Source organism: Atribacterota bacterium, assembly GCA_039638595.1.
GTDB classification, from domain to species: domain Bacteria; phylum Atribacterota; class Atribacteria; order Atribacterales; family Caldatribacteriaceae; genus Profundicultor; species Profundicultor thermophilus.
This window is the reverse complement of record JBDIWM010000001.1, coordinates 1-57,671: the sequence shown is the minus strand read 5'-3', so window position 1 is coordinate 57,671 and position 57,671 is coordinate 1. Positions and strand designations below refer to the sequence as shown.

At 47.2% G+C, this 57,671-nt stretch carries 54 protein-coding genes, 1 pseudogene, 2 riboswitches and 1 other annotated feature; of the genes and pseudogenes, 43 read left to right on the top strand and 12 right to left on the bottom strand.

The annotated features are described in order from the left end of the window. Positions 1-65 precede the first annotated feature (65 nt). The 4 genes from ABDK92_00275 to ABDK92_00260 are packed head-to-tail and all read left to right on the top strand — an operon-like array spanning position 66 to position 4,292. Positions 66-1,337 (top strand): HD-GYP domain-containing protein, encoded by a 1,272-nt coding sequence (locus ABDK92_00275; protein MEN3185060.1) that lies wholly within the window; start codon positions 66-68, stop codon positions 1,335-1,337. Then, entirely contained in the window at positions 1,327-1,899 is a 573-nt protein-coding gene (locus ABDK92_00270; GenBank protein MEN3185059.1) for a DUF5317 domain-containing protein, read from the top strand. The genes ABDK92_00275 and ABDK92_00270 overlap by 11 nt, the downstream gene beginning before the upstream one ends. Further along, the gene (gene galU, locus ABDK92_00265) at positions 1,863-2,747 is read left to right on the top strand and encodes a UTP--glucose-1-phosphate uridylyltransferase GalU (protein MEN3185058.1); all 885 of its coding nucleotides are present in this window, start codon (positions 1,863-1,865) and stop codon (positions 2,745-2,747) included. The genes ABDK92_00270 and galU overlap by 37 nt, the downstream gene beginning before the upstream one ends. 3 nt (positions 2,748-2,750) lie before the next feature. After that, a complete protein-coding gene (locus tag ABDK92_00260; protein MEN3185057.1) occupies positions 2,751-4,292 on the top strand; it encodes an MBL fold metallo-hydrolase in 1,542 nt (513 codons plus the stop codon). Here ABDK92_00260 and ABDK92_00255 read toward each other — a convergent pair. Then, the gene (locus tag ABDK92_00255) at positions 4,282-5,922 is read right to left on the bottom strand and encodes a hypothetical protein (GenBank protein ID MEN3185056.1); all 1,641 of its coding nucleotides are present in this window, start codon (positions 5,920-5,922) and stop codon (positions 4,282-4,284) included. The two genes, ABDK92_00260 and ABDK92_00255, sit on opposite strands and share 11 nt — an antisense overlap. A 54-nt stretch (positions 5,923-5,976) precedes the next feature. Here ABDK92_00255 and udp point away from each other — a divergent pair, with 54 nt between their 5' ends. The 6 genes from udp to ABDK92_00225 are packed head-to-tail and all read left to right on the top strand — an operon-like array spanning position 5,977 to position 12,880. Continuing rightward, on the top strand, positions 5,977-6,747 hold the full coding sequence (gene udp, locus ABDK92_00250) for a uridine phosphorylase (protein MEN3185055.1): 771 nt from the start codon (positions 5,977-5,979) through the stop codon (positions 6,745-6,747). A 1-nt stretch (position 6,748) separates the two neighbouring features. Further along, positions 6,749-7,330: a hypothetical protein gene (locus ABDK92_00245; GenBank protein MEN3185054.1), complete on the top strand. Its 582-nt coding sequence runs from the start codon at positions 6,749-6,751 to the stop codon at positions 7,328-7,330. After that, the gene (locus tag ABDK92_00240; protein MEN3185053.1) at positions 7,331-8,218 is read left to right on the top strand and encodes an Hsp33 family molecular chaperone HslO; all 888 of its coding nucleotides are present in this window, start codon (positions 7,331-7,333) and stop codon (positions 8,216-8,218) included. A 12-nt stretch (positions 8,219-8,230) separates the two neighbouring features. Then, complete coding sequence (locus tag ABDK92_00235; GenBank protein ID MEN3185052.1) at positions 8,231-10,180, top strand: UvrD-helicase domain-containing protein; 1,950 nt, start codon at positions 8,231-8,233, stop codon at positions 10,178-10,180. A 5-nt stretch (positions 10,181-10,185) separates the two neighbouring features. Continuing rightward, positions 10,186-11,415, top strand: a complete 1,230-nt coding sequence (locus tag ABDK92_00230) for an MFS transporter (protein MEN3185051.1) — start codon at positions 10,186-10,188, stop codon at positions 11,413-11,415. Next, complete coding sequence (locus ABDK92_00225; protein MEN3185050.1) at positions 11,408-12,880, top strand: cobyric acid synthase; 1,473 nt, start codon at positions 11,408-11,410, stop codon at positions 12,878-12,880. Before ABDK92_00230 ends, ABDK92_00225 begins: the two co-directional genes overlap by 8 nt. Here ABDK92_00225 and ABDK92_00220 read toward each other — a convergent pair whose 3' ends face one another. Further along, positions 12,881-14,308: an MATE family efflux transporter gene (locus tag ABDK92_00220; protein ID MEN3185049.1), complete on the bottom strand. Its 1,428-nt coding sequence runs from the start codon at positions 14,306-14,308 to the stop codon at positions 12,881-12,883. 134 nt (positions 14,309-14,442) lie between these two features. On the opposite strand from ABDK92_00220, the gene cas6 reads away from it, so the two are divergent. The 13 genes from cas6 to ABDK92_00155 all read left to right on the top strand — a co-directional run bounded on the left by cas6 (position 14,443) and on the right by ABDK92_00155 (position 28,334). Then, a complete protein-coding gene (gene cas6, locus ABDK92_00215) occupies positions 14,443-15,231 on the top strand; it encodes a CRISPR-associated endoribonuclease Cas6 (GenBank protein ID MEN3185048.1) in 789 nt (262 codons plus the stop codon). 491 nt (positions 15,232-15,722) lie between these two features. Continuing rightward, on the top strand, positions 15,723-16,676 hold the full coding sequence (locus tag ABDK92_00210) for an NAD-dependent epimerase/dehydratase family protein (protein ID MEN3185047.1): 954 nt from the start codon (positions 15,723-15,725) through the stop codon (positions 16,674-16,676). 281 nt (positions 16,677-16,957) lie between these two features. Then, complete coding sequence (locus ABDK92_00205) at positions 16,958-18,169, top strand: TIGR02710 family CRISPR-associated CARF protein (GenBank protein ID MEN3185046.1); 1,212 nt, start codon at positions 16,958-16,960, stop codon at positions 18,167-18,169. Next, on the top strand, positions 18,166-19,203 hold the full coding sequence (locus ABDK92_00200) for a putative CRISPR-associated protein (protein MEN3185045.1): 1,038 nt from the start codon (positions 18,166-18,168) through the stop codon (positions 19,201-19,203). Before ABDK92_00205 ends, ABDK92_00200 begins: the two co-directional genes overlap by 4 nt. Before the next feature lie 18 nt (positions 19,204-19,221). After that, positions 19,222-21,603 (top strand): type III-A CRISPR-associated protein Cas10/Csm1, encoded by a 2,382-nt coding sequence (gene cas10, locus ABDK92_00195; protein ID MEN3185044.1) that lies wholly within the window; start codon positions 19,222-19,224, stop codon positions 21,601-21,603. Between the two features lie 2 nt (positions 21,604-21,605). After that, entirely contained in the window at positions 21,606-22,055 is a 450-nt protein-coding gene (gene csm2 / locus ABDK92_00190; GenBank protein MEN3185043.1) for a type III-A CRISPR-associated protein Csm2, read from the top strand. A 13-nt stretch (positions 22,056-22,068) separates the two neighbouring features. Next, the gene (gene csm3, locus ABDK92_00185; GenBank protein ID MEN3185042.1) at positions 22,069-22,833 is read left to right on the top strand and encodes a type III-A CRISPR-associated RAMP protein Csm3; all 765 of its coding nucleotides are present in this window, start codon (positions 22,069-22,071) and stop codon (positions 22,831-22,833) included. Further along, entirely contained in the window at positions 22,833-23,837 is a 1,005-nt protein-coding gene (csm4, locus tag ABDK92_00180; GenBank protein MEN3185041.1) for a type III-A CRISPR-associated RAMP protein Csm4, read from the top strand. Before csm3 ends, csm4 begins: the two co-directional genes overlap by 1 nt. After that, positions 23,828-24,889: a type III-A CRISPR-associated RAMP protein Csm5 gene (csm5, locus tag ABDK92_00175; protein MEN3185040.1), complete on the top strand. Its 1,062-nt coding sequence runs from the start codon at positions 23,828-23,830 to the stop codon at positions 24,887-24,889. Before csm4 ends, csm5 begins: the two co-directional genes overlap by 10 nt. A gap of 181 nt (positions 24,890-25,070) precedes the next feature. Then, positions 25,071-25,421: a GRAM domain-containing protein gene (locus ABDK92_00170; protein ID MEN3185039.1), complete on the top strand. Its 351-nt coding sequence runs from the start codon at positions 25,071-25,073 to the stop codon at positions 25,419-25,421. A 582-nt stretch (positions 25,422-26,003) separates the two neighbouring features. Continuing rightward, the gene (locus tag ABDK92_00165; GenBank protein ID MEN3185038.1) at positions 26,004-26,423 is read left to right on the top strand and encodes a hypothetical protein; all 420 of its coding nucleotides are present in this window, start codon (positions 26,004-26,006) and stop codon (positions 26,421-26,423) included. Between the two features lie 351 nt (positions 26,424-26,774). Continuing rightward, a complete protein-coding gene (locus ABDK92_00160) occupies positions 26,775-27,194 on the top strand; it encodes a hypothetical protein (GenBank protein MEN3185037.1) in 420 nt (139 codons plus the stop codon). Positions 27,195-27,501: 307 nt separating this feature from the next. Next, a riboswitch (FMN riboswitch) is annotated at positions 27,502-27,638 on the top strand. A gap of 81 nt (positions 27,639-27,719) precedes the next feature. After that, a complete protein-coding gene (locus ABDK92_00155; protein MEN3185036.1) occupies positions 27,720-28,334 on the top strand; it encodes an ECF transporter S component in 615 nt (204 codons plus the stop codon). Here the strand turns inward: ABDK92_00155 and ABDK92_00150 are convergent. Then, positions 28,275-28,784, bottom strand: a complete 510-nt coding sequence (locus ABDK92_00150) for a methylated-DNA--[protein]-cysteine S-methyltransferase (protein MEN3185035.1) — start codon at positions 28,782-28,784, stop codon at positions 28,275-28,277. The genes ABDK92_00155 and ABDK92_00150 overlap by 60 nt on opposite strands. A gap of 64 nt (positions 28,785-28,848) precedes the next feature. Then, positions 28,849-29,059, top strand: a binding site (T-box leader). Between the two features lie 41 nt (positions 29,060-29,100). On the opposite strand from ABDK92_00150, the gene ABDK92_00145 reads away from it, so the two are divergent. From ABDK92_00145 to rd, 6 genes are read left to right on the top strand one after another with little or no spacing between them, the layout of a single operon-like run. Next, positions 29,101-30,108: an ABC transporter substrate-binding protein gene (locus ABDK92_00145; protein ID MEN3185034.1), complete on the top strand. Its 1,008-nt coding sequence runs from the start codon at positions 29,101-29,103 to the stop codon at positions 30,106-30,108. A gap of 49 nt (positions 30,109-30,157) precedes the next feature. Then, on the top strand, positions 30,158-31,063 hold the full coding sequence (locus ABDK92_00140) for an ABC transporter permease (GenBank protein ID MEN3185033.1): 906 nt from the start codon (positions 30,158-30,160) through the stop codon (positions 31,061-31,063). Further along, positions 31,063-31,857: an ABC transporter ATP-binding protein gene (locus tag ABDK92_00135; protein ID MEN3185032.1), complete on the top strand. Its 795-nt coding sequence runs from the start codon at positions 31,063-31,065 to the stop codon at positions 31,855-31,857. Before ABDK92_00140 ends, ABDK92_00135 begins: the two co-directional genes overlap by 1 nt. A gap of 20 nt (positions 31,858-31,877) precedes the next feature. Then, the gene (locus ABDK92_00130) at positions 31,878-33,197 is read left to right on the top strand and encodes a TrpB-like pyridoxal phosphate-dependent enzyme (GenBank protein ID MEN3185031.1); all 1,320 of its coding nucleotides are present in this window, start codon (positions 31,878-31,880) and stop codon (positions 33,195-33,197) included. A gap of 43 nt (positions 33,198-33,240) precedes the next feature. Continuing rightward, positions 33,241-34,770 carry an FGGY-family carbohydrate kinase gene (locus tag ABDK92_00125; GenBank protein ID MEN3185030.1) on the top strand — a complete coding sequence of 510 codons (1,530 nt, stop codon included), beginning with the start codon at positions 33,241-33,243 and terminating at the stop codon, positions 34,768-34,770. A gap of 23 nt (positions 34,771-34,793) precedes the next feature. Further along, entirely contained in the window at positions 34,794-35,480 is a 687-nt protein-coding gene (gene rd / locus ABDK92_00120) for a rubredoxin (protein ID MEN3185029.1), read from the top strand. 13 nt (positions 35,481-35,493) lie between these two features. On the opposite strand, the gene ABDK92_00115 is transcribed toward rd, so the two are convergent. Further along, entirely contained in the window at positions 35,494-36,459 is a 966-nt protein-coding gene (locus ABDK92_00115) for a DUF523 and DUF1722 domain-containing protein (GenBank protein MEN3185028.1), read from the bottom strand. Between the two features lie 5 nt (positions 36,460-36,464). Further along, positions 36,465-37,820: a deoxyribodipyrimidine photo-lyase gene (locus ABDK92_00110; protein MEN3185027.1), complete on the bottom strand. Its 1,356-nt coding sequence runs from the start codon at positions 37,818-37,820 to the stop codon at positions 36,465-36,467. 176 nt (positions 37,821-37,996) lie between these two features. Between ABDK92_00110 and ABDK92_00105 the strand changes: the two genes are divergently transcribed. Continuing rightward, a complete protein-coding gene (locus tag ABDK92_00105) occupies positions 37,997-39,904 on the top strand; it encodes a hypothetical protein (GenBank protein ID MEN3185026.1) in 1,908 nt (635 codons plus the stop codon). A gap of 164 nt (positions 39,905-40,068) precedes the next feature. Here ABDK92_00105 and ABDK92_00100 read toward each other — a convergent pair whose 3' ends face one another. The 4 genes from ABDK92_00100 to iorA form a co-directional block, all read right to left on the bottom strand. Then, positions 40,069-41,844 carry a family 10 glycosylhydrolase gene (locus tag ABDK92_00100; protein ID MEN3185025.1) on the bottom strand — a complete coding sequence of 592 codons (1,776 nt, stop codon included), beginning with the start codon at positions 41,842-41,844 and terminating at the stop codon, positions 40,069-40,071. 21 nt (positions 41,845-41,865) lie between these two features. Continuing rightward, entirely contained in the window at positions 41,866-43,077 is a 1,212-nt protein-coding gene (locus ABDK92_00095) for an OFA family MFS transporter (GenBank protein MEN3185024.1), read from the bottom strand. A 211-nt stretch (positions 43,078-43,288) separates the two neighbouring features. Then, positions 43,289-43,900, bottom strand: a complete 612-nt coding sequence (locus ABDK92_00090; GenBank protein MEN3185023.1) for an indolepyruvate oxidoreductase subunit beta — start codon at positions 43,898-43,900, stop codon at positions 43,289-43,291. After that, entirely contained in the window at positions 43,897-45,606 is a 1,710-nt protein-coding gene (gene iorA / locus ABDK92_00085) for an indolepyruvate ferredoxin oxidoreductase subunit alpha (GenBank protein ID MEN3185022.1), read from the bottom strand. Before iorA ends, ABDK92_00090 begins: the two co-directional genes overlap by 4 nt. 257 nt (positions 45,607-45,863) lie before the next feature. Between iorA and ABDK92_00080 the strand changes: the two genes are divergently transcribed. Genes ABDK92_00080 through ABDK92_00070 form a run of 3 tightly spaced genes read left to right on the top strand, consistent with a single transcriptional unit; the run spans position 45,864 to position 48,868 of the window. Next, positions 45,864-47,111, top strand: a complete 1,248-nt coding sequence (locus ABDK92_00080; protein MEN3185021.1) for an extracellular solute-binding protein — start codon at positions 45,864-45,866, stop codon at positions 47,109-47,111. Positions 47,112-47,158: 47 nt separating this feature from the next. Next, complete coding sequence (locus tag ABDK92_00075) at positions 47,159-48,022, top strand: sugar ABC transporter permease (GenBank protein MEN3185020.1); 864 nt, start codon at positions 47,159-47,161, stop codon at positions 48,020-48,022. A 12-nt stretch (positions 48,023-48,034) separates the two neighbouring features. Further along, positions 48,035-48,868, top strand: coding sequence for a carbohydrate ABC transporter permease (locus ABDK92_00070; GenBank protein MEN3185019.1), 834 nt, complete (start codon positions 48,035-48,037; stop codon positions 48,866-48,868). 45 nt (positions 48,869-48,913) lie between these two features. Here the strand turns inward: ABDK92_00070 and ABDK92_00065 are convergent. The 3 genes and pseudogenes from ABDK92_00065 to ABDK92_00055 form a co-directional block, all read right to left on the bottom strand. Continuing rightward, a pseudogene (locus ABDK92_00065) lies at positions 48,914-49,738 on the bottom strand (glucose 1-dehydrogenase). A gap of 85 nt (positions 49,739-49,823) precedes the next feature. After that, positions 49,824-50,159, bottom strand: coding sequence for a cupin domain-containing protein (locus tag ABDK92_00060; protein ID MEN3185018.1), 336 nt, complete (start codon positions 50,157-50,159; stop codon positions 49,824-49,826). Between the two features lie 222 nt (positions 50,160-50,381). Beyond that, positions 50,382-51,446, bottom strand: a complete 1,065-nt coding sequence (locus ABDK92_00055; GenBank protein MEN3185017.1) for a hypothetical protein — start codon at positions 51,444-51,446, stop codon at positions 50,382-50,384. A 160-nt stretch (positions 51,447-51,606) separates the two neighbouring features. Between ABDK92_00055 and ABDK92_00050 the strand changes: the two genes are divergently transcribed. The 10 genes from ABDK92_00050 to pyrB all read left to right on the top strand — a co-directional run. Beyond that, positions 51,607-52,017 (top strand): hypothetical protein, encoded by a 411-nt coding sequence (locus tag ABDK92_00050; GenBank protein ID MEN3185016.1) that lies wholly within the window; start codon positions 51,607-51,609, stop codon positions 52,015-52,017. After that, on the top strand, positions 51,974-52,318 hold the full coding sequence (locus ABDK92_00045) for a CheR family methyltransferase (protein MEN3185015.1): 345 nt from the start codon (positions 51,974-51,976) through the stop codon (positions 52,316-52,318). Before ABDK92_00050 ends, ABDK92_00045 begins: the two co-directional genes overlap by 44 nt. Before the next feature lie 156 nt (positions 52,319-52,474). After that, the gene (locus ABDK92_00040; GenBank protein ID MEN3185014.1) at positions 52,475-52,819 is read left to right on the top strand and encodes a hypothetical protein; all 345 of its coding nucleotides are present in this window, start codon (positions 52,475-52,477) and stop codon (positions 52,817-52,819) included. Between the two features lie 320 nt (positions 52,820-53,139). Next, positions 53,140-53,475, top strand: a complete 336-nt coding sequence (locus ABDK92_00035; protein MEN3185013.1) for a hypothetical protein — start codon at positions 53,140-53,142, stop codon at positions 53,473-53,475. A gap of 101 nt (positions 53,476-53,576) precedes the next feature. Beyond that, positions 53,577-53,798: a response regulator gene (locus ABDK92_00030; protein MEN3185012.1), complete on the top strand. Its 222-nt coding sequence runs from the start codon at positions 53,577-53,579 to the stop codon at positions 53,796-53,798. A 5-nt stretch (positions 53,799-53,803) separates the two neighbouring features. Then, positions 53,804-54,379: a response regulator gene (locus tag ABDK92_00025; GenBank protein MEN3185011.1), complete on the top strand. Its 576-nt coding sequence runs from the start codon at positions 53,804-53,806 to the stop codon at positions 54,377-54,379. A 417-nt stretch (positions 54,380-54,796) separates the two neighbouring features. Continuing rightward, positions 54,797-55,357: an HD domain-containing phosphohydrolase gene (locus ABDK92_00020; GenBank protein ID MEN3185010.1), complete on the top strand. Its 561-nt coding sequence runs from the start codon at positions 54,797-54,799 to the stop codon at positions 55,355-55,357. A 74-nt stretch (positions 55,358-55,431) separates the two neighbouring features. After that, a riboswitch (cyclic di-GMP riboswitch) is annotated at positions 55,432-55,515 on the top strand. A gap of 65 nt (positions 55,516-55,580) precedes the next feature. Beyond that, positions 55,581-56,222, top strand: coding sequence for a C39 family peptidase (locus ABDK92_00015; protein MEN3185009.1), 642 nt, complete (start codon positions 55,581-55,583; stop codon positions 56,220-56,222). Positions 56,223-56,367: 145 nt separating this feature from the next. Beyond that, positions 56,368-56,946: a hypothetical protein gene (locus ABDK92_00010; GenBank protein MEN3185008.1), complete on the top strand. Its 579-nt coding sequence runs from the start codon at positions 56,368-56,370 to the stop codon at positions 56,944-56,946. A 215-nt stretch (positions 56,947-57,161) separates the two neighbouring features. After that, on the top strand, positions 57,162-57,671 hold a 510-nt coding region (pyrB, locus tag ABDK92_00005), incomplete at its 3' end, for an aspartate carbamoyltransferase catalytic subunit (GenBank protein ID MEN3185007.1).

Genomic DNA, 57,671 nt, shown 5'->3' with positions numbered 1-57,671 from the left:
TACCTGGCGCGGTTAGCGTATCGTTCATGTAACGCCGAAAAACCTGGCTCACCCTGTTGAGGAAAATGGATGGGAGAAAGGTATCAAGAAGCGCGAAGCTCTATTTCTATATCACTGGTGTTTCGGTAGTTGGTTGTATTATTTTCGGTTATTCTCTCACTCATCTCTCTCTCACCCCCGGGACCTGGTTAATTTTGATGACTTTTTCGATTTCTACGCTCCTTGCCGAACTGGTGCCAGTTTATTTTCCCGATGGACGAACGGCAATTTCGGTGAGTTTTGCTCTGGTGTATGCCAGTGTTCTCCTCTCTTCGCCCTTTCTGGCCGCCGTGGTGGCGTTTTCGGGAATCTTTGGAGCAACGGCTTTTGAGAAATGGTATCGGGGGTTTTTTAATGCCGCACAGTTTGCCATTTCCACTTTTCTTTCTGGTTTGGTTTTCCAATTTTTTGGAGGCTATATTTACGAATTTGTGTGGAAAAGCCATCACTTTTACCTGGCCATTGTGACTTCTATTTTTGTGTTCTTTTTATGCAATGCTTCCTTAGTCCTGGGGGTGGTTTCGCTCCAGAGCGGGGTTCCCTTTCGAGCTATATGGAAGAAGGATATCAACGGTATTCTCATCCAGTACTTTGCTCTGTTTCCCCTGTCGCTTTTGCTTTATTTTGCCTATGTTAACGTGGGTTTTGTGGGTATGGCGCTCTTTTTCTTTCCTCTGATGGTGGCGCGATATTCTTTCAAGCTTTTTGTGGATACCAAGAAAATGCACTTAGAGCTTCTGCGAGCACTCACCGCGGCAGTGGACGCCAAGGACCCTTATACTCGAGGTCATTCGTCTCGAGTGGCCCAGCTATCTATCTGGATTGCAAACTCAATGAACCTTTCAGAAAGAAGGAAAGAGATGCTGGAGTACGCCGCGATTCTTCACGATGTGGGCAAAATTGGGGTTGCTGATGCCATTTTGGGGAAGAATGGTCGTTTGAGCCCTGACGAATATCAGGTTATCAAGGAGCATCCGGTCATTGGGCACCGGATTGTCGGAGGGGTGGATTTCTTGAAAGGTGTGGCTGAAATTGTTCTCTCGCACCATGAAAGGTGTGATGGTCGCGGTTATCCCTATGGAAAGGCGGGTCATGAAATTCCTTTAGAAGCGAAGATTGTAGCGGTGGCGGATGTCTTTGACGCCTTAACTTCGGAAAGGCCATATCGAAAAGCGTATACGGTGGATGAAGCATTCCGAATTATGGAAAATGAAGAGGAAGGTCATTTTTCTGAGGAAATCTTTTCGGTTTTGCGAGTGGTGATTCAAGAAAAGGGGTGGCCGCCGAATGCTGGCTGATTTTCTCATTATTGGTTTACTGATTGGGTGGTTACGAGGGGGACGATTGGGAAACCTCTCCCGCACTCGTTTTTCCTGTACATGGATTATTCTTCTGGGAATGGTGGCTAAGTTTATTTTTCTCCTTTTGCCTCTTCCTTATGCTTCTCTTTTTCATCTTTTCAGTATGTTGGTGGTTTTTGTGGGGACGCTCTTCAACTTGAAGCTTTCTGGGATGCCTTGTCTTACCCTGGGAGCACTGGCTAATGTTCTGGTGATGGCGGCAAACGGAGGGAAGATGCCTGTGAGTACTACGGTGGCGCGCTGGCTCGGCCTAACGGACCTCATCCGGAATTTGGAAAAAGGCTTTTATCCGGATTACGTGGCCATCGGTCTCTCCACCCGTCTCTCTTTTCTGGCCGATGTTCTCCCTTATTTTTCGCTCCTTTTTCGAAAATTTTTTGTGGTGAGTATCGGAGATTATCTTTTGGGATTAGGGGTGTTGTGGTTTTTGATTTATTATCTGGGAAGAAAGGAGAAAAAGATATGCGGGGCCGAATTACCAAGGCAGTTATCCCGGTAGCTGGTTTTGGGACGAGATTACTTCCGGTAACCAAAACTCAACCCAAAGAAATGTTACCCCTGGTTGACCGGCCTGCGGTACAGTACGTGGTGGAAGAAGCGGTTGCTTCAGGGATTGAGAGTATTCTTTTTGTGACCGGTCGGGGGAAACGAGCTATTGAAGACTATTTTGATTACGCAGTGGAGCTCGAGAATGAATTACAAAATAAGGGGCGGGAAAAGCTTTTGGAGGAAATTCGCCGTATTGTAGAAGCAGTGGATATTTTCTACGTACGGCAAAAGCGGCCCCGGGGTCTGGGAGACGCTTTGTTGCAGGCTCGACGATTCGTAGGCGAGGAAAATTTTGCCGTGTTTCTTGCTGATGACATTGTGCTTTCGCCGGTGCCATGTCTTTTGCAGATGCTTGAATTTTATGTTCAGGAGCCGGCTATATATCTTGCCGCGATGCCGGTTCCTCGCGAAGATGTTTCGCAGTGGGGAATCATTAAAGGGAAAGAAGTGGCTTCGTCGCTCTACCTTGTGGAAGATCTAGTAGAGAAGCCTTCCGTTGAAGAAGCACCTTCGAATCTGGCTATCGTGGGGCGGTATCTCCTTAATCCCTCTGTTTTTGAGGCAATATCCAAGGTAAATCCTGGAAAAGGGGGTGAGATTCAGCTCACCGATGCGTTGAAAAGTCTTCTCCCCCGAGAACGGATGTATGCCTACTGTTTTTCTGGGAAACACTTTGGAGTTGGAGATAAAATCAGTTATTTGAAAGCCAACATTGCCCTTGCGCTTCAACGGGAAGAATTTGCTCCATCGCTGTGGCAATTTTTGCAAGAACTCTTGGAAGAGGGGAGGAAGCGATAGGGGATGCAAATTACCTTTTGGGGTGCTGCTCAAGGAGTTACTGGTTCCTGCTATCTTGTAACTACGGAGAAGTGGAAATTTCTGGTTGACTGTGGCATGTTCCAGGGTAAAGAGGAAGAAAGGAATTATCAGCCCTTTCCATTTGCCCCGGGTGAAATCCGTTTTCTTCTCCTGACCCATGCCCATCTTGACCACTCTGGTCGAATTCCTTTTCTTTTCAAACGGGGTTTTCGGGGCAAAATTTATGCGACAGCGCCGACCATCGAACTTTGCGAAATTCTATGGCTTGATACCGTGAAGCTGATGCAGGAAGAAGCAGAACGGCTCAATCGGAAAAATGCCCGTGCTGGAAAACCTGAAGTTACTCCCCTTTTCAACGAAGACGATGTAATGGGGGCGATGGATCTTTTTGAGCCGGTTGCCTATGATGAATTACGCATCCAGGATGGGGTCGAATTCGTTTTCCGAAATGCAGCGCATATTCTGGGGGCGGCAACCATTGAGGTGTGGGCTGAAGGAACCAAGGTGGTTTTCTCCGGAGACCTTGGTCCTTTTTCGAGCGTGATGGAGGGTTCTCCGCCCGTCATCGAAGAAGCCGATTTTGTAGTGATTGAGTCCACCTATGGGGATCGCCGCCATCGGAGTTTGGCTGATACCAGGCAAGAATTTGAAGAAGTGGTAAAGCAAGCGTTACGTGGTGGGGGGAAAATTCTAATTCCCTCCTTTGTCGTGGATCGGGCCCAAAGAATTCTCTATGAGCTGTTTCTCTTGAAAAATAAAATTCATTTTGACTGTCCGGTGTTTTTTGACAGTCCTATGGGGACCAAGGTGACTGATATTTACCTGAAGTATCGTCATCTCCTTGCCGGAGAGATGCAACGATTTAACCTGAGTAATGAAAATCCCTTTACCTTTTCGGATTTGCAGTATGTGATGACGTCCGCCGAGTCGAGAGCGTTAAATGAAATACCAAGGGCTATTGTCATTGCGGGAAGCGGAATGTGTACGGGAGGACGGATTGTGCACCATCTCAAGCATAGTCTTTACCGGGAGTCAACCAGGGTCATTTTTGTTGGTTTTCAGGCTCAGGGGACTCTGGGGAGAATGATTGTGAACGGTGCACGCCGGCTGCGCATTATGGGTGAAGAAATCGCAGTACAGGCAGGGATTTCTACCATCAACGGATTTTCGGCTCATGCAGATCGAGAAGACCTCCTCCGATGGGCGGGCCATTTCAAGAATCACCCAACCTTTCTTGTGACCCATGGAGAGAGCTCGATTGCCGAAGGTTTTGCCCGGGCGCTTGCCGAAAAAGGGAATGATGTCTATGTCCCCCAGTTTGGCGATGCTTTGGATTTGCGAAAGAAAGCATTGACCACTGAAACTTTACCCCCAGTTCAACGGGAGAACCTCGTGAGCGCAATTGAGCGGGAACTTCAGAGTCTCAAAGGTGACCAAGTGATTCTTGACGAAAAGGCTTTGATCCTCCTTCGCTCTGCACTTATCCTGGTCGAAGAAGCGAAGACTAAAACCCTCAGCCGATGAATTCGCGCAGGATAGAGTTAGAGGGAACAAAAGAAGGATTTAAGAGCATAAAATGATTGAGAAAAGCGTAGAGGCGGTATGCTTCAAGGTAAACCGAATTATCAGGAGTAATAGCACGAAGCAGTGGTTCGGCGTATTGCCTGAGAACGCAGAGCTCATAAAGGAGTGAAGAATTAAACATGACATCGGCTTCTTCCTGATACGGGAAAATGTATTTTTCTTCTCCTTCTCGTACCGCTTTCCAGACATTAAAGACGCTTTCAGCGTTACTTCCCCGGAACTGGCTATCCCGGACCATCCGGCGAATAAAGCGACAGTCGGTTGTGGAGATGCGATTATGGTCGTCTATGTTGAGCTGGGTGATGGCACTGACATAGATTTTAAACTTCTGTTCTGAAGGGATATGTCGGGTAAGCTTGGGATTCAGAGCGTGGAGTCCTTCCACCAGGATGACACCGTCTCGTTCGAGTTTGCTCTTCTGCCCTTTTGGTTCTCGAGAGCCAGTGATGAAATTATAGCGAGGGATTTCCACTTCCTCGCCCTGGATGAGTGCCTGAATCTGCTGTTCAAAAAGTTCAAGGTCCAGGGCTTCTGGGGCTTCGTAATTATCGGTTTCTTCCTTAAAGTCATAGCGAGACCGGAAGTAATCGTCAAGAGAGATGGTGAGCGGTTTCCAACCGTTGACCCGCAATTGCGTATAGAGGCGGCGCGAGAAAGTAGTTTTCCCCGATGAAGAAGGTCCAGCGATGAGTACAAGGTGTATCGCTCCTTTTCTTTGGGTGATGAGGTCGGCAATCTGGGCAATCTTTTTTTCATGGAGGGCTTCGGCGATGGAGATGATTTCTTTCCCCTCTCCTCGAGCAATGGCCTGATTCAGTTCTCCCAGGTTTTCGATATTGAGAATTTTCCCCCACTGAGAGGCTTCTTGAAAGGTGTGGAAAAGCTTGGGTCGAAAGGCATATGGGGGAAGACGTTCCGGTTCTTGGGGGTTAGGAATTTGGAGGATAAATCCGGGAGGGACCAAGACAAATCCAAAGTTTTTAAGGTAACCCGTTGAAGGACAGAGAGGTCCCTGGTAATGGTCATAGAATGTTTCTAACCGATAGAGGGTAATGAAAGGAGTTCTCCAGTATTTAAGGAGTTGAGTGACGTCTTGACGTTTTTGGTGTTCATAGATGGCGTTAGCTTGTTCCCAGGTTACGGTTTCCCGCAAAAGTGGGAGATCGGCCATGATGATTTCCTTCATTTTTTGCTCGATGCGCTCTAAATCCTCGGGTGAAAGGTCCTCTTTTTCCTCTAACCGGCAAAACACCCCGTCGCCAATGGAATGGAGGACCTTGAGTCGAGTTTCGGGAAAAAGGATGTGAATGGCGAAGCTCAGAACAAAAAGAAGTGTTCGCAAGTACGTCCTTCGCCCCTCGGGATGGGTAAAATCAAAAAAAACCACTCTTCCCTCTCGGTCTACCAGGGTATTGAGGTCGACAATTTCTCCGTTGAGCTGGGCCGAGAAAATAGTTCGGTACGATTCAGGGAAAAGACTACGCACTACCTTCCCAAGGCTCTCACCATGTTGAACCTTGATATGCTGTCCATCCTTGAGGGTCAAAATCCAGGTTTTTTCGATACGCATCCCCCTTTCACTTTTTCTCATTGTACTCGAAAATAGATGTGAGGTGAAGAGAATATGAGTTATTATGCCTATCATTTGGCTCTACGTGAGGAAGACTTTGGGGGAGTTACCCTGGTTATCACTCCTGGAGATCCAGAACGATGTGAGAAGATTGCCTCTGCAATTGGTCCTTTTCAGGTGTTGGCTTTCCACCGGGAGTTTAAGAGTGTTCTCGTTTCGGGAAGAAAGGGTAAGGTTCTGGTGGTTTCTTCTGGAATTGGGGGTGCTTCGCTGAGTATTATGGTGGAGGAGCTTGCACGACTGGGGGTAAAAGTATTTTTGCGGGTTGGAACCTGTGGTGCCATTCAAGAACATATTTCTGTAGGGGATCTCATCGTCAGTGAAGGGGCGGTGCGCATGGATGGGGTTTCAGAACACTATGCACCAATTGCCTATCCGGCTTGTGCTGATTTCGAGCTGGTCCGGTATTTGAAAAATGCTTGTGAAGATTTGGGATACCGGTATCATATAGGTGTCACTTGTTCTTCGGCTACTTTTTATCCTGGTCAGGAACGGTACGACACCTTTACCGGTTATGTGTTGAGGGATTTACAAGGGAGTTTCAAGGAATGGCAAAAGTTAGGGATTCTGAATTATGAGATGGAAGTGGCGACGCTTTTTACCATGACCCGGGTCTTTGGCCTTCGGGCTGGAGCAATCTGTGGAGTTCTGGTAAACCGAGTACAAAACGAACAGGTTTCTTTGGAAGCGATGGAAGAAGTGGAATGGAAATTGGCCCAAGTGGCAAGGCTCACTGCAGAGCGGATTCTTGAAGGAGGTTTATAACGTGTTTCTTGACCGGTGGTTAACGATTTTGGAACAGCGTTCCTTCTTTTTAGCTCTGGCTGGGTATGTAGCTTTGGGTGTCAGTATTGGTGTTTTGAGCTGGTGCTGGCGTAAGTTTTTTTTCTTCTCGGCCTCCTTTCTTGTACTTTTCTTTGGAGTGGGAGAAAGAATCCGTGGTAAGGCGGAATGGCTGGCTATTGCAGCGCTGGGGGTAGCGCTGCTAGTAACGTTCTGGCGCCAGGCCGAAAAACTGGGGCAATTTTTCCTGGGGTGCTGGATTATGGTAAACTTTTTCTCCTTACTCTTATTCATTTCTAAAGAGGTAGAACTGATCAGATTTCTGGTCCGCGTTCCTATCAGGATATGGTTTCTGGTAGCGTTGGTTTGCGGAATTCTTACTCTTTACCGGTATTTTTTACACCTTTTCAGTGCTCTTTTGGGGAGCGCTCTTTTGATGACAGGGTACTTAAAGCTTATGATTCAAAGTGGTTTGAGGACATTGTTTTGGGTGGAACCACCTTTTATGGTTTTTTTGTTTCTGGTATTAGTGGTTGTACTCTATGCACTTCGGGAGTGTGAATAGATGGAAAAATACAGGGATTATGTCCTGCGGGCTGTAGTTGAAGGTACACCGGTGACGGTCTATGTGGCGTCGTCGAAACATCTTGTGGAGGCGGCTCGAAGGCTTCATGGGACAAGTCCTGTGGCCACCGCTGCGCTGGGGAGGGCTCTTACCCTGGTGGGAATTATGGGTGTGGTTTTATCGGAGGGTCAGCGAGTTTCATTACAGATTTGCTGCCGAGGGCCCCTCCGGGGAATTTTCGTTCAGGGTAACTGGAAAGGTGAAGTACGAGGGTACGTCTCCCAGCCTCTTTTGATTGTACCATCCCGAGAAGATGGAAAATTGAACGTCGAGACGGCGGTAGGGGAAGGGTCGCAGCTCATCGTGGTTCGGGATCTCGGTTTTGGAAAACCCTGGGTGGGAAGCGTGGAAATGCCTCGGGGAGGAATTGCCTATGACCTGGCCTATTATTTCACGCTTTCAGAACAACTGCCCACGGCCTGTAGTGCTGGTGTTTATGTGGGAACTCAGGGAGAAGTCCTTTCAGCTGGTGGTTTTATGGTTCACACTCCTTCGGGAACCGATGAGGGAGTCGTGAAGAAGCTCGAGCAAAATGTTCTCCAGTTGCAACCGGTGAGTTTAGAGTTCTTTGGAGGGAAAAGCCCGGAGGATCTTTTGGCTGAACTTTTGTGGGGTCTCTCCTACCGGCTCGTAGGGAAGAGTCCTCTTCTTTACCGCTGTTCTTGCTCCATGGAGCGGGCAAAACACGTGCTTCTTCTTTTGGGAAAAGAGGAAATCCAGGGATTGCTCCAGAGAGAGGGTTTGGGCGAAGTGCGGTGTGCTTTTTGTAACCAGGTTTATCTCTTTACCAGAGAAGAACTGAAATCTTTATTGGAAGAAGCCGAGTAGGAGGTTAAGAAATTGCGCACTTTTCACATTGATTATGAGAGAGAATTGAACGAAGAACAACAAAAAGTGGTCTTTTCGCCGGGAGGACCAAGCTTAGTTATTGCTGGTGCAGGAAGTGGTAAGACTCGTACCATTACTTACCGGGTAGCCTGGCTTTTGGAAAATGGCGTATCTCCCCAGTCCATTCTCCTAGCCACGTTTACCAACAAGGCAGCCCGAGAAATGCTTCACCGGGTGGAATTCCTGCTGGGAATGGAAACGAGAAGTCTCTGGGGTGGGACCTTTCACCATATTTGTAACCTCATTCTGCGTCGGGAAGCGCAAAAAATTGGATATAGTCCTGGTTATACCATCCTTGACCGTGAAGACCAGAAAGACTTTCTGGAAATTTGTGTTGAGGGATTGAACATCAATACCAAAGAGAAACGTTTCCCCAAGCCTGAGGTTCTTTTAAACGTTATTACTCTGAGTCGGAATACGTTCCGTTCAATTGAGCATATCTTAGAGGAATACCATCCCCATTTCCTGGAATGGGCTGGACAGATTGCTCGCCTTGCGGCGCTCTACCAGGATCGGAAACGGGCGCTCAACGTTATGGATTATGATGACCTTCTCTTTTATGTGTGGTTGCTTTTCCGTGACGAAACTGATACTCGGCGTTATTATGGAAGAATATTCCGGCACATCCTGGTCGACGAGTACCAGGATACGAACCGTATTCAGGCCGAAATCGTCGATGCCCTTGCTGAGGTGAATCGTAACCTATTAGTGGTGGGGGATGATGCCCAGAGTATCTATTCCTTTCGGGGAGCAAATTTTGAAAATATTATCCGTTTTCCTGAACGGTACCCCGATTGTCAGATTTATAAGCTGGAAACCAATTACCGCAGCACGAAGAGTATCCTCCGCTTGGCAAATCAGGTTATTCGGCATAATGTCCGGCAGTTTCCCAAGGAACTTCGCCCTGTTCGAGAAAATGGAGAAAAGCCCGTCGTGGTTCCCACCCATGATGTTCTAGAACAGGCCGATTTTGTGGCTTCGAAGATTCTGGATTTACGCGATCAAGGATACTCACTCAATGACATCGCGGTGCTGTACAGGGCGCATTACCAGAGTATGGAGCTCCAGCTGGAGCTCACCCGGAGAAACATCCCCTTTGAAATTCGCTCTGGGATACGGTTCTTTGAGCAGGCGCACATCAAAGACGTGGTGGCCTATTTGAAAATTGTGGTGAATCCTCTGGATGAAGTTGCTTGGAAACGGGTGCTCAAACTCTATCCCGGCATCGGTAAGGTAACGGCTGAAAAAATCTGGCAGGTGATTCAGGATTCCCCTGACCCCATTGGTCGACTCAGTGAAACGGAAGCTCAGAAGCTCGTACCGAGCTCAGCTTCGGAAGGATACCATTCTCTCCTCGCTCTTCTTCAGGAATTGGAAAAATTGGATTCTTCCCCAGCTTCGGCCATCCAGGCTATTCTAAAAGGGGGATACGAAACCCATCTTCAAAGCCATTACGTGAATGCCTATGACCGCATCCAGGACATCGAAGAGCTGGCTACGTTTGCCCTGCGCTATGATGCTTTGGAGAAGTTTTTGAATGAGCTAGTGCTGGTGGGAAATATGGAAGGAGAAACAGTAGTCATGGGAAGCGTGCCTGATGAAAGGTTAACACTTTCAACTGTCCATCAGGCAAAGGGTCTGGAATGGCCATGCGTTTTTGTCATCTGGCTGTGTGAGGGTGGATTTCCTTCTTCGCCTAATATTGGGAAGCATGAAAATATGGAGGAAGAACGCCGGCTTTTTTATGTTGCCTGTACTCGAGCCAAGGATTTTCTTTTTCTCACCTATCCTATTTTTGCACCAGGGTTTACCAACCGCTCAACCTTGCGCAAACCCTCTCGTTTTATCCAAGAACTTGATGTTTCGTGTTACCACAAATATATCCTTTATAAGGAACGGTAGAACCGATGCTTTCGCGGCGTGACTATATCTGGAATTTTATAGTCGATTCCCTTGATTATGCTTTCTTTTCCCTGGCGATGTCCTTTGGTTCGATCACCACGCTCCTTCCCCTTTTGGCTCAAAAACTTGGGGCGTCAAATGTGGAGATTGGTCTGATCCCGGCCATTGCGTATCTTGGTTGGTCTTTACCAGCACTGTGGGGAGCAAAGGTTTCTGAGCGTCTAGAACGAAAACTCCCTTTTATTCTGAAGGCCACACTATTTGAGCGCCTTCCCTATCTGGGGATGGCCATCACCTGTTTTTTCTTCGCTTCTTCCAGTCCTCTCTTTGCTCTGAATCTGATTTTTGCCTTCTTAGGGATTTCGACCTTCGCCATGGGTTTTCTTGGTCCCATCTGGATTGAGATGATTGGCAAAGTGATCCATCCTGGACGTTGGGGTCTATATTTTGCCTTTGGCAATGGTATAGGAGCTCTGATGAGTATCTGGGGCTCGCGTATCGCCGAACGCCTCTTCCTCGTTTACCCTTTTGCGTACAACTTTGGGTACTGTTTTCTATTTTCTTCAGTGGCCATGGTGATTTCCTATGTTTTGCTTGCTCTCACCAGGGAAGAAAAAGCAGCGGTTCATCCCTCTTCTTCGGGATATCTTCGATCTCTCTTTACCATGCTTCGGGAAGACCGTAATTTTTCCCAGTTTCTCGTAGCTCGCATCCTCATCGCCCTGGGGGTGATGGGAGGGTCTTTCTACACCGTGTATCTCCTCTCTCATTTTCATATTCCCGATGCGTTGGTGGCTCGTTACAATGCGGTTCTTCTGGTTTCCCAAGCTTTGAGTAATTTTTTCTGGGGTCCATTGGGAGACAAAAAGGGCCACAAAGTGGTTCTCCTCATTGGAGCGGTCACCATGGTGGTCAGTAATCTTTTCGCGCTCTTTGCGCAGAATATCTGGTTCTTTTTCGTAGCTTTTTCCTTTTTGGGTTTCAATGCGAGCGCCATTTCAATTGGAGGTATGGCCATTCTTCTTGATTTTGCTCCTCCGGGGAAACGCAGCACGTACCTCGGCTGGGGAAGTTTTTTCTCTGGTTTCCCGGCTTTTCTTTCTCCTCTTTTAGGGGGCAAAATTGCTGATTTTTTCGGTTACACTGCTGTTTTTTGGGTGGCATTGGGTGTTAACGTAGCTGGTTTCCTGTGGTTACTCTTGGGGGTTCGTGAACCGAGGGTTTTCGATGGGTAAAACGTTGATGATTCAGGGAACAGCTTCTGGGGTGGGTAAAAGCCTTCTTGTGGCAGGAATTGCCCGGTATTTTACCCGAAAGGGCTTCCGGGTAGCTCCGTTTAAAGCTGAGAATATGTCCTTGAATTCTGGGGTGACCAAGAATGGAGAGGAAATGGCTCGAGCTCAAATTCTCCAGGCTCTGGCCTGTGGGATTGAACCCGATTCTTGCATGAACCCGGTGCTTCTGAAACCCCAGGGTGGGGCCATTCAGGTGGTGATTCGAGGGAAAGTTTGGCGGACGATTCCCCCGTTTTCCCTTTCCTCTGAGAGACCGTTTCTGGAAAAGGTTATCAATGAGAGTTTTGAATCGTTGCGTCGCGCGTTTGACCTGGTCGTGGTGGAAGGAATGGGAAGTCCAGCAGAACTCAACCTCAAAGAACAGGACCTCGCCAACATGGGTTTTGCCCTCCGTTTTCGGTGTCCAGTGATTCTTGTGGGAGATATCGAGCGTGGCGGCGTCTTTGCTTCACTCTATGGCACTTGGGCTCTTTGTACAGACGAAGAGAAGGCCCTCCTTAGAGGTTTTGTCATTAATAAACTCCACGGCGAGAAAAATGTTTTACAGAGAGGGATTGAAAAACTGGAGTTTTTGACCGGTGTTCCCACCTTTGGGGTAATTCCTTATCGTGAATTTATTCTCGATGACGAAGACAGTTTCAATCTTAAATTGCAAAAACCGCGTCAAGGGTATCGTGAGGTCACGGTTGGGGTGCTGCACCTTCCCCACATGGCAAATACCAGTGATTTTCAGCCTTTGCTTCTGGAAGAGGATGTCACTCTTCTTTTCGTTTCACCCCACGGAGATTTGACGGCTTTGGATTTACTGATTATACCCGGGACTAAGAATACCATGGAGGATTTGGTCGTCCTGCATGAGTGCGGTTTTCGGAATCGCCTGCAGGGGTACCTGGCTCGGGGTGGAGTGGTTCTTGGTGTCTGCGGTGGTTTTCAGATGCTGGGTATGGTGGTTCGGGACCCCTGGCACTTGGAATCATCGAAAGATGAGGTTCAGGGGTTATCCCTTCTTAATGCGGTGACTGAACTCCGTCCGGAAAAGGTGTTACGTCAGGTCAAGGGGTTCTGGGATGACGATGTCAAAGCGAGGATGAGGGGATATGAAATCCACCATGGACGAACCATGGTGCTGAGGTCGTATCCCCCTTTTTTTCTCCTTGACTCTGGTGAACAGGAAGGCGTAATCCACAATCGACAGGTATTTGGGACTTACTGCCATGGACTCTTTGACCATAGTGATTTTCGACGAAGCTTTCTCAATTTTCTGCGCAAAAAGAAAGGATTATCTCCAGTTCTTTACGGTGGTCCGTCCTGGGAAGAAAAGGTGAGTCAGGAACTCGATGTGCTTGCTGAATTTCTTAAGTTAAACCTTGATTTTCAGGCGTTACAAAATGTGCTTGGTTATTAATTAATGGCTATTTTCGGTGTTCATCGTAACGATTTGGCGAGTATTCTGTTCAAATTCCTTTGATTTTTGTTGTGGATGGGTCAAAATTTTGTTTTCCCACCGTCCGCTCAGGTAGTAAAAGTATGCAATCAAAAACCCCACAGTTGGTCCAATAATCTGGCTGATCCAGATTCCCCGCTCAGCCAAGTTTGGCATTGTTGAAAACACTTTGGCCAGAGGAATGCGGACGCCCCAGAGGGTGAGAACCGTGTTGAGCATGGTCTGAAACGTGTCTCCTGCCCCACGGAGAAACCCGTTATAGGCAAACATGAGGGCTAAGGGTAAATAGGAAAAGCTGACAATGCGTAAGTACTCGATGCCAAGCCGTGTCACCTCGAGGTCAGTAGTAAAAATTTGGACGATGGAAGTGGTGATGAAAAAGATAACCGTGGTGATTACCACGGCGAAAAGGGAGGAAATGATGGCTCCCCACCTGGCAACTTCTCTGGCTCGCTGAAAGTCGAGCGCACCTAAGTTCTGTCCAGCCACCGAAGAAATTACCAGACTGAAAGTCATGGCTGGTAGGAACGCAAATTGGTCCACCCGACTACCCACCCCAAAGGCTGCAATTACGTTCTTTCCGAAGCTATTCACGATGGAACTCATCATTAAAAAGCCTAAAGATAAAACAGTTTGCTGTGCTCCAGCCGGAAGTCCCAGTTTAAACATGGTTCCGGAGAGTTTTCGTGAGAAAAAAAATCCTCTCTGGAATCGCACAAAGCCAGTGCGTTTTAGAAAGAAGAGTCCCAGAAGTCCTGAAAAGCCCTGGGCGATGGTGGTGGCTAATGCTGCTCCAGCAACACCCATTTGAGGAAATGGTCCGATGCCCAGAATCATAATGGGATCTAGAATCACGTTGAGGATGGTGGCATAGATGAGAAGTGTCAGGGGGGTTCTTGAGTTCCCCATTCCTTGGAAAATGGTGTTGATGGCGTTATATAGAAAAAGGAAGGGAAGCCCAAAAAGGAAAATGGTGAGATAAGAAGAAGCAAGAGTCAGAATTTCAGGCGGCGTTTTGATTAATTGCAGTAAAGGCTTATGAAAAGCAAGCCCCACAAACATGGTGGCAATACCGATGATGGTGAATACGGTCAGGGCATTGGTGATGGTCCTGGCAACCTCCTCTTCTCTACGGGCTCCTAAGTACTGGGCTACCATAACGTTGTTTCCGATTCCAAGGCCCATGGCAAGGGCGACGAATAGGAAAAGCACAGGGAAACTCACCGATACTGCTGCCAGAGCCCCGGGACCCAAAAATCGTCCGACCCAGATACTGTCCACAGTGTTATAGAAGGTCTGCAGGAGATTTCCAATCAGCATGGGTATAGCAAAGGTAACTAAATGGCGGGGGATGCTTCCGACGGTGAAGTCAGTCCGATAACGCTTCATTTTCTTTTCTCCTTTTTCAACTTTTGGTATTATAATGACCAATCGGTCGAAAATCAATGGTCAATGTATCTTACCTTGGTGAATCAGTGATCGATCAAGAGGGAAAATAGGCTACGGCAGAAAAAAGAAGGTGGATGGTAGTGCGAGTACGCTTAACGTTCATGGCAGAAAAGGCGCAAGAGCTACTTCTCCCTTTACATTATAATCATCTTGTGCAAGCACTCATTTATCGAATACTTCCTGAAGCATTGGCGAAAAATCTCCACGAAAAAGGATTCCTTTACGAAAAGAGGCGTTTTAAACTTTTTACCTTTTCTCGATTGTTGGAACGGGGCCAACCGGTGGAAAGAGATGGTCGGAGGATGCTTTGTTTTCCAAGAAAAGTTTCCTTCTTTTTTGCTACGCCCCGGGAGGAAATTTTAGAGAATCTTCTGCGAGAAGCGTTTCTGCGGAAGTCTATTGCACTTTTGGAGCAACAAGTTTTTCTTGCAGAGGTCCAGGTTATGCCGGAACCGAGGTGGTCATCTTCCTTAATATTGCGGTTTCTCTCGCCTGTGACGGTGTACAGGACGGATGTAGAAGAGGACAAACGGGTAATGCACTTCCTTAGTCCTCGAGAGAGGGAGTTTAACCGTTTACTAGTGGAAAATGCTCGGAAGAAATATTTTTTGGTCACCGGAAAAAGCGCTGAAAACCTTTCCTTTTCCTTTGAACCATTTCGATTTTCTGAGGAGCGCAACCGGGTAGTAGTTCTTTTTAAAGGAACTCCTATTGCGTCATGGACGGGGGTATTCCGTGTGGAGGGTGATTCGGAACTCATTGCGGTGACATACTGGACCGGTTTAGGAAGTAAAAATTCTGCTGGGTTTGGTATGTGGGAAACGTGGGAACCATTACCCGATGGAGATACCCCCAAAAAATAACGAAGCCATTTCTCAGAACGTTTTTCAGGGGATTTTTTCTCTTTCACATGTTCAGGAGGTTCAAGGGAAGGAACCTATCTTGGTCGTTGTACGATCAAGCGGGGGTGTTGAGACGTTCCGTGATAACTCTGGGACAACGATTATTGACCGTAAGAAGCACCGAGGTAATATTTCGAAAGATTTTGGCCTTTTCCGTTGGTTAATCTCGTTGACTGAATCTTTCTGGCATTTTTTCTCGACGTATTGGAACAATTTTGGGAAACACCGCTGGCAAAGAAATTCGCCAGCTTGGAAGAAAAATTGAACATTGTTCTGCCTGAAATGAACAGCGTGTTTTGCTCCCTTACCCAATTTTTGATTTCTTCAGAGAAGAAAAAGAAAAGTTGATCCCTATCACCTTGATAATTTTGGATTGTTCGGTGTTCTTGCGCTTCGAATCGTGATAATTTTACAGTATGCTAAAGATAGCTTAGGAGAAAGGAGGGAAAACGTTGCGTAAAAGAAGAGTTTTGGTCATTGGGGGAACAGGCCATATTGGGAGTTACCTTGTACCAAGGCTTTTGACTGCAGGATATGAAGTGGTGGTTTTTTCAAAAGGAACAACAAAGCCATATCCAAAACACCCTTTGTGGGAGAAGGTGGAATTCATACGGGGCGAGAGGGCGGAAGAAGAGAAGAAAGGAATGTTTGCTGAACACATCCGTTCTCTGGCACCTGATGCCGTTATTGACCTGATTGCCTTTGAGCCGGATAGTGCAAAAATCTTGGTGGAAGCTCTTTCGGGATCGGAAACGCACCTTCTGATGTGTACCACCGCCTGGGTATACGGGAAAACGAAGACTGTACCAACTTGCGAAGAGGCTCCGAGAGTTCCGGAGAATGAGTATGCCCACAAAAAAGTGCAAATTGAGGATATTCTCATTACCGCCAGAGAAAAGGTTTGTACGACTATTATTCGGCCAACCCATATTACTGGTCCGGGGAAATCGTTCGTGACTCCTTTTGGTGACCACAATGTGGAAACTTTACAGAGGATTTGCGATGGGGAGGAAATTGTTCTCCTTGATGGGGGAGTTGGTACTCTGCACCACGTTCATCCCCAAGATGTGTCTGAACTTTTTTTCGCTGCGCTGGAAAATCCTCGAAAGTCTGTCGGAGAAGTGTTTAATTGTGGTGGGAAATACGCCATGACCTTTTTGGGGTTGGCAGAATTCCTTTTTGCTTTGGTGGGCAAACCGTTACGGGTACGAACGATGTCCTTGGAAGAGTATCATAAGCAGTTTGGGTATCCGGAAGAAGCTGCGATGCACGTTCGCCAGGGATGCTGTGTGTCGATGGAAAAGGCCAAGGAAATGCTTCATTTTATTCCACGATATACTCCAGAGGGAGCAGTAATGGAAGCCTTTTATGACCTGATTCAAATGGGGGTACTCCATATGAGGTAAAAAATTTTTCTCTCTTTCATCGAAAGTGTCAACTACTGACACTCTTCTATGGTACAACAGTGCTAAAAAAGGATCAAATCTGTAAGGTCGGGACAATCTGTGATGCTTGGCAAAGAGGATGAAAGACAATTTTGGTTATCGAGGGAAGGTTATTACGATGTGGAGTTTTACAAGGCTTTCTCTCATTTATCCTTGGTTTACAGTATCTTGAAGGAGGACTAAAACCAGGATAGAATTTATGGTGAAGCCTGGTTTGCCTTGATAGGAGGGGGTGGGTGGATATGCGACATCTCGTTATCACCGTGGGAGTTGGTAACGGCGTTGCGCATGGGATTGCCCATGTGATCAGGCAATTGCGTCCGAACCGCGTGTATTATCTGGTTACAGAGGAAAGCGAACAAAAGACCATTCCTGAGTTGAGGAATGATGAAGACCTCAGATTAGTCCCCAGGGAAGAAAAGACCATCTGGTTGAAGGGTGAGGCAAAAGAGTCGCTGGATAGGGTATTTGGAGTGGTCCATCGGCTTATTGAGGAAATTCGACAATCGGATTCGTGTGCGGAAGTTTTTTTAGATTGTACTTCAGGGACCAAAATTATGAGCGCAGGAGCGGTGATGGCGGCGTGTTTCGGAGGAGTCGATACGGTGACGTATGTTTCTGGAGAAAGAGAAAGTGGACGTGTGGTAAGTGGCACCGAACGCATTTCGGAACAGTCTCTGGTTGATTATTGGTTGGAAGACCAAAAGCGTTTCCTCTTTACCCTCTTTGACCGATACGATTTTGTGGGGTGTTATGCCATTTTGGAGCAAATTCGCAAAAGAAGTGCTTTGCAAAGATTACAAAATTTTGTAGCATTGTGGAAACCAGTCGTCCGCTTTTACCATTACTGGGACCTTTTTGACCATGGAAAGTGTGAACCCAAAGATGTAGAAGGTTTGCCACCTCGGAATAAGAGGTTTTTGGGAAAATTGCGCGGTGGAAAGTTTCCTGAAAGTGATCAGTGCCGGCTCGCGGACCTTTTGAATAACGCTGAGAGACGAAAAGATGAGGGTCGGTTTGATGATGCTGTGGCGAGATTGTACCGTGTTATGGAAGGTATCGCACAGACTATTTTAAAAGGGAAAGGCATTGATTCTTCTGGTGTGGACTTGGAAAAACTTCCTGAAGGAGTACGTCAGAAATATGAAGGGTTTCGGAACGATAAGGGAGTCGTGCAACTTCCACTTTTTCGAAGTTTTGAACTGTTGCGGGATTTGAATGAGCCTCTGGGGATACAGTTTTTTGACGACCATGAACTTCAGGACTTGCTTCGCATCCGGAACCAATCCGTTTTGGCACACGGCATCGAGCCGGTTACGGAGGTGATGTATAAGAGATTACGGGAAAAGGTATACGCCTATGCCGTGGTGGTTGTCGGTTCTCTGGATACCCTGTGTCAGGATGGAAAGTTTCCTTCGCATGGAGAAATCCTACAGGAACTGCAGTCCCCATGAGAACGGTTATAAGCACTGTCGGTACTTCACTTTTGAGATCTTTTGAAAAGTCATCACTCAATTTTGTAACGCTTTTGACCTTTGTAAATACGGCGGATCCGCGAAAAGCATGTGCCGAGACCAATGCCCTGAGTCGTCTCCTTCAGGAAGGGGATCGACTTATTTTTCTCCATTCTGATACCGAAGAAGGAAAACTCTGTGCTGGGGTTCTGGCACAACACTATGCTCAGAATGGATATGAAACGATTGTTGATTGCATCCGTTACCTTTCTTATCGGGAGGCGCACTTTCGTTTGCGGGGTTTGCGGTCGTTGGTGGGAAAATTGGCTGACCTCATCGAAAGGGAGAGAACGATACATAAGCGGGAAGTAATCATCAACGCCACTGGAGGGTTTAAGGCTGAAGGAGTCTATGCCACTCTGGTCGGATTATTGTTCAATGTTCCGGTGTGGTACATCCATGAAATGTTTCAGGAAGTGGTGAAAATGCCTGTACTCCCTGTAGATTGGAATTACGCAGTGATCGCTGAGCACGAGGATTTTCTGCGTTTTGTTTCAGAAGAACTCCGTTCCAAACAGGAGGTCAGAAGGTTTTTCCCTACTATACCGGAGAGTATTGCTTCGATGCTTGAGGAAGAAGACAACTTTGTGTTGCTTTCTCCGGCAGGGGAAGCAGTTTTTCGGGCGTATCGAGAAAAACTCCAGGTGGCCGCTTCGATGCCCGTTTTTCTCTCCAAAAACGCTCAACAATGGTTTTTGAAGGCAGATTCCGCTGTCAAAGAGCGGATAAAAAGTATCATCCGAAAGATAAAGCTACCGGAAGTGCGTCGTTCTCAGATTAAAGTTTTGAAAAGTTCTCCTTGCTTTGTCTACCCTCAGGGACACCAGGATGAGCGAATATTGTTCTGCGAGAAGGACGAAACTCTATGGATTTGTGCCCTGGTTCGTCACAGTGACCGAAGTTATGAGACGTTGTTGCAACAGAAAATCCGTTGCAAAGACAAGGACGATTTCGTTCCTTTTGTGGAGGATTGAGGAGGTGAAAGAAACAGTATGACCGAAGAACAGGTCTTGTTTGCGGCGTTTATGCATGATTTGGGAAAGCTTTTGGAGCGTTCCCGAGAATTGACTTTAGCGCCAGATCTTGCTAGAGAGGGAACCTATGCCCATGCTAAGCACTCTGCCCAGTTTGTGCGTGCGGTTCGAGAAAGCATCCTGTTCGATGGGTATGACCTGCAAGGAAGTTACGTGAAAGCTCAATGCAGTGAAGAGATGGAACGGACTGTGCTCGTGCATCATGAGCCAGAAAACCTTGTGGGGTATCTCATCCAGCTAGCAGACTGGATTCAGTCGGCAGAACGGCAGAAAAAAGAGGAACGTTCTGGGGAGCAGTATTTTGACGAAAATCTGGTTTCTCCGGTGACCTGGGTTGATGAAAAAGCGGAAAGACTTTTCTTCTCGCTGGAAGCGATGACTGCAAAAAATCTCATTCCGCAACCCAAGGACAAAGTTCGACGAGGACGCGAGGCGTATCGAAGCCTTTACAGGGGTTTTTTGGAGCGACTCCGTTTGGTTAAGGATTTTGAACAATTGTTGAGTCTTGCAGAGGTGTACCTTTCAGCTGTGCCAGCGCAGACTGGTTCTTACGAGGGTGACATTTCTCTTTTCGACCACTTACGTCTGGTGGCCGGTCTTGCTCAGATTCTCTATCGTGACGTCCAAAATGGGATTCTGAGTGAAGGAGAGGTGAAAATGCTCCGTGAGTCTATTTTAGAGGGAAGGAATGATCACGTTTCCATGCAGAAGCGTCTTTTTTGGCTATGGAGGGGGGATTTATCTGGTATTCAAAAATTCATTTTTACTGTCCCCTCGGATCAAGCTGTGCGAATGATCAAAGGTCGCTCAGTATATCTGGACCTGCTTATGCGATATGTGGTGAAGTATCTTCTGAGGGAATTAAAGCTTTCCTCGGCTTGTGTTATCTATCTTGGAGGTGGCAATGCTGAGGTTTTGTTGCCCTTTTGTGAAGAGTCGATTCTTACGGAAATCCGGAAAAGAGTTTGTTCGCTTTTCTTCCATTTCCATCAAAGTGAACTGTATTTAGCCATGGAATGGGTACCAGTTTCCCTGGCCGAACTCTTTGAGTTCATGGGGGTGCGGAGTCGTCTCCAAGAGCGCATTGAGACCCGTAAAAGGCAAAAGTTTTTGGAGTTAGGTGAAGAGACCCTCTTCCAATGGTGCTTTTCTTCGGAAAAGGTGGTCATTCGGGAAGGAGAAGGATGTAAGCGATGTGGGAGGAAAAGAGAATGGGATTCTCTTTGTCCAGCTTGTGCTTCGTTTGTGGAGTTTACCGATACACTGAAAAAAGCTCAGTACCTTATAGAGGAGGAAATCAAACCTTTGGCGCGTTTTCCGCAGACGGTTTGGGAGATGTTCCAGGGTTTTGGTTTTCGGATTGCATTCGGTAGCGAAGTTTCGTCGTCGGGGCGGATATATACGCTGGGGGACGTCAACCTGGATATCGGGAAAGGCTGCTTAGCGGATGGATTTCTCCCAGGGAGTTTTCGCTTACCCGATGCGACCTTTGAAAATATTTCTGAAACGTCTGTTCAGGATCAACATGGAGACCCCGCTTTGGGGTATTTGAAGATGGACGTTGATAACCTGGGAGCAATTTTTTCCACCCTTGCCAAGAAGGGTCGGGAACGCGCTTCAGCGCTTTCCTTTTATCGGGCTTTCAGCCGACGTCTGGAGCTCTTCTTCGGGGTGTACCTGGTTCTTTTGATACGGGAACGGGTAGAGAAGAAATTTTTCTACCCTGTATTTGCCGGGGGTGACGATCTTTTTGTGATTGGGGGATGGAAGGAGGTGGTGAAGCTTGCCGAGGAAATCCATCAGGAATTTGCAAAATTTACCGGCTCTTCACAGTATCTCACCCTTTCGGGTGGTTTGTCCTTCGTCCCCCCAAAGTTTCCCGCTATCCGGGCTGCCCAGATGGTGGAAGAAGCTCTGGAAGAGGCGAAGAGCACCTATTATCCGCAAGATAAAGGTAACGAAGACTGGATAAAGAAAGACAAGGTGGGTATCTTTGAGGAGGTTTTGAGCTGGAGGGAGTATGCCGGGGCTTTCGAAATATATCAAGATTTGGAAAAACGAGTTCTTGCCAAAGATGTACCTCGGGCGATTTTTCAAAAAATTGAACGGTCTCTGTATGGGTTTCAAGTCATCCTTAACGATTCTCTAAAGGGTGTTTTACGCTTTCCAAGAGTTTGGCGTTTTCTCTACTTTTTGCGGGACCATAAGGAAATTGCGGAGCGGATGGAGGGAATCCTTCTGGGAAATGTTTTGCAAAGAGAGGAAATTCGAAACCCTAGATTGGTTTTGGTGGCAAACCGACTGGCGGCGATGGCGACGCGAGTAAAAAAGGAGGATTAAAAATGATGGAAATGAACCGCAAAGGGTCATCTTTTCAGGAACCACTGGAGAATAAATGGTTGCAAAAGGTCAAAAGGGAGCTTGGAGATGATTTTGTGGAACGGATACTGCGCTTTGAACAGATGGAGCCAAGCGAGTTTAAGGAATTTAACGAACGTTTGAAGCAATTTGTCCAGGATCATCAAGAAATCAATCCGACTCGCATGCGGAAAGTATACGAAGTGATCCGGAATGCCGAAAAGCTCTCAGATCTGTTGCTGGGGTTACCTAAGCTCGCCTACATGGTGGGAAAAGAGGAACAGAAGAAGAAAAAGGACAATCTGGGTAGGCTCTATGTGATTTTTGCTGAAAGCGTTAATCAGGCGGGCGATGAAAGGGCGTTACAGAATATTCGGAAATTTGCTGAGGCTCTGGTCGCTTACCATAAGTTTTATAGTACAAGAGAGATGTAGGGGGTGAAAAACGATGAAGCTATTTTTGGGAAAGGTATTTCTGCATGGAGAAATTGAAGTCCGTACTGGTCTCCACATTGGAGGAGCCCGGGATAGCATGGAGATTGGGGGCATGGATAATCCGGTAATCAAAACCTTGCAAGGTATACCTTATATTCCAGCTTCGTCGCTCAAAGGGAAGGTTCGTTGTCTTTTGGAGAGGAAATATGGGGTACGAAAAGCCAAAAAAGAAGGAGAACCGTGTGGGTGCGGAGAATGCTTTATTTGCCAGCTTTTCGGAAGTCACTCTTCGGATAGTAAAACTTTGACTCGGCTATATATTCGAGACGCTTTCCTCAACGAAGACCATTACCGAAAAACCTTTCGCTTTCCTTTTGAGGAAGATTTCACCTACACTGAGGAAAAAGCCGAGAACATCATCGACCGTTTGAAGGGGACTGCTCAGCATCCCCGGTTCATGGAACGGATTCCAGCAGGAGCGCGGTTTTTTCTAAAAATGATGGTAAATTTCTACCAGGATGACCATATTGCCGACTTGGCCAAATACCTCGTTGAAGGGTTGCGCCTTCTGGAGGATGACTATCTGGGAGGAAGTGGGAGCCGAGGGTACGGACAGGTAATTTTCTGGAACCTTCAGGTGAATGCCAAAAGTAAAAAAGACTATCAGGAGAAAAATGAAGAACACCCAATAATGAACGGAAAGACGCTTTCAGAAATTTCTTTAGAGATGCTTTACGGAAAGGTTCAAAGTTTTTTCCAGGAAATGGAGGGGTCCTGATGACCTTTACGGTGGTCAAGCTTTTTTCGCGTTTTCCTCTTCGCTGGCACTCGGGTTTGGGAAGTCTTGACCGCAGCGACCTTTTTCCCCATTCAGATACTCTCTTTTCGGCTCTGGTAAATGCTTTCCTTCTCCTCTATGGAGAGGAAATGCTTCCAGAATTTCTCAGTGAACTTTGGGTTTCTTCGGTTTTCCCCGGGATTCGCCAGGAGGGAAAAGATGTCCTGTTCTTTCCGGTGCCGCTATCAGTGATTTTCTCGACACCAGTTTCTCTGCGTAAAAAGGTAAAAAAGGTTCGTTTTGCTTCTTGGGATGCGTTTCAAAAACTCGTTAAGACTTTTGATTTCGAAACTCATGCCTTTGCAGTCAGTTTTTCCGATGTATCTTCTCCGTTTTTGCTGTGGGGAACGCAGTATGTGATTACCCATGAAGAAGCGATCTGGCTTGGTAGAGAAACCATCAAGGTGGCGAAACTTCTTGAACCACACGTGGTACTCGATCGGACAAACAATCGTTCTCAGAATCTGTATTTTGAGGAAGATATCTGGATGGTTTCTGAACCTGGTGCTCAGCCTTTTCTTTTTTTTCTCTATGGAGATTGTCGGTTTGAGATGACTGCAATCCTTCGTCTTTTCGTTGAAGAGGGGCTGGGAGGGGAGCGTTTCCAGGGTAAAGGAAGTTTTGACTGGTTTGAGGTAGACACACTGGATATTCCCCAAAATGGTGAATACATGGTGCTTTTTTCTGTGGCAAAACCAAGAAGGAGTGAAATTGATGCACTTTTGGCGTACGACCTTGTGAAACGTGGAGGGTTCGTTTTTCGAGGTGAACCCTTAGGGTTCCAGAAACGTACCCATTATAAAATTGCGGAAGGGTCGCTGGTGCGTTTTCCGTTTGTGGGAGAAAACATGGACGTTTCGCCTTTCGCCGAACAGCCGATCATATCTTATGGGAAAGCGTTAGGTTATGCATTTTCGGGCAAGGGGGAGATGGTATGGAAATAACAGTCAAAACTTTTACCCCGGTTTGTATTCGGAGTGGCGAAACTCTTTCTCCATTACTCGACTTTGTGATTGAAGACGATAAGGTCTGGTTTGTCGACAAAGCGAAGCTGAAAGACATTTTTCGTGACAGTGAAGTGATGTTGCGGGATTTTACCCAAACCACTCTGCGAGAAAGTCAAAATATCAGGACTTTCTTACGGGATTACAACATCCCCTTAGAGGCAGTTACTGGTTTTTCGGTTGCCTTGTGTTCCCTGAATCTCAAAGACCGTTCCCGGCAACTCTACTTTCCGGTGGTTTCCTCTCAAGGTGCTTATCTTCCTGGAAGTTCCCTGAAGGGGATGATTCGTTCGGCCCTTCTTTTTGCCTATTTACGGGAGAAAGGGGTTGCCAAATTAGAGGAGGTGTTCTCTACCGGTACTGAAGGCCGCGGAAGGTTTCAAGGTGCCTATACCGGGGAAAACATTTTTCGAAACAATCGTAAAGATATATTCCAGGATGCACTGCGTTTCGTGCGAGTTTCAGATTCAAGTTTCTTTCCGGTTGAGCGGTTGAAGGTTTACGAGTTAAAAAGGGTTACCAAAGCGAATCCAATTCCTGCTCTGGTTCTCACCATTCCGGCGAAAGCCGAATTCTCTTTTACACTTCGGATTGATTCCCAGTTTCGGAGAGCTGTCTTTCCCGATTTCTGGAAAGAGTTTTTCCAGCATGGTGAACAGAAAATCCTTGAAACCATACGCGATTACAGTGCGACGGTCCTCGAAAAAGAGATTGAAATTCTTAAGCATTTGCCAAACTATGGGAATCTTCTCCAGTTTTATCAAAAGGTGAGGCCAAAACTTCGAGATCGAGTTTTCTTTCGCCTGGGTTTCGGTAAGACGTATTTTTTCAATTCCGTGGGCTATTTCCTCTCTCGTGACCAACTACAGATTCTTTTTAAAGGAAACCGGCGGGTGCTCCTTAATGATTCTTTTCCCTCGACCCGTTTTGTAGTTGGTGGAGAACAAGAGCAAATTCCTCTGGGGTGGTTTGTGGTCACGAAACCGAGATAGGGAAAGAAGTGATGTGCTTCGATATTTCTCTTTGTTAGCCGCATCATTCGGTATTACTAGTTTTGGAGTTCGGTATGGGTCGAAGAGTGGCTGGTACCGTGGAGGGAATACATCCTGGGGTAAAAGGTTTCTTTACCCCTAAATACAAGTGCATACAGAAAAAAGGGGAAGGTGGTCGTACATGGCTTTGGCTTTAAAGCCCGGTGAACAGGTTCTTGCCGATGTAGCGGCGAATCTCTTTCGCGGTATTGAAGCTGTTGGTGGAAGAATGAAAATCACAAACCAGCGTATTGTTTTTGAGCCTCACGCTTTGAACGTGCAACGTGCAGTGCTGGAAATTTCCTTGGACGAGGTCATGGAGGTAAAGAAAAGAACGACCCTGGGAATTTTTCCCAATGGGTTACTGGTTCGAACTAAGTCTGGTGAAGATTACAAGTTTGTTGTCTGGAAAAGGGATCGATTGATACAGCTCATCGATAAGAATAAAAGGAGGGAGATTCCTCATCACAGCGAAACATCGCTCCAAGATTAGACCGTTAACGCGTACTGGTTCCATAGTGGGGGCTTTGATATTATTAGAGAGAGTCAGCCGGTTTTGAGTGGAGAAAACGCAAGGACATCGCTGAGGTTACCCCTGAATGGCTTGTAAACGGTACAAATGCCCTTACCCAATTCGAAGTCGCCCCAGAAGTCCTCTTTAAAGACTTCTAGGGCACTGGGTTACGAACAGCAGGAAAACCCCCGCCATGGCTTTTGGGATTACTGTTTTTTAGGGAACATCCCAAAAGGAATCCGCTTAAGACCTGTTTTACATTGGTGCTTCCACATTGTGGACGATTGAGATTAAGCCCTTTTTTCCCTTTCTGCAATTGAAGCCCGCACTTCCATGGTATGTCCACAATCGCTACAACGGTATTCGTAAGTAGGCATAGGGTTTACTCCTTTCCTTGTGTTATTTTTCGTTTCAAACCGGAGTCAAGAAAACATTATTCCTGCCGGAAAAGTTTTTCCTCAAAATCTTTGTTTCTTCTGTCGGTGCCCGCTTCTGACACTCTTCTTTTTTATAATGGGGTACATAAAAATAATGGGGTACATAAAAAAGGGGGTAAACAGCATGAAAAATTATTGGCTGGTCAGCGTGTTGTTAATTGTAGCGTTGCTTTTGAGTGGTTGTGGAGCTACGATCCCCTCTAGTTCGAGTGGAGTGGTGGTGACTTTTCGGGTTTTGGATCGCACCATTTACACAGCCCTGATTGAGTTTACGGTGGCTAATTATTCTTCGTCAACTTTTTATCCCCAAAGCGTTGAACTCAAGGCGCAAATATGTGAATGGGGTGGAGATTGTGTGGAGTACTCGGAAAAGATGACCGTTTCCTTCGATAGTCGTCCATTCTACTCTGGCGAAGTCCGTTCGGTGAGGGACGTGGTGTCTATTGGCAATCTCTGGGTTTATATTCGGTGGATGGAGGTTATTTTGGAAGGTCGTCTTGGTGGCCAAATGATTCGGGTGCTGTCCAATCGAGTGTACTTCTAAAGACGCACTTTCATAGCTGATTTTTTGCGTTGAAGGATGTTTGTAAGACTTGAACATGATGGTTCTAAATGGTCGATGTGGAGAAATGGCAGAGACCAAGAAGCAGGTTCTGTAAATTTTAACGACGGTAAAAGGAGGTGAGTTGTGCCATAGTAGAGTGGAGGACCCTGTGATTCCCATAGAGGTGTGGCGGAAACAAAGTCATTCAGTGCTTCTGTAGGGGTTTTTGTAAGATACATAAAAGTAAGAGGAGAAACTTTTTACGTAAGATTTTTTCAGAATCTGTCAGTCATCTTGGTAGTAAAAGTTGTTTTCCTTTTGCGTTATAATTTTTCAAAGGGGGGTGAGACAATGCGCTGGTCAAGCGGGATACTTGTAGTATTCATTTCACTTGTATTGACGGCGGTGGCATCAGGGTGCGAACACCAAGGAGAAGTTCCCTTTGTTACCGTGGTTGATTTACCTTCCCATGTGGGTGAACGAGTTCGAATTATTGGATGCCTTGATTTTACCTGTCCTACAATTCCTAATGCGGTGTATCCCAGGGATTGCGATGTATTGCTCCGACAAAGCAATCTCACCGTGCCACTGGAGTTCCCGACTGGGACTGAAACCTTGCGGGAAATGCTCAATGGGTATTACGAGGCTCACTTTACCCGCTGTGTTCGCCTGGAGGTTTTGGGGAAGGTGGTGGAAATTTCTTGTGATGTTCCAGAGTGTGTTCCTACGATTTTCATCGATATGGAGGACGTCACCTTATTACCAGAATGATGAATTTGGCTTGATTTGATGGTCATCGACTTTGGATTTCGGCTCAAGTTGAGCCTTTTTATTTTCGCTCGGCCATACGAAGGAGAAACGATCTAGAAGTTGGGAGAACTGAGGCTCAGATGTTCTGGCTTAACCAAGAGAAGGGGTGCCTTCTTTTTTCAAGCCTTTGTTTTTCCAGCCTGTGAATAGGGGCGTGTGGGAATTCCATTTAGAAAATAAGGGAACTGCGGTGATAATGGGTTGAAATTGACTCTCTGACTGTTGACAATTTTTCCTCCCTCTTTTACAATTCCTGTGAGTTGAAATAATACTTCTTCAGGGCAGGGTGAAATTCCCGACCGGCGGTAAGGAGCGTAAACTCCAAGCCCGCGAGCAATCTTTTAGGATTGTTGATCCGGTGAGAGTCCGGAGCCGACGGTACAGTCCGGAAGGGAGAAGAAGTGAGAGTGGTTATTAAGGCCCTGAAGGCGTAAGCTTTCAGGGCCTTTTTGTCCTGAAGAGGAGCGAAAGGAGAATGATGGTGCAATGAAGGAGAAACGTTTTATCTATGCAGGAATGCTGGGAGGGTTATCGCTGGTTTTGAGTCTTTTGGTCCATTTTCCACTGATTCCCCAAGCTCCCTTTTTGCTCTATGATCCGGGAGATGTGCCGATTCTTATAGCCAGTTTCAAGTTTGGCCCGGGGTTGGGAGTGATGTTGACGGCTGTGGTGGCCACGCTTTTTGCGGTGATTACGGGAGAGGGCGGTCCATGGGGAGTTCTCATGCATTTTCTGGCTACCGGGAGTTACGTCTTTCTGGCAGGATGGCTCTATAGAAAACAGAAGACAGCTCAGGGAGCTGTTTTGGGTTTAATCGTAGCGCCTCTTGTAATGACGACGATCATGGTTTTTGCCAATCTGGTGGTGACACCGATTTACCTCGGGGTACCAAGAAGTGTGGTATGGGGAATGCTTCTTCCAGCTATTATTCCATTTAATCTTTTAAAAGGTACTATTAATGGAGCCATGACGTTTTTTCTCTACAAAAGAATGAGTGTTTTTCTTGAAAGTTCCTTAGTTGCTAAAGTGCGAAGTGAAGTTTTAGAGCTCGATAGAGAGGAGAAGGACTTTCATGTGGAGTCCTTCTCCGAATCCCCCTAGGGAGTTTTGAGCAATTACTCTGTGACAGGGAATGAAAAGAGGTAAAAGGTTTTTATCCAAGGATTGTCCGACGGCACGACAGGCGCGGGGAGTGCCGACAGCACGAGCAATTTCCCCGTAGGTTCTGGTGGTTCCGTAAGGAATGAGTGCAGTTTCTTCAAGGACTTTTCTGGTGAAGGGGGGGTAGAAGTCCAGCAAAAAAGGGTACGGCAAGAATGAGACAATCTGGCCCTCGAAGTACTTCTGGATGGGTTCTTCAAGTTTGAAAGGGTCATTTTTTTCTTCGTGGGGGAATACTGAAAGGAACCGGCACTGCTGGGTAAAATGCAAAAGTGCGGTTTCTCGTTTCTTTCTCGGTAACGTGAAAGAAACCAGTTTATCGTTTTGCCAGCTCACGATACTTGTTCCAAAAGGCGTTTCGATCCATCGGAAGTGGAGTTTCTTATTCACAGGAGTCTTTACTTCTTTTTGTTTGTCGCTATAATTATTATAGTTATTTTTAAAGTCAAATACAGAGAAACCGAGGAAGAGAATAAGTAGTTCCTATACCAGGCGCAAGAGAGCTGGGGAAAGGTGGGAGCCCGGTGCTGTGGGTGGGAATGAATGGGTCTTGGAGGAGTGGGTCGAAAGCCCAAGTAGGCTCAACCGGATTCCCCGATAGCGGAAAAGAGTGGAGTAGTGAACTCAAGAAGGGTGGCACCGCGGGTTTACCCCTCGCCCCTGGGGCGAGGGGTTTTTTATTCGGACAATAAAGGAGGCGAAGAACATGAAAAGGCTTGGGATAGTGTTCCTTATTGTGTCAGTGTTGCTATGGATAGCTGCTCCAGGTGGGACAGCGGAAAAGGTCAAGATTGGTATTATGCAGATTGTGGACCACCCAGCACTGAATGCGGTTCGAGATGGACTTAAAGATGCCCTAAAGGAAGTCTACGGATATGTGGAGGGCGAAAATATTTTTTATGATGCTCAGTCTGCTCAGGGAGACGTAGCCACGGCCAACACCATTGCACAAAAATTTGTTGCGGCAAGAGTAAACCTCATTGTTTCTATTGCCACACCCACTTCACAAGCAGCAGCCAATGCCACAAAGGAAATTCCCGTTATTTTCAGTGCAGTGACTGATCCGGTGGCGGCTGGACTGGTGAAGGATTTGGAAAAACCTGGGGGAAATGTCACTGGGATTTCGGATATGACTCCGGTGGACCGACAAATTTACCTTATCAAATTCCTTTTCCCAAAGGCTAAAAGGGTGGGGACCCTCTACAATTCAGGTGAGGTCAATTCGGTGGTGACCAATGAACTAGCCAAGGAGGCCTGTCAGGAAAATGACCTCGAGCTTCTGGAAGCAACGGTCACAAGCACCGCTGATGTGGCTATGGCAGCGCAGTCCCTGGTTGGAAAAGTCGATGCAATCTATGTTTCTACTGACAATACCGTGGTTAGCGCCATGGATGTGGTCACCAAGGTGTGTTTGGATAATAAGATTCCTTTAATTCTGGCCGATCCGACCACGGTCGAAAAAGGAGCCCTGTGTGGGTTGGGATTCGACTACTATCTCCATGGGCGGCAAACCGCTGATATCGTGGCTCGGATTTTAAAGGGCGAGAAACCAGGTGATATTCCGGTGGAATTTGCCAAAAAACTGACTCTTCTGGTTAATACCAAGGTTCTTGCAAATTTGGGACTTGACGTTGAAACGATGAAAGGTATCCTAAACCGGTTTGTAGAGGACATGAAAACTAAAGAGGTAGAAGTGACACTCAGTTTTCTATAGGAAAAGGTGGAGGAGGAGAGGAATCTCCTCCTCCACATAGAGGGAGGTTATAAAAATCCGGGATTTTTTCCTTTACGGTGCTCAGGAAGGTTTACTTTTTGGTATCCTGGCTTTAGGGGTTTTTATCACTTTTCGTTGTCTCAATTTTCCAGATCTTACCGTTGATGGGAGTTATCCTCTGGGTGCAGCAGTCTTTGCGCTGATGATGTATCGAGGATACGGGCCTCTGGTGGGTGTATTGTGTGCGCTTCTTTTGGGAGCTCTGGCTGGTCTTTTGACTGGCGTTTTGCACACATTTTCCCGGATTCCGGCCTTACTTTCGGGTATCCTCACCATGATTTGTCTTTATTCTGTGAACCTTCGAGTGATGGGAAGACCCAATGTGTCCCTTTCTGAAAATCTGGGACATCGGACTATCTTTGTGATTTTGCGTGATGCGTTCCCTTCCGTTCCTGAAGTCTATCTTCGCTTCATTTTCTTATTACTTCTCCTCACCTTTTTGAAGGTTATCGTCGATTTTTTTCTGCAGACCGAGATTGGTCTTTCCATTCGAGCAACCGGTGATAATGAAACCTTGGTTGAAACTCAGGGAATAGACCCTAACCGGATGAAACTGGTAGGGATTGCTCTTTCCAACGCTTTGGTGGCGCTTTCGGGAGCCATGTTTGCTCAGTACCAGGGTTTTGTCGATGTCAACATGGGTATCGGGATGGTGATTTCTGGGCTTGCCTCGGTCATTGTGGGGGAAGTGCTCTTGCGGGGAAAAACGATTTTTGTAATGACCTTACAGGTTGTCTTGGGTGCGGTCGTTTATCGTATGGCGACGGCCATAGCGCTGAACTGGGGGTATAGTATTGGCTTTAAACCCTATGATTTGAAGCTCTTTACGGGCATTCTGGTTATCCTCATTCTTTCGTTCCCGGTTTTGAAGGAAAAATTGGGGAGGGCAGGATGATGCTCAGGGTTAATGGGGTCAATAAATTTTTCTTCCGTAATTCTCCGGATGAGCGCTGGGCCATTCGAAATTTAAGTCTCGAAGTGCAGGATGGCGAGTTCGTAACGATTGTGGGGAGTAACGGAGCAGGGAAGACGACTCTACTCAATTTAATCAGTGGTACGTATTTTCCCGATGAGGGGAAAATCGCCATTGACGGTGTTGATGTCACCCATCTCCCTCCCCATCGGCGAGCGGTTTACCTGGGGCGAGTTTTCCAGAATACCTTTCAGGGGACAGCTCCTTCCTTAACCATTGAGGAAAACCTGGCCATTGCCTACCTTAAGGGGAGAAGTAAGGGAATCCGTATGGCACTCAATGAACGTATGCGAGAAGTGTTCAGGGCAAAACTCTCTGAAATTGGTCTTGGTCTGGAGAGGCGGTTAAAGGATCGGGTAGGACTTCTGTCCGGAGGGCAGAGGCAGGCCCTGGCTCTTCTTATGGCGACTTTGAGTCAGCCCAAAATTTTACTCCTTGATGAACATACCGCCAACCTCGATCCTAAAACTGGGGAGGTCATTATGGAACTGACTACCAAACTGGTGCATGAGAGCCGTTTGACCACTCTTATGGTGACGCACAATCTTCAGGATGCGCTTTCTTTTGGGAACCGTACTCTGATGATGGATGAAGGAGAAGTGGTTCTGGACGTGGTCGGGGAAGAGAGAAAAAAAATGACCATTCAGGAACTGCTGGAACAGTTTACCATTCGTAGACATAAGGCGTTTACGAATGATCGAGCTTTACTCTCTTAATAAGAAAGGAGGAAAGAGAAATGGAAGAAGGTCGAATTATTCTGAGTGAAAAGGAAATGCCCACTGTTTGGTACAATGTGCTTGCTGATTTACCTCGACCACTTGACCCACCTCTTCACCCTGCTACCATGCAACCGGTGAAACTTCAGGACCTCGAACCAATTTTTCCCAAAAGCCTTATCGAGCAGGAAGTGAGCACCAACCGTTATATTGATATCCCTGGAGAGGTTCTTGATATTTATCGTTTGTGGAGACCCACACCGTTAGTTCGAGCGCGAAAACTGGAAGCTTTTCTCAAGACACCGGCTCGTATCTATTACAAGTACGAGGGGGCAAGCCCTGCTGGAAGTCATAAGCCAAATACCGCTGTGGCCCAGGCGTATTATAACAAGGAAGATGGTACGAAAAGGTTAACCACCGAAACTGGAGCTGGCCAGTGGGGGTCAGCTTTAGCGATGGCCTGTCAGTTTTTTGGTTTGGAGTGTACCGTGTACATGGTACGAGTGAGCTATGAACAGAAACCGTACCGACGGGTTTTGATGCATACCTGGGGAGCAGAGGTATATCCCAGTCCGAGTGAGCGAACCAAAGCAGGGCGAGACATTCTGGCAAAGGATCCACAGTCTTTGGGAAGCCTTGGTATCGCCATCAGTGAAGCTATCGAAGACGCGGTGACGACCCCCCACTCCAAGTACAGCCTGGGGAGTGTCCTCAATCATGTGCTCCTTCACCAGACTGTTATTGGGGAAGAAGCCAAGCTCCAGTTAGAAAAGGTAGGCGAGAACTATCCGGATATCGTGGTTGGGTGTGTGGGTGGAGGCAGTAACTTTGGTGGTATAGTGCTTCCTTTCATGCGCGATAAGCTCCTGGGTGAAAAAACCTTCCGGGCAATCGCCGTAGAACCCACGGCCTGCTCTTCACTCCTTCGTGGGCGATACGAATACGATTATGGTGACGTGGCGAAAAATACTCCACTTCTTAAGATGCATACTCTGGGTCACGACTTTATTCCTCCTGCCATTCATGCTGGAGGATTGCGTTATCATGGAATGGCTCCTATCGTGAGCCTTCTCTATGATCTGGGACTTGTGGAAGCTCAGGCGTACAAACAGAACGAGGTTTTTGAGGCTGCGGTAACGTTTGCTCGGACTGAGGGATTGGTGGTGGCACCGGAAACGGCTCATGCGGTGAAGGCCGTGATTGAAGAAGCCAAAAAGTGCGCTGCAAGTGGTGAAGAAAAAGTCATCGTTTTTAACTGCAGTGGTCATGGATTCCTGGATCTCGGAGCATATGAACTTTATCTCACACAGAAACTTCCCGATATCAACCACAATGGATAAAGCGTGATACAATAGGGGAAAGTTTAAACAGGGGGTGGCAGCTTTGTACCTTTTGGGAACAGATATTGGAACGCAGGGAACCAAAACGGTCATGGTTACCGAAAAGGGGGAATTTGTTGCCGATGCGTTTGTGGAGTACGATGTCATTACCCCTCGTCCTTCCTGGGCGGAACAGTGGCCAGATGTGTGGCTTGAGGCTGTAGTAAAGACAGTGGCTTGCTGTATTGAAAAGTCCAAAGTAAACCCCAAAGACATTGCTGGGATTGCCATCAGCGGTCTCTATGGTGGTTCAGGAGTGCCAGTCGACAAGGATTTACAACCCCTGCGGCCCTGCCTCATCTGGATGGACCGCCGGGCAAGAAAAGAGACCCAGTGGGTGAAGGATAATGTGCCTCTTGAGACCATCTTTGGTGTTACCGGCAATTATGTGGATTCCTACTATGGATTCACGAAAATGATGTGGATCCGAAATAATGAGCCCGAGGTCTGGGAAAAGATTTACCAGTTCGTCACTCCGAAAGATTACGTGGTGCATCGTTTGACTGGGGTTCTGGCGACTGATTATTCTTCGGCGGGCAATATTGGTGGTGTCTTTGACATCCGGAAGCGAACTTGGTCAGATGAGATGTGTAACATCCTGGGAATTCCCAGAAAGATGCTTCCCGATACGATTTTCAAATCTTCCGATATCGTAGGAAGAATCAATCGGCAATTTGCTGAGAAGACAGGTCTTCTTGAGGGAACACCAGTTATTGCTGGTGGTGTAGACGCTCCGGTGGCCCAGCTTGCTGCAGGTGTCTTGAGCATGGGTGAACACGTGGCTATGGCTGGAACTTCCATGTGCTGGGGAACGGTGCATCAGGGTCAGTATTTAACGCCTTTCCTGGTCAGTTTCCCCTACGTGGTCTACGATATAGAGCTCATCTACACCTTTGGAGGAAGTGCCACTTCCGGGGCGCTGGCTCGCTGGTTCCGGGAGCAATTTGGCATGTATGAAAAGGAGGTAGAGAAAAATACGAAGATTCCGGCATATACCCTTTTGGAACTTCAGGCACAGAACATCCCTCCTGGAAGCGAAGGCCTGATCGTTCTTCCGTACTTTATGGGTGAGCGCTCGCCTATTTGGGATCCCGATGCTCGGGGGACCATTCTGGGGCTTTCGCTGTACCATACCAGGGCCCACGTCTATAAGGCAATGCTTGAGGCAGCCGCTTATGCTCTGCGCCATAATATGGAGGAGGCCATCAAAGCTGGAATGCAATTGAATCCAGAATGCTGGATTGTGGGTGGTGTCGCTCGCTCTTCCTTCTGGGTGCAGATTTTTGCTGATATTACTGGATTTGACATGAAACGCCTTTCTAAAGATGTAGAAGCACCCTTTGGCGATGCGTTCCTGGTGGGCTTGGGAACGGGCATTATCTCTCGGCCGGAACAAATCAAAGAATGGGTAACCTTCCGGCCGGTGATTAAGGTTGATGCAGAACGCAAAAAAGCTTACGACCGGTATTACGCTATTTTCCGGGAACTTTACGAAAACACCAAAGGAGTTATGAAAAAACTAGCTGATATGTAATGGAAAAAGGCGAGGTGATTTCGGTGAACCTGGAAGCTCTGTTTGCGTTAAACTGTGGGATGTACGTGGTGGCATCGTCATACGAGGGCAAAATGAACGGTCTGATTATTAACGCTTTAGTCCAGGTCACCGCCTTTCCTCCCCAGGTTGTGGCCAGTGTCAACAAAGAAAGTTTGACCCTTTCGCTCATTGAGGAGAGTGGATTCTTTTCGGTATCGGTTCTCGAAAAAGAAACCCCGTTGCAGCTTATCGGACTTTTTGGTTTTCGTACCGGACGAGATATCGACAAATTTGCTCAGGTGAAATATTTTCTGGGAAAAACCGGTGTTCCAGTATTGAGTGAACACGTGGTGGCCTATGTAGAAGCAAAGGTAATATCCAAACTCGATGCCGGAACCCATGTGCTTTTCCTGGGCGAAGTGGTGGAAACGGAATTTTTGAACTCAGAGCTCGTTCCCATGACCTATGGATACTACCGTGACGTTAAAGGTGGTAGAGTTCCTCGCACGGCAGCAACCTACCAGGAGAAAAAGGGGAAAAACACGGAGACGGTGGGACGATATCGATGCAAAGTCTGTGGCTACATCTACGATGAACGTTTTGGGGACCCTGATTCAGGTGTGCAACCTGGAACACCTTTTGAAAAACTTCCCGAAGACTGGGTTTGTCCTATTTGTGGAGTGGGAAAAGACCAATTCGAAAAAATTTGAAGGGGAAGGGTTTTTACGACCCTTCCCAGTAATCTCGTTGGGTGAAAACGTCGTTTTCAACTTGCGGTCGAAGGTTTTCCGGGTAGGAATTGAAGAATGCCTGTTTTGTGAGGTACTCTTCTTCGAAACGCACTGTCCAGGATTGTGCAATACCGGTGAGTGCAGCAAGAGGAACGGTTCCCTGGCGAAACTGCTCCAGGAGCCGGAGGAAGAGTTGTTTTTCTCGAGAAGTAAGCCTGTCCTTGAAGTACCCCAGAACATGGTGAAGGACGTTTATGGTTAGTTTTCGGTTCATGGCTCTTTTTAAGGCCTGGTGGAGATGGATTTCGTATTCTCGTATAACCGTTGCAAAGTCCTTTTGCTCCGGGTTGGCAACGATTTTCCCCATTTGTTGCGTTTCTCGCTGGTGATGGGCCAGAAGAAAGAGTTTATATCGGGTGTGGAAGTTAACCAACCTCCTCATGCTTTGGCTCTCTTTAACCTGAGAAAACTCATGGAGAGTGAAAGTTTTCTGTAGAAAATGTTCGTAAATCGCCACATTTTCTAATCGTTTTTCGGTCTCTACAGGCAGGTGGGGATATCTGGTTAGTGCTTCCTGGGCAAAGAAGCCGCTTCCCCGAGCAAAGACTGTGCCTTGAGAGGTATAAATTTTTACGTCTCTGACGCCACAGGATGGGGATTTGGCTTTCAGAATGAATCCCTGGACATCGATTCCCTCAAAAAAGGATTCGATGAAGGCAGACATCTTCAGGGTAAGGTCCTCGCCACTTTTATCCTGGATTAACCGTCGTTCCCCGTCGACGGACACAATTCTCACCGGTTGCCGTGGTACACTCAGACCTATGGCTAATTCTGGACATACAGGAATGTATTCCACCGCTTCTCGAAGTCTTTCCACAATCTGACTGGGAATGATTGACCCGTCGTAACGGCAGTGGTCAAACCCTAAACACCGGCTTACGACGATCTTTGGTTTCAAGGGCTTCACATCCTCTCTATGCGTTCAATGTATGCGCCCTCAATCGATTTTTTGCGTAGCTCTCCCTTCCCCATATAACGCACTTTTCCAAAAATGGGGCGCTCTCCAAAGGCCCGGTCGTGCTTTCCAAAGCACCAGGCGATGCCGGCAAAGCTATTTGGGTCCCGTCCGTCGAGTGCGTACTTATTGTTGAGATAAACCAGTATTTGGAAGGCTTCCTCCGGGTTGCTACTCCATTCTATGATTTTCTTTCCCCAGTACATCCGCACGTATCCATGGATTTTTCCTGTGTAGACCAGTTCTTTCTGGGCAGCATTCCAGAGAGGGTCGTGGGTTCTAGCATTTTCGAATTCTTCGAGTTCGTATTGGTCCTTTCTGGGATCTTGCTGATGTTTTCTTAAGGTTTCCTTTGCCCAGCTGGGTAAACCATGAAAAGAATCATAGTGGGGATTGTAAAACACAAAATTCATGCTCAACTCTCTTCGGACAATGAGTTCTTCGAGGTATACTTCCTTTGCTTCTTCTAGCACGGGTGCATTAATGACTTCTTGAGCGATAAAAAGAGGCGAAATTTGCCCAAAGTGGAGGTATGCGCTCATTGCTGAAAGAGTATCCTGAGAGGGGTCGTTGCGGCGGATGGGATAATCGGAAAGGTGATTCGCAATAAATTCCCGAAGCTTTGCCTTGGCACGGTCTGTACCCCCAAGGCGGGGTAGGAGTGTAATGTTTTTATCAATGCGTAGACCTTTAAGGATTTGCCCGGGGTCTGAGAGATTAAGTTCTCCCGGGAATACCGGTAAAAAGAGGGAAGAAAGATGAGCCGTTTCTTCTTGAAGCGGCGTGAGATAACGATTGAGGTGTTTTTTAATTTTAGGACGGATGGTGTATGCTCCATATTCCTCGCGTGGGGAAACCACTTCGACGGGAACGATCGCCTCCGTCTCAACTTGCCAGAAAGGACAATTTACCCTTTTTGCCACTTTTTCTCGCCATTCTCTCTGGATACGGAGATACCCCCGGTCGGTAACAAGGAGGATCGCCTTTTGAGAAAATCGCTCCACGTTTTCTACCGGGTTACCTAAATACGTGACCATTTTTATTCCTCTTTGAGCGAGTTTTCTTTGGGTTTCCTGTAATCCTTCTAGGAGAAAGAGATAGTGGCGGGCGTTGGCTTCGGGAAATTGATCGGTGAGATTAAAGAGCACCAGGAGAGGTCTCTGAAATTCATTGGCCTTTTGAATGGCGTACTCTAAAGCATGATTCCATTCCGCTCTTTGGGCTGCCTGCATCCAGTAGAGGACATAACTCCCCTCTTGAAGGGGTTTATAATTCAATTCTTTCAGGCGTTCTCTCGGGATCATGGGAATATTGTATCGTTTATATGGGCCTGAGTAAAGCTCACTTCTAGTCCTGGTGGCAAGATTTACTCTGAACATGAAATGAACGCAGAGGAGAGTTTTGAAATGCCCTGAGCACCTATTTCGTTGACATTCTCTGATGGTAATGCGATAATGCCCCCTAAAGGAGGAATCCTACCGTGAAAAAGGGGTTCGCGATAGTCCTGCTGTCTATTTTCTGTTTTTTTGTAGCGTCGCATGGATTTGCCCTGGATGAGGTTTCGCGGGGTGACGTGATTGAGGAAGCATCCCGATTGACAGGCCTTGCCAAGGATACTCTGGAACTCATCTATGATGAGGCTCCATCTCTTTTTGATAACGTAGAGCGAGTAACCTTTGCGGTGAAGGTGGTGCATCTTTTTGCTACGGCTCAGGATAATGATGTGATGTTGGAACTTTTCGACCGTTTTGTCGATAACCTGAAATCGGTGCTTCTTCCTGGTCCCCTGCAGACTTTTCTCACCGCCGTGAAAATCTATCAAACGAGCCTCGAGGTGGTCCGGGATTACGCTGTTATTCCACGGTTTGAGGAATCCATTTACCAGAGTTATCGTTCCATGCGCCTTATAGACTGGAAACGGGGAGATACGAGTGAGGAGTCAAAAAATACGGCTTTTGAATCGGCCGTTATGGGATGGAATGGGTACTACCTGGTGCAGGACAAGATGTATCAGGAGTTGCTCAAGCGAAAGGGGTATAATGCAGACCTTTTAGGAGAGAAACTTGAAAGACGTCTCCGTTCCCAGATCGATCAGTTCTGGATGAGCAGTCTGGAGCTCCGTTTCCAGAGAGAGATCCTTGCCGGGGAAGAGACTGCTGTTGGTGCAGCGCTCTGGCAGAGTGTCGCTTCAGATCTTGTTCGTCTAGAACGGGAAGCTGAGCGCCGTCTGGTAGCGCCCTCTCCTTCCCCACAACCGGAGGATTTACCCTCTCCTTCTCCAGTAGAACTTACGACTGCTCCTACCCCTGTTCCTTCACTAAAGCCAGAAACGGTATCGGAAGAAGAAGCTCAACTTTTTTCTTCTTTTCGCAAGCTCCTTAAGGAGTATATCGAGGCTGAAATTGCCAGATCCAGTGGAGTGAAATCGTTCTTTGTCGAAGTGGGTGAAGCAGCGAAGATCGCCTCTGGTCTCTACGAGGTGAGTTGGAAAATCTTTGGATATAACGAGGCTGGAGAGAAAGTCTTGCTCAGTGAGGATAAGACCAAGGGAACTCCCAAGGATTTTCAGGAAGCCATCCAGTATTTAGAAAAAGAACTCCAGAGTGGTACTTCTGACGTGCCCCAGGAAGTGGAAGTTTCTGAAGTGTCTCAAGATTCCGAATTTTCCACAGGATATCAAAAACCCCAGGAAGACGAGATTCTTTCTCAGTATCGAGCGGTTCTTTCCCGATATCTGGCAAGAAAAGCAAAAGAACTTGAGAATTGGGATCGGTCCCACGGGGCACAAAATACCTACTCTTTTGAAATTCTTCAGGCTGGGACGCCGGTAGAAAATGGTCGCTTCTTTGTTTCCTATCGAATCCTGGTTCGCCTCCAGAATGGCGATGTGGTACCAGTATCCTCGTTTGAGGGAGCGATCAATCTGGGTGAGATTGAAGCCGGTATTCGTTCTATGCTTGAATTCCTGGGGGAGAGTACCGTCGGTGACTCATCGCCAGAAGCTCTGGATGAAGATTTACCGCCTTCATCGGATGTCACTCATGATAATGACACGACTGTAACGCCTCCGGGGGAATCCGTGATCCCGGGTGGAGATAATTCAAAAATTGTTGCTGCCTTCCGTAATTTCTATCCCCGGTACCTTACCTGGCTGGCAGAGAAGGAAACCGTTCGTGCTCGAGAAGTGTTTGGCTACGATGATAAGGTTTACTGGGTAGAAGTAGTCGAAAACGCTCGGGAAGTTGCTCCCGGTGTGTTTCGGGTTCACTATCGGAATTTTGTTTGTAACGGTGGCGAAACGAGTTGCTATAATGAAACTCAACTCGACCTTACCGTGGAACAGCTTGAAAAACTCCTCCAGGATGCTCGAGAAGAGGTGGAGGAATGATTTCCAAAATTTTTTATAAAATTTCTGATTGGAGTCTTGACAAAATAAAAAACCTTTATATAATAAAGTTCTGGAAGTTGAATGAAACATCTTAATAGCGAAAATCCCCTCCTTGCACCTATGGGGAGTTACCTTCCCGCTAGAGGTAACTCCCCATAGGTGTTTTATGGGTTATTTTCAAACTGTAGTTTTCCCAACAGTGTTGCTGCAGGGTAGACTCCTGGGACAGGTGAGAAAGCGCTGAAAAGTCCATCCTGTGGTTCATTCCGATAAAAGTTAATACCCCAAGTCGTGCCTGGTTGTGGTTTTTGGGTCTTGAGTTCGGCAAAAGGAATGGCGATTTCCAGAACGAGTGTGCTTCCGTCCCGTTCCACACCTATTTCCCAGTTTCCGTTCCATGATGGTCCAGTAAGAGAAAAGGAATCGTAAAATCCTCCGTGGGCGTTTACAGCCAACTGGTAAAAAATTCCTTCGTTCCCAAAGGGGTCGAGATATATTTCGACAGAGTCTTCGTAAAATACCGGTTCGTCTCTTTTTCGAAAGCGGAGTGACCGCTCTGGAAAGTTTTCCATCCGGATGGCAAAGTACAGTTTGGTTTCGTCATACTGTACGGCAACTTCGGTTTTCTTTTTGCTTGGACCACCAGTAAGGAGAGTAAATTGGTTTTGGAAGGACACCTGTTCCCAGGTGAATTCGTCCAGCTTTCCGTCCACGATAATGGGTTCCTTCGTGAAAAAGGCTTTGATGATACGAACATTTTCCCGGTAAAAGGAAACCGGAGGGATGGCCCGGGATTTGTGTTTTTGTGGTTCACGTTGGGATAAGGCTTTCAGGATTTCATTGGTCAGGTAAGGACAGGCAAAGAGTGAAAGCCCGAATAAGGGATACCGTTCTGCTCGTTCGATTACTTCGAGGATGGTGAAGGCGGGGAGGTTTACGGTCCAGACTCCCGCCAAAATTGGCGCACGGGGAGCGAAGGTCCGGGTCCAGAGAAGCATTCCCTCGAATTCTGCCGGACGGGAACTGTAAGTCATGGGTGCGAGGAAATCAAAAAGGTTTTCCTTGGCCCAGCGAGGCCAATCCTGTAACGATCCAGGATACCGCCCTATGGGAAATCCCAGGGGTTTCACGGCACAGGAAAGGCGTATCTGGGGACGTTTCTTTTTAAGGTTTGTGGTGAGGGTACGGGTAAATTCGGTCAAACGATCCGCCCGAAATTGGATCCAGGCCTGGTACAGCTTTCCATCCTCGAGGGGGTCAATACTGATCGGATCAATGCCGTATTGGTTTAAGAATTCACGGCGATGTTTTTCAGCATAACAGGTGTCGATAAGGGTTGGTTCTGGAAAACGGTAATAGTCGAGCTGGATGCCATCAAGGGGATATCGTTCAGCCAGCTCTTCTAAGAGTTTCTGATAAAAATCCTGTACCTCTTTCTCTAAGGGACATAACCAGTAGAGGAAGTTCGTCCCGCTCTGGTAGCCCGGTTTTCCATCTTTGCCGACCACAGCCCAGTGGGGAAAGTGGCTCAGGAGTTCTCCTGGTTCGTTGCGACTGATGTAAAAGATATGCATCCAGGCATGAACTTCGATCCCTCTTTTATGGGCCTCTTCAAGGAAGATTTGCAAAGGGTCAATCCCAAACTGAGCAAAGGCGTCCATCTGCGGAGAAAAACCCAGAGAGGCGAGAAACTGGGAGGGGTAAATAGTCTTCCCATTGTAAAACGATTCCAGGAAAATTGTAGTGAAGTGAGCTTCCTTGAGGCGCTCTAACATACTGGCAATACCTTCGCGAGCTGAAGGAATGCTTTTCGTATCGATCCATACACCCCGAATCGGAGAGGACGCAAAAACAAAGCTTTGCCATGCATAGAGCATTCCAGTAAACAAGAACACAGTTAGAATCCATTTCTTCTTTACCCTTTTTATCCAATCGGCCAAGGACAGATCCCTCACCTCCCCTTAAAAAACTTGTTTTGGGTGCTGAGACCTTTGGAGAAAGATGCTTACAATGATTCCCAAAACGCTTGCGCATCCAGAAATGAGAAAACTTAGGGTGTGGCTACCCGTGAGGTCGCGAGAGAAACCTCCGATGAATGGGCCAATCACACCCCCGACTCCCCAGGCTGTAAAGAGGATTCCATAATTGAGCCCTAAGTTTTTGAGACCAAAGAAATCAGCACAGAGTGCTGGAAAGAGAGCCAGCATACCACCAAAAGTAAAGCCGACACAAGACTTCGCAAAGAGTAGTAGGGTAGGATTGGTCATTTTTTCGAAGACGAAAAAGATACCGGCTTGTATGGCAAATGTAATGAGTAGTGATTTGATTCGTCCAATGCGGTCAGAAAGAGAACCCCAGCTCAGGCGTCCCAGAAAATTGGCCAGGGCATAGAACATGACCGAAAGAAATCCCTGTTCGATACCCGCCACTTCCTGAGCAATCTTGGACATCTGACCGATGACCAAAAGTCCTGAAAAAGTGCCCAGAAAGAACAGAACCCACAGTTTCAGGAAAGTTTTGGTACGCATCATCTCGGTTACAGAGTAATCCCTGGTGGTTGGGAGAATTATTTTTCGACCAAAAGAGAGAAGTACTGGAGAAAAAGAGGGTGGAGGATTGGTAAGGAGAAGCGAAAGTACAAAGAGGATAGTGGTAAGAAGGAGACTGAAAATAATAAATGTACCTTCGATGCCATAACGGGAAAGTAAGAAGTGAGAAAGGGGTGCGATATAAATAGGAGCAAGGCCATAACCACTTACTACGATTCCAGAAATCAGTCCCCGGTTTTGGAGATGAAACCATTTGACCGCTGCAGGAGTGGGCGCTGCATACCCAAAACCCATCGCCAGACCAAAGAATATTCCGAAGAAGAGTGTTAAACCAGTAACGCTTAAAAAACGTGAAGCCAGAAAGAAACCCGTTCCAGCCAGGGCACTGGCGAGCCAGAGTGGAATCCTGGGACCTTTGCGGTCTTGGATACGTCCCCCTGGGATCATGGAAAGGGCAAACAGGATTGATGCCACCATGTACGGAATTTGGGTTTGAAAGGCACTCCATCCTAGCTGGTCGGAAAGTGTTGAAGCGATGACTCCCCAAGAGTAGAGGAATCCTAAAGTGAGGTTGACGCCGAAACCGGCAATGACCACCGTCCAGGCCTTGCGGATGTTGTTCACAGCTGATTGTCCTCCTTGGGAATAGTCCAGGATAAGCCAAGATCAGTAAGTGCGAGAAAATAGGGGATTGCCGGAGCGATGTCGTTGCTGGGGATACGGAGTGTACGGAAGGAAGGAGCTAAGAAATACAAGGATTTTCCTTGAGTGGTGCACGCGTCAAAAGTTTGTTTCTGTGGTCTTTGGGAAACACGGCTGGAATATTTTTCCATGTTCAGGCCCATGGGAATTTCGATTCCATTGGGGATGGCAGAGATTCGACGTACCGTCTTCCCGCCTCAAAGGCAATGAGGTTTTGGGAGAGATTTTTCCCAGCCAGTATCTTCTCGACCGCTTTTTTCCAAATACATAAATCGTTAACCGGGAAGATCGCGCTCAGTCCCCCCAAAAGTACCGTGTTGGTGGTACGGATATCACCAATCTGGAGGCTGATTTCGGTAACATTGAGAGGAATTACGGTAAATCCGTGGGTCTGAAGTATTTTGGCGATTTCTTGAGGATACTGTTTCATTTCAATGCCCGGTGGACATATACGGATGGTGTTGAGGAGAACGATGCCACCCTTTTTGAGGTATTGGAGATAACGTAGAGTTTCCATTTCCTCAAAGGCAAGCATGAAGTCTGCTTCGCCTTTTGAAAGGAGCGGAGCGTACGCCTCTTTTCCAAAACGCAGATGAGTCACAACGCTCCCACCACGCTGGGCCATTCCGTGAACTTCAGATTGTCTTACAAGGAATCCGCTCTGAAGTAGGACCTCAGCAATGATTTCGCTCGCTTTGAGAATTCCCATTCCTCCGACTCCGCAAAGGATGATGCTCCCTTTCATGGCGTTTGTACCTCTTTAATGGCTTCAAAGGGACAAAGTTGGGCACAGATGCTGCATCCAGCACAACGCTCGAAAATGATGCGAATGACATCTCCATTTTCGATGGCGGGACAACCAGTGCTCACGCACAGGCCACAGTGAAGACAGAAGGTATCCTGCACAGCAAAAGGGGTATGCCGTTCTCTCTTTTTGAGTTGACATAGTCCTTCGATAATGAGGAGGGTGGGGTGCTGAGCGAGAAAGGCTTCCTGAAGCAGGGTACGTAATTTTTCGATGTGGTAGGCATTGACCCGTTCGACCCGGGGAATCCCAATGGCTTGTCCCAGAGCCGGAAAGTCAAGGCGCACAGTATCTTCCCCAGAAAGTGTTTTCCCCGTGGCAGGATGTTCTTGTCCACCAGTCATGGCCGTGGTGCCGTTGTCAAGAATGAGGACCACAATGGGGGTTTTATTGTATACAACATCAATCAGTGGTGGAATACCGGCATGAATAAAGGTTGAATCACCGAGCACAGCCACGACTGGGCGTTCAGGATGAGCGAGTTTAATGCCCTCAGCCATAGAAATGGAGGCACCCATGCAGATGCAGGTATCCATGGAGGAAAGCGGTGGCAAGGTTCCTAAGGTATAACAACCGATATCGCCACAAACGGTGGCACTCAGGTCTTTCAGGACCTTGAAGACACCGCGATGTGGGCAACCGGCACAGAGGACCGGTGGTCGGGGAAGATATTCGTTCACTTCCACATATTCTCGTTTCTTTTCCGGAAACAGGCATTCGATGATGGTATCAGGTGTAATCTCGCCAATACCGGGAAACAGATTTCTTCCCTCAACCGGTATTCCCAGCGCTTTGAGTTCTCTTTCCCAGATGGGGTCCAGTTCCTCAAGAATGACAAGTCGCTTAACCTGTTGAGCGAATTCCCGGATTTTTTGCACTGGTAAGGGGTAGCCAACCCCTAATTTGAGGATGGAAACCGAAGGAGCGATTTCCCGGAGGTAGTCGTAGAGGACTCCCCCCGTGATGATTCCCAAAGATGGGTCGCGAAGCTCTACTTGATTGAGGGGAGTTTCTTCGACCCATTGCTGGAGTTTCTGTAGCCGTTCTTCCAAAACTTTTCGCCGTTCGCGGGCAAACGCCGGAATCATCACAAACTTTGGGGCACACTTTTGGTATGGTCGCACCGGAACTGTTTCTCGTTCTCCGATTTCTACCACACTTCTACTGTGTGAAACCCGGGTGGTGGAACGGATGAGCACCGGAGTATCGAATTCTTCTGAGATGGTAAAGGCCAGGCGGGCGAAAAGCAGTGCTTCCTGGCTGTTGGCCGGTTCAAGGTAGGGAACCTTGGCAAAGAGAGCATAGTTTCTGGAATCCTGTTCATTTTGGGAAGAATGCATTCCTGGGTCATCGGCTACGATGCAAACAAATCCGGCGTTAACCCCGGTATAGGCCAGAGTCATCAGGGCATCGCTGGCGACGTTTAATCCCACGTGTTTCATGGTTGCCAGTCCTCTTTTTCCTCCAATCGCAGCTCCAGCGGCGACTTCAAAAGCAACCTTCTCGTTTGGACACCATCGGGAATGAACGGTGGAATACTTGCTGAGGAATTCAAGAATCTCGGTACTCGGTGTTCCGGGGTAACCGGCCGCAACTTCTACGCCACCTTCATAAGCCCCCCGGGCAAAAGCTTCGTTACCGAGCATGATTTTTCTTTGGGTTCTTTCTCGTTCCAAAGATGGTAACCTCCCGCAGGTTTTTTTCTGGATTGTAAGGGAAGAAAGGAAGAAAGTCAAATACCCGTTGGACGAGTACCCCAAGCAAAAATGTCTTTGAGAAGAATGGAGAGCGAAAGACAGCGGTTCTACGTTAAGAGTTATTTAGGCTATTTATTGAATTCCTTGCTTTCTGTGTAATTACTGTAAGCGTTCTTTTCCAAAAATCTGCTTGAGGAGGGATTTTTATGAAAAGATTCTGTTGGTTGGTGGTTATGGTTTTCCTGGGTATTTTTGCTTTTCAGTTTCAACTCTGGGCACAGGAAATTGTTCTGATGCACGATAAGGGAGGTGCACCTGACTGGCAAACCCTGTTTACCGAAATGGCCAGGATCTGTGCTGAGGAACTGGGAATCGCGTTCACGCCCACTCCTTTTCCTACTACGGATGTATTTATGTCTGCAGTGAGGACCGCTCTTCCAACTGGTAAGGCGCCGGAACTTTTTACCTGGTGGTCGGATTTTCGTATGAAACCGCTGGTGGATACCGGACTTGTGGAAGATGTGACAGCTCTGTGGGAAAAACACAGGGATGAGTACGATTTGGCCTTCAAGGATGCGTTCGAATTCGACGGAAAGGTTTATGGTGTGCCCACTAACCTGGCTTACTGGGTTGTGTATTACAGTGTTCCGGTGTTTCAGAAATTTGGGTTGGAGGAACCCAAAACCTGGGAAGAATTCATCAAAATTTGTGATGTCCTGAAGGCCAATGGTATTGTTCCCTTAGGTAGCACGGTTCAGGGAAGATGGCCCACTTTCATTTATTTTGAAGACCTCATGATTCGGACTAACCCCGATGTGTACATTGACCTCATGGTGGGTAAGGCAAAGTACACCGATGAGCCAGTCAAAAGGGTTTTTACCCTGTGGAGGGAAATGATTGAAAAAGGGTACTTTTCGGATCCGGCTACTGACATTTTTGCCGATTATCCCCGTCTTATGGCTCAGGGCAAAGCAGGTATGATTTTGATTGGGAACTGGTACGAGGGTCAGTTAATTCAGATGGGACTTACGGTTGGGAAAGACGTGGGTGCTTTTATCCTTCCTTCCATTGATCCCAAGGTGGGAAAGGTCATTATTTATGAAGCAGCACCCATGCTTCTTGGTAAAAATGCCCCCGGTAAGGAAAAAGCTTTACAGATTGCCGATTGGTGGTTGAGTCCTGAGACCCAGTACAAGTGGTGTAAACTCATGGGGTTTGTTCCTGCGAATAAAAAAACTTCGGCAGATTTCCTCTCAGTACCTATGCAGAACATCGTCAAGCAAGTTGCGCAGGAAAATTATCGTCTGATTAACCGTTTCTGGGAAGCTACCCCTACTGACATCTGTGAGGAGGCGGTCGACAAGTTTGCAGAATTCATTTTGAATCCAGGGAAAATGGAACAAATCCTGGGAGATTTGCAGAAGGTTGCTGATACGTATTGGAGTTCTCATTGAAAAAGGGGGCTATATAGCCCCCTTTTTCAATGCTGGGAGGTATACAATTGGTAGGAGAGAAGCTCAGCAGTTATCTCTTTATTCTTCCGGCTCTGGCCATGGTGGTTATTTTTCTTTTGATCCCTGCTGGGTATACCGTGGTTGTGAGTTTTACCAAATGGGATGGTTTGGGTATTCCCAAGTTTATCGGTTTTGGTAATTATCTTCAGTTTGTTCGAGATCATGTTTTTCTGACTTCCCTCAGAAATACCGTTATCTGGGTTATCTTTACTCTGGCTTTTTCTGTCTTGCTGGGACTTCTGGTAGCGTATTTCGTCAACCGCATCCGTCTGGCCAATTTGTTTAAGTCTCTTTTCTACATTCCGCTTACCATTTCTGCGGTAACAACCGGTCTCATCTGGCTTTGGATGTACTCTCCAGATCTTGGAGTAGCCAATACCCTGTTACGTCTTTTAGGGTTTCCAGGCCGTTCCTGGTTGTCTGAAGTGCCTCTGAATACCTATGCCATGATCTGGGCTTGGACCTGGAAAACAGTGGGGATGAATATGGTCATTTTCCTTATTGGCCTTCAGACCATACCCACTGAACCAGTTGAAGCCTGCAAAATTGACGGAGCCACTGAGTGGCAGACATTTCGCTACGTAGTTTTCCCTATGCTTCGAACCATTACCACCGTGGTGGTAGCAATGAGTCTCATTAATTCGTTCAATATCTTTGATATTATCTATGTGATGACGGACGGTGGTCCATATCGTTCTTCTGAAACCCTGGCTGTGTCGATGTTTCGGGAATCGTTTGTGCTTTTCCACATGGGTTACGGAGCAGCCATTGCCATTTTTCTTTCGGTGGTGGTTCTTTTTGTTTCCTGGATATACGTCCGGGAAGTGACCAAACGGGAAGTTCACTATTGAGGAGATAGAACTATGAAAACAAGGAACCTCATTATCTATACCATAATGGTTGTGCTCGGATTTTTGTGGATTCTTCCCATCTGGCCCACCCTGCTTTTGGCCTTCAAGAGCAATCAGGAGTTTGGAGCGCAAAAATTCTGGCAATTACCCTCCCGGAACTTTTTTGGTCCTAACCTGGTGAAAGCTTGGAATCAGGCCAAACTGGGAAGGTATTTCATCAATAGCCTTATTTATGGCCTTTTGGGATCCTGGGGAGCCATATTCCTTTCTTCTTTGGCATCTTTCAGTATTGCCAGATTGAAAGTCAAAGGTGCTTTCAGCTGGTTTTTCATCATCTGGAGTGGAACCATTTTCCCTTTTCAGATTTATCTCATTCCTCTTTTCAAGATGTATATTTCCACGGGTCTTTATGATACCTTTTTCGGCATGAGCCTTTTCTATATTGCTATTTGTATTCCTTTCTGCACGTTTATTTTCCGAAACTATTTTTTGACCTTGCCTGGAGAGGTTCTGGAAGCAGCGAAGCTCGACGGGTGTTCCAACTTCAAAGTGTACTGGAAAATATATCTTCCGCTTTCCAGGTCAGCCATTGCGGTTCTGTTTCTCTTCCAGTTTACCTGGATATGGAACGACCTCATGTTTGGAATGGTCCTTACCCGCTCTGCCGGTGTTCGGCCAATCATGGTGGGTCTCGCGCAGCTCCAGGGTTTTCGGGCTGGTTCGGGAACCGACATTCCCAGCCTTATGGCCGGAGCGCTTATGGCGTCTGTTCCCACCATTCTCCTTTTTGCGCTGTTGCAGCGGTACTTTATTGAAGGGATGCGCCTGACCACAGCCGGCGAATGAAAGGGTTGGAAATTGCCCCAGGTGGATGAGCCTGGGGCAAAAGAGTTATTCTCCAGGGTCTTCAACTTCAGGGAAGCCGTCGCAAGCGATGGCCCCTCCGTCCACAGGAATGATGGCTCCGTTTATGAAATCTGAAGCATCGGAAGCCAGGAAAACCACTATGCCAAAAAGGTCCTCACGATTGCGAGCTCTTCCCTGGGGAATTCTTTTTTGCAGGGCCTGGTAGAAATTTTCTTTTTGCAGATGAGGTACAGTAAGGTCTGTCCAGCACCAGGTGGGAGCAATGGCATTGACACAGATTCCCTCTTTTACCCATTCACAGGCCATAGACATGGTCATGAGATTGACTGCTGCTTTGCTGGCGGCATACGCGGGGTCTTTGGGTCTTCCCACTGAACCTTGCAAAGAAGAAATGTTGATGATTTCCCCCTTTTTCTGCTTCAACATTACTTTGGCGGCTTCCTGAGCACAGAGGAATGTTCCTTTGGCGTTAACGTCCATGATGTACTCCCACAGTTCCAGGGGGAATTCAGTAATGGTTTGTACATCGGCAAAACCGGCGTTGTTGATGAGGATGTTAAGGCGTCCAAATTCTTACACCACCTGAGCCACCATTTTTTCTACCTGTCGTTTGTCCCTTACTTCAACTTCGACGGCCAGGGAATGCCTTCCCATGGCGGAGATCTCCCGAGCTACTCTTTCTACGTTAGCAAGGGTTTTCCCGGCGACGGCTACATGGACCCCGGCCCCGGCAAGAGCGTAGGCCATGGCTTCCCCAAGGCCTTTGCCACCCCCAGTCACTAAGGCAACCCTTCCTTCTAGAGAGAAAAGACGAAGCACGCTCTGAGCTTTCAGTGCTAAGCTCTCCATGTTATCCTTCCTTATTCAGGAATCTGATTTTTTTCTGATGATTTCCTCGGCCTCTTTGAAGAGGTCCGAAACACAGTATCCACTTTCACTGGGCATGTTCACTCCATTGCCACTGTATATCCAGATAAATTCCAGGGGGTTCCAAGAAGGGATTGCGAAGCCAGTGTGTTTCCCCCACCGCGGCGAACTGGACGTCACCAGGGGTGAGAAGGTACTCTTTATCCCCACTTCCGGCAACGCCTTTGCCACTAAGACAGTAAAGGACTTTCTCGGCGTAAAGATGAAAGTGGGAATCATGATAGGCTCCGGGAAAGAAAACCGAACGACCCACCACCACCATTTTGGAACCGGTAGTTTCCTTGCACACGATGAGTTCGGTTTCCATCTTACCGTGGAGTCCGGCCCAGTTGCTGAGTTCCATGGGTGGTATTTCCCGCCAGTTAACCAGCCGGAGCTGGCCGTCGGGGAACTCCTAAATTTTTCGAGGTAAATTGGGTTTCAAACGTTTCATGGTATCCCTCCTCCGAGAGAGTGATAAAAATATATAAAAGAGGGATAGTATTTTATAAATAGTTAATAATATAACAATGTGCTATCATTTCGGGGTCGGGTTCATTGCGCTGTGTGAAAGAAAGGTGGAATTTTATCTTGTATCTTCTTCGGTGAAGACCATCACATCTTCTGGGGTTTCCCCCTGGTGCTGGATTACTTCCACACCTTCTTCCTGCGATAGATCGATTTCTTCTGGGGTGAATGTCATCACCTCTTCGCTGGTTTCTTCTTCGGTAAATACCATGATTTCTTCGTCTATCTCAGTTTCTGTATTTTCTTCAAGGAAGCCTATAGTTTCATTACCGCTTTCGGTTTCTTCTTCACCGAGCAGTGCTTCCTCGAAAGCCAGTTCCTGGCTAATGAAGAATTCCTGAATATTGCCGAAATTGGCAATTTTTTTTCCAAAGAAGCGGTGTTCCGGGGAATGAGACCGGTACAGAGAATAGGTGAGAATCAAATGGTCAAGGACTTCGACGGTGGCAAAGCCTTTTCCGATCTCCCGGTATCCACTGTGAAGGTCAAGGCGTAGAAAAATTGGACGATAGTGTTCTGCCCATTTTTTAGAACGGCAGGTATCCTCATAGTGGACGAGCGGATCAAGGTACTCAATTGAATAGATATTAAACTTTCCTTTCACTTCCTCTCCCGGAAGTTCTGTGATGGTGAGGAATCGTCTCTCCCGGTTGAGTATTTTCTGGACGTCGCGAGCGCGCATAAGGCTGAGTTCGAAATAGGGTGAAAAGTGGAGAGTTTTTTCTTCGGCACTGAGAGGTAAAATCTGGCCCTGACAAAAAACCCAGTTGCTCCAGCTTTCCTGCCAGTATTTGAGGTGCTTTCCAAATTTAGGAAGATAGGTGTCACAGGAAAAACTTTCCTCAGTTCGATAGGCTTGACGCCAGGCCTTAGACCGAACCTGGATGAGGCGAGCCCCACTCAATCCTTTCCCACCCAGGCTCAGAACCTTCTGGTGAATCTGGGCGTGGTAGGTTTTTTTGGACACCTCGCGCAACGTCACCCAGAGCCATTCTTCTTCCCCATCATCTCCTTGGGCTTGAATGGTAAAATGCCAGTATGTGGCAGCTTCGATGCCGATGCTGGGAAAGACCACAAAAAAGGCAAGAAGCAGCAAACCTGGAAAGACAAAAACCCACCGCACTTTCCCCCTCCCCTGCATGATGGTTCTACTAACGAAAACTGACTTTCGGCTGGTTTATTCCCAGAGAATTTTCCTCAAGAAGGTTTAATAATTGTTCCGGCAGTTCCACTCTAAATCCGAGAGGCGATAAACTGATATAATGATTCCGGAGGGGGACGAATTGGAGGAACTTCTTGATGTCTTTTATTCGTATTTAAAGGAAAAAAGGAGTATTGACTTTACTCTTTACCGTCAGGATACCGTTTTACACGGGATACGGTTCCGCCTTAACGCTTTGGGGTTTGAAGATTATTCGTGCTACCTTGACTATCTCCCAGAACATTATGAGGAAATAGATGTCCTTCTTCGGTGGCTGGTTATTAATGTGAGCGAGTTCTCCCGGGGATCTTTGACCTTTGCAGTGCTTGGAGAGATTGTTTTGCCAGAGCTTTGCAAGCAGTATACAGGGAAACAAATCAGGGTGTGGAGTATTGGTTACGGTGAAGGAGGAAGAGCCATATTTGGTAGCTATTCTTCTAAGGGAGTTGATGCCGGAAAACACGATTTTGGAGCCATTGATTGTTGCTACTGACGTAGACCTGGGTGCTCTGGGGGAGCCCAGAAAAGCCGAGTACGAAGGTAAGGCCCTGCGGGAAGCCAAAAAGGTATACCTTGATCAGTACTTCCGGCAAAAGGGAGAAAAGTATGTGCTTTCAGAAGGGATCAGGAAAATGGTGCATTTTGTATATCATGATATTACGAATGGTACGATTCCCAGAGAAGATGTATTTTCGAACTATCATCTGGTCCTGTGTCGGAATGTGATTATATATTTGAAGCGGGAGATAGCGGGGAGGGTGTTTAGGACCGCGTCGCGCTCTCTTTTCCCCTAATGATATCTTGTGTTGGGAGAAACAGAAGTTTTGCCTAAAGATATGGTGACGGAGTACGGGGAAGTTATTCTCCGGAGTAGGGTTTTTCAGAAAATGGGGTAGAGATGAGATTTACGAGGAGAAAAGCGATCTTTTTCCTGGATTGCCCTCAAAGAGGTGTTCTTCGGTATCCTCCCCTTTTTACTGTTTCTCCTCTATGTTCAGTTTATTTTTACAGGGATGCTGGAAAAGGATGCATTCCAGAGAGAAAAAAATCATCTTCAGGTCATGGTTAAATCTTTTTCAGGACAATTCGAAAAGGTGCTGAAATTTGGAGAATCGTACGCTGCCCGTCCTTCTTTGAGGGTTTCCTTGGTGGAAACAGATTGGAAGGAGGTTACCAAGCATTTAGAAAATCTGGTAACCATTTCAGGGGTAATCAAGTCTGCTCTGGTTTTGTCTCCCGAAGGGAATGTCTTGGTACAATATCCTGAGGGAGAGTGCCTCCGGAAAGTAATGTAGCTCACCAGGTCTGGTTTCGGAAATTTGTGCAAACCTGGTCTCCTTTGTCAGGCTTTTTTACCCTGATGCCGGGTGAAGCCCTACCATACTTGTGCTGACTCCTGTGAAATCTGTTGGAATAGATAATGCGGCTGTTTTGCTCATGGTGTATCCGGAGAGTTACCTCGAAGTGATGGTGGCGAGAATAAAAGTTTCCCCAGAGGAAATAATTGTGATCACCGATAAAAAAGGAATGTGGTTTACCACTCTGGGGGAGTGTTTGGTGAGGAATTTCCCGTGATTATCGGCATTAAGCAAGGCGAAGCGAAAAGAGAGAGATAATGTATGACCCTCTGAGGAAAGAAGAAGTGGTAGTTGTTTATGGTTTGCTGGAGACACCGGGGCTTGGATTGATCGTTCAACGACCACTGAGGGCTATCCTTGCCTCGCTGCGGCCTCTTCGTGACAGCATATTATTTTTTTGTTATGTGCGTGGTCCTGCTCAATGGGTTTTTGCTTACCGGAGGACAGTGCTTGCTGAAGCTTTGCGACGGAAAGAGAAGGCGGAAAGGATATACGCTGACTTTCTGGCTCTTTTCAACAAAGGTTTTGAGCACATGGAAGATCTGGGTGTTGAGGTATTATCGTATCTCAACCGGTGCGGATACGTGGATTGAGGCGTGATGTATCGTGTGGAAGGAGAGGAGATCGAGGCGGTAGCTTCTTTTGGGGTTGAAAAACCGCTTGAGCCAGATAGAATGATTTATGAGTGTATTTCATGGACATCCAGATGCCGGCTATGGACGCCCTGACCGTTATCAAAATTCTCAAAGATAATCCTTCTACCCGGGGAATTAAAATTATCGCTGTTACCTCTTTTGCTATGAAAAGCGAGCGGGAAGAGATTGTGTGTGCCGGAATGGACGGTTATTTGGCCAAACCAATCCATACTAGGGAATTGATGGAACTCGTCAAAAAAATTATGGGGGAAAGGAGCTAAGGGGGATGACGAGTGGCAAACCCAGGATTCTCTGCGTGGATGATGAACCTTCGAACCTTGTTTTGCTTGAGGCGTTGCTGGTACCACAGGGGTATGAGATCGTGAAGGTTGAAAGTGGTAGAGAAGCACTGTTCCGGCTCAATGAAGAGCATTTTGACGTAGTGCTTCTTGATGTCATGATGTCTGAGATGGATGGTTTTGAAGTGTGTCGAAAGATTAAAGAGGATAAATCTTTGCGGAACATTCCTGTGGTGATGATTACCTCTCTTACGGCCAAAGAAGAGCGTATCAGAGCCATTGAGGCTGGGGCAGAGGATTTCCTCTCCAAACCTTTTGATAAAGCTGAGGTGCTGGCGAGAATCAAGATGCTTTTGCGTGTCAAGGCTCTAAATGACCAGCTCAATTCCGCCTATGCAGGCATTATGCACCTTACATCTTTTGGTAAGAACCTGATCCGGACGTTTAAGCCGGTGGAATTTGATTTCATTGGAGATGTGGACCGCATTCTGGTGAGCCAGAATATTGCGCAAAAACGCGAAAGATCGAGAGAAACCGGAACTCCTTTTTCTTGGTATTCCTGACCGCAAGGGGGCCTGCCAGTGGCATCAATACCATTTTGCCTTTGATAAGGTGGAGAGAAATCCTGTTAACCTTGGGTATTTACCCATCTTGCCTTCCGAAACCAGGATTCTTTTCTATAACCAGGATATGGAAGAAGACTCCCTTGTCATGGCTCTGCGTGGGCGTTTGAGTCTTTATGACATTAAGATTTCCAATATGGTGGGCTATTTTAGTCACCACCTGGTGGTGGTGGCGTTGAACTATGGAAGGCCGGTTTCAGAGTACGATGCATCGGTTCTTGATCATCTGGTAATGCAGTGTCTCTTTTTTCAATCTCTCGCAGGGCAGATAAGAGAAACTGAAGAAGCTTTTGTATGTACCGTTTTTGCTTTGGCCCGGGGAACAGAGGTCCATGATGAGGATGTGGGGAATCTATTTTGCGAGTCGGTGAATACAGTGCTCTTATCGCCAAGTGGCTGGGAATGGAAGAAAGGTTCATTAACGGGATTCGACTGCAGGCGGCTTTGCACGACGTGGGAAAGATCCATCTTTCCCCAGAGATCTTCCAGAAGCCCGAAAAATTAACTCCGGAGGAGTGGGAAAAGGTCAAGCAGCACACCATCTATGGGGCAGTAATTATTGGCGAACATGCCAAGTTGAAAATAGCACGAAACATTGCTCTCTTTCACCATGAACGATGGGATGGGAGTGGATATCCCAAGGGATTGAAAGGGGAGGAAATACCCATTGAAGCCAGAATCGTCAACATTGTGGACCATTATGATGCCCTGCGAAGCAGAAGGCCCTATAAACCTGCGTTTGACCATGCGACGGCTTGCCGGATCATCCTTCAGGGAGACGGGCGGACCATGCCCTCTCATTTTGATCCCACCGTCCTCAAGGCGTTTGAGGAGACAGAACGTGAGTTTGCAAAGATCTATGAGAAAATGAAAGAAGGGAAAAATCAGCAGTTTCACACTGGGTTCTTTCTCAGGTGATTTTGAAAATTTTACAGGATTTTTTCTTTCTACCCTCTAAAGTTTTTGCCTTCCCGGTCGATAATCATAAATAGGAAATGAAAGGGTAAACTCTCCGAAAGGGGAGGGCACAAAGCTACGGACCTAAAGCGGAAAGCCATGGTGGCCGGGCTGCCAAGTTCCTTATTTTTTTGGACTTGCCAGGAGCGCCCCTCCCCCTCTTCGGAAAGAAGGGGGTGTCGTGATGAAGAAATGGTACAGTCTCATGGTGGTAGGATTTGTAGTTGTGCTTCTTGCTGGTTGTGCGCCACAGCTTGGGGTAGTACCTTCCAGTCCTGATCTAGATAGTGGGGTGTCCGCTCGTTTTGTTGAGAATTCTACCGCTCGCATTCTCCTTGATGTTCCCTTTTTGCCTCAGGTTCCTCCTGGGGATTGGAGTAATACCAGAAATTGTGGGGTTGCTTCGGCGGTGATGATTAAGGCCTATTATTATGGGACTACACCTACTCCCCAGGATATTATGGCGGCTGACGAGTGGTTGAACGCCCGGTTTGGTCTCCCCATCAATAACTATAACGGCGGTTTTACCAATGTATTTTATATCCGTTCTTTTCTCGAGTTTCAGGGTATTTCTGCTCGAATCGGGATGGGAAACGTCGAACTTTTGCGGTCTTTCCTTAAGGAAGGGAAGCCAGTGCTCGTGGCCGTCTTTTCCAATATGAGTCCTGGTGGAGCCAAACATGCCATGCTGGTGGTAGGGATTACGAACGATTCAGTGGTGGTCCATGACCCGGGAAAGACAAGCGGGGCCAACAATATGTATCCTCTTTCGCAGTTTCTGAGTTGCTGGCAGGCTCAAAATAATTGGTACGTTACCATTGACTGAGTAGGGGGAGGAGATTGACCCTACTCAATTTAGTGAAAATTAGTCCTTCCCACTTCTGCGATTAGGAAATTTTTCCTATAGTTTCGTTTTCTGCTCTGGTTTATACTTAAGGAAAATAATAACTTTGGTCTGGGTGAAAACGTTGTTGCGGAAAATATTGATGTTGATTTTCCTGATTTTCCTTTCAGGGTGTACTCCTTTTTCCTGGCAGGACCGTTCCGGAGGAAAGGGAATGGTAGTTCGGGGAAAGCTTGTCCTCCCCTTCCCGTATTTTTCGGATTTTTGTCGGAATGGAGGGCAAGGGGGAGAATACCCACTTCCCTTCGCCCGCATTATAGTAGGGGGTGAAGAGGGCGACAGCATGGAGGGTTTTGCGGATTGCTCTGGAGTATATGAAATTCAGGGGGTAGTGAACGCCCACTGTATTCTCTATGCCCAGCGGGAGGGTGTGGTGGTTGCCAAAGGGATTTCGGACCTCCGTTCTGATAGGATCAACGAAACTGGCGTCGTCAATGCTTATTCCACGGCCCAGGTGGCGATCTTTGAAGCTGCTTTCAGATTATATCCCCAATCGGTTTATTTTCGTGATATTCCTAATTTTATCCCTAGCAAAACCCTAGTAAAGCTGGTCGAAGAAGCGCTCCAAAGAGGAGAGAATCCTCTGGAGAGCCAGGACGTACGGGAAGAGGCTCACCGTTTGATTGATGTGTGGTTTGGGGGTTAGGATGGTGAAATACCTGGAGGACCAGACTGCAGGAAAGTAAAATTTGTTTTTTCCTGACTTTTCAAAGTTGACAGAGGACGTATTTACCGGTATCCTAATGCAGGGTTCGGTATGAGAGGGAGAATTCGGATCTATTTCTGGAGGTCAAAAAGTCCATCTTTCCCAGTGAGGGAAGGATGGACTTTTTTGTTGGACCTTTAAGGGGGGCTTGTGGCTTGAGTACGTGGTGTCATGCCCATCTTTTGGGAATCAGGAACTTGAGCAGGGAAGACATTACATATTTGTTGCAAAAAGCGAGTCGCTTTCGAGAGTTTTTAGGGGATTCTCCAAAAAACTGTGAAGCATTGCAAGGGTACCTCCTGGTTAATCTTTTCTTTGAGCCGAGTACCAGGACCCGTACTTCCTTTGAAATTGCTGGGAAACTTTTGGGAATGCAGGTGGTGAATGTCGATATAGAGGTGAGTAGCCTTCGGAAGGGCGAGAGCTTGAGAGACACGGTTCTCACTCTGGGAAGCCTCAGGCCGGATGTTCTGGTGGTGCGTCATTCTGCAAGTGGAGTGCCTGAGTATCTGGCGCAATTTTCTCCCTTTCACATTGTGAACGCGGGAGACGGACTTCGGGAACATCCCACGCAGGCTCTACTCGATTTGCTAACGATTCAGCGTTTTTTTCACCGTTTTGAAGGCCTGAGAATGGCCATTGTGGGCGATGTTGCGCACAGCCGG

Coding starts and splice junctions, on each gene's coding strand:
- ABDK92_00275 (MEN3185060.1), top strand. CDS start 66: ATGGATGGGAGAAAGGTATCAAGAAGCGCGAAGCTCTATTTCTATATC.
- ABDK92_00270 (MEN3185059.1), top strand. CDS start 1,327: ATGCTGGCTGATTTTCTCATTATTGGTTTACTGATTGGGTGGTTACGA.
- galU (MEN3185058.1), top strand. CDS start 1,863: ATGCGGGGCCGAATTACCAAGGCAGTTATCCCGGTAGCTGGTTTTGGG.
- ABDK92_00260 (MEN3185057.1), top strand. CDS start 2,751: ATGCAAATTACCTTTTGGGGTGCTGCTCAAGGAGTTACTGGTTCCTGC.
- ABDK92_00255 (MEN3185056.1), bottom strand. CDS start 5,922: ATGCGTATCGAAAAAACCTGGATTTTGACCCTCAAGGATGGACAGCAT.
- udp (MEN3185055.1), top strand. CDS start 5,977: ATGAGTTATTATGCCTATCATTTGGCTCTACGTGAGGAAGACTTTGGG.
- ABDK92_00240 (MEN3185053.1), top strand. CDS start 7,331: ATGGAAAAATACAGGGATTATGTCCTGCGGGCTGTAGTTGAAGGTACA.
- ABDK92_00230 (MEN3185051.1), top strand. CDS start 10,186: ATGCTTTCGCGGCGTGACTATATCTGGAATTTTATAGTCGATTCCCTT.
- ABDK92_00225 (MEN3185050.1), top strand. CDS start 11,408: ATGGGTAAAACGTTGATGATTCAGGGAACAGCTTCTGGGGTGGGTAAA.
- ABDK92_00220 (MEN3185049.1), bottom strand. CDS start 14,308: ATGAAGCGTTATCGGACTGACTTCACCGTCGGAAGCATCCCCCGCCAT.
- cas6 (MEN3185048.1), top strand. CDS start 14,443: ATGGTAGTGCGAGTACGCTTAACGTTCATGGCAGAAAAGGCGCAAGAG.
- ABDK92_00205 (MEN3185046.1), top strand. CDS start 16,958: ATGCGACATCTCGTTATCACCGTGGGAGTTGGTAACGGCGTTGCGCAT.
- ABDK92_00200 (MEN3185045.1), top strand. CDS start 18,166: ATGAGAACGGTTATAAGCACTGTCGGTACTTCACTTTTGAGATCTTTT.
- cas10 (MEN3185044.1), top strand. CDS start 19,222: ATGACCGAAGAACAGGTCTTGTTTGCGGCGTTTATGCATGATTTGGGA.
- csm2 (MEN3185043.1), top strand. CDS start 21,606: ATGATGGAAATGAACCGCAAAGGGTCATCTTTTCAGGAACCACTGGAG.
- csm3 (MEN3185042.1), top strand. CDS start 22,069: ATGAAGCTATTTTTGGGAAAGGTATTTCTGCATGGAGAAATTGAAGTC.
- csm4 (MEN3185041.1), top strand. CDS start 22,833: ATGACCTTTACGGTGGTCAAGCTTTTTTCGCGTTTTCCTCTTCGCTGG.
- csm5 (MEN3185040.1), top strand. CDS start 23,828: ATGGAAATAACAGTCAAAACTTTTACCCCGGTTTGTATTCGGAGTGGC.
- ABDK92_00170 (MEN3185039.1), top strand. CDS start 25,071: ATGGCTTTGGCTTTAAAGCCCGGTGAACAGGTTCTTGCCGATGTAGCG.
- ABDK92_00165 (MEN3185038.1), top strand. CDS start 26,004: ATGAAAAATTATTGGCTGGTCAGCGTGTTGTTAATTGTAGCGTTGCTT.
- ABDK92_00160 (MEN3185037.1), top strand. CDS start 26,775: ATGCGCTGGTCAAGCGGGATACTTGTAGTATTCATTTCACTTGTATTG.
- ABDK92_00155 (MEN3185036.1), top strand. CDS start 27,720: ATGAAGGAGAAACGTTTTATCTATGCAGGAATGCTGGGAGGGTTATCG.
- ABDK92_00145 (MEN3185034.1), top strand. CDS start 29,101: ATGAAAAGGCTTGGGATAGTGTTCCTTATTGTGTCAGTGTTGCTATGG.
- ABDK92_00135 (MEN3185032.1), top strand. CDS start 31,063: ATGCTCAGGGTTAATGGGGTCAATAAATTTTTCTTCCGTAATTCTCCG.
- ABDK92_00130 (MEN3185031.1), top strand. CDS start 31,878: ATGGAAGAAGGTCGAATTATTCTGAGTGAAAAGGAAATGCCCACTGTT.
- ABDK92_00110 (MEN3185027.1), bottom strand. CDS start 37,820: ATGATCCCGAGAGAACGCCTGAAAGAATTGAATTATAAACCCCTTCAA.
- ABDK92_00090 (MEN3185023.1), bottom strand. CDS start 43,900: ATGAAAGGGAGCATCATCCTTTGCGGAGTCGGAGGAATGGGAATTCTC.
- iorA (MEN3185022.1), bottom strand. CDS start 45,606: ATGCTCGGTAACGAAGCTTTTGCCCGGGGGGCTTATGAAGGTGGCGTA.
- ABDK92_00080 (MEN3185021.1), top strand. CDS start 45,864: ATGAAAAGATTCTGTTGGTTGGTGGTTATGGTTTTCCTGGGTATTTTT.
- ABDK92_00070 (MEN3185019.1), top strand. CDS start 48,035: ATGAAAACAAGGAACCTCATTATCTATACCATAATGGTTGTGCTCGGA.
- ABDK92_00060 (MEN3185018.1), bottom strand. CDS start 50,159: ATGGAACTCAGCAACTGGGCCGGACTCCACGGTAAGATGGAAACCGAA.
- ABDK92_00045 (MEN3185015.1), top strand. CDS start 51,974: ATGCCGGAAAACACGATTTTGGAGCCATTGATTGTTGCTACTGACGTA.
- ABDK92_00035 (MEN3185013.1), top strand. CDS start 53,140: ATGTATGACCCTCTGAGGAAAGAAGAAGTGGTAGTTGTTTATGGTTTG.
- ABDK92_00030 (MEN3185012.1), top strand. CDS start 53,577: ATGGACATCCAGATGCCGGCTATGGACGCCCTGACCGTTATCAAAATT.
- ABDK92_00025 (MEN3185011.1), top strand. CDS start 53,804: ATGACGAGTGGCAAACCCAGGATTCTCTGCGTGGATGATGAACCTTCG.
- ABDK92_00015 (MEN3185009.1), top strand. CDS start 55,581: ATGAAGAAATGGTACAGTCTCATGGTGGTAGGATTTGTAGTTGTGCTT.